Raw genomic sequence first — 57,671 nt, 5'->3', positions numbered from 1 at the left:
AAAACTTGTCTCTTCCGTATTTGATATTGTGTTCCTGTAGTGTGGAAGCCAGTAATAACAAAAGGAGTTTCTCTGCTCCCATGCGGGGATGTTCGCGGCGAAGTATTTTACCTGCTTTAAAATGAACACCTCCTGCATTTGTTTTACTGAGTGACGCTTTTTGCTATCGTACCAGGCCTGGCGGCTAAACCCAAACAGTTCACACAGTACCGATTTGGATACCAACGGGTACATGTGTGCCAGTACTTCTACTGTTTGGGGCCAGACTTTTTTCGAATCTCTAATTTGTAGTCCTGCTCAGCAATGTCAATTATCGTATTCAGGCCCACATTTTTCATCTTCGCCAGTTCAAGCTGTTTTTCCAGCTCTTTGATACGCTTCTCCAGCGCTTTTACATCTGTTCTTTCTTTTCCACTCATCGCCTGTAAAGATAAGTGAATATCATCGGAATAACGTTCCTGCCAGTTCCTGATAATGCGCCGGTACTGGGAACCTAATCAAACCGGTCGCGTGCCTGCTGAAAACTCATCTTTTCTGCATCTATCTGGCCGACCAACCAGCGCCTGAAACTAACTTCGTAAGCATTGTAATTAATCGGTTTTTCCTGAAATCCTTCCATGTGATCGCTTAACATGGCCTCTTTTCCTTTCTTCATTTTCCTGACTTTTTACGTCAAGCTATTTCAGGACAAGACAAGTCGCCAGATGCACATTGACAGTCGCCAGATTGACATTAACACTCGTCAAATACACATTGACAGTCGCCAAATGCACTTTAACAATCGCCAAATACACATTGACAGTCGCCAGATGCACATTAACAAAAAAAACCGGCTGACATTACGCCAACCGGTTCAGTGTTTAGTAGTCTATGATAAAAAATCCAATCTATTTCACTAATGTAAATGCTGCTTCTTTCACATCGTCGGAAGCGCCGCCGACAAATACCTTGAAGTCGCCGGGTTCGGCCCCCCAGGTCATATCCTTGCGGTAGAAAGAAAGATCGTTCATGGTCAAATCGAAAGTGACGGTTTTGCTTTCACCCTTTTTCAGGAATATTCTCCGGAAACCCTTCAGTTCTTTCACCGGACGGGTAACACTACCCACCATGTCGCGGATGTACAGCTGAGCCACTTCGGTTCCGTCGTATTTACCGGTATTGGTAATGTTCACACTTACGTGAAGAGTGTCGCCCATGGCCAGTTTCGCCGTACTTAATTCCGGTTCGGTATAACTGAATGTCGTATAACTCAATCCATGACCGAAGGCAAACTCCGGCGTATTCGGTGTAAACAGATACCGTGAACGGTATTTCTGTTCTTTTCCGGTTTTGGTATAAGGACGACCGGTATTTTTCGCGCTGTAATAAATCGGAATCTGACCGGTAATCCGCGGGAAAGTCATCGGCAATTTACCCGACGGGTTGTATTTTCCCGAAAGGACATCGGCCAAAGCAGGGGCTCCTTCTGTTCCGGGGAACCAGGCTTCCAGCATCGCATCGGTCATGGGCACCTCTTTGTCGAGCGCCAACGGACGACCACTCATCAGTACCACAACCACCGGCTTCCCGGTTTTGTGGATGGCTTCCAGCAATTCGGACTGAATATGCGGCAGATTGATGTGCGCACGACTGGCAGCTTCACCGCTCCATTCAGCCGATTCGCCCAACACCATCACCACCACATCGGAACGACGAGCAGCTGACACAGCGGAAGCAAATCCGGAACGGTTATCGCCACGCAGGTCACATCCTTTGGCATACCGGATATTCTGCCTGCCAAACTGGTCTTCCATCGCTTCCTTCACGGTTTTGTTGATTTTCCAGTCGCCGGCTGCATGCCACGAGCCCAGCAGGTCGCGCTGCGAATTAGCCAACGGGCCAATCAACGCAATTCGCTGACCTTTTTTCAACGGAAGTGTTTCCTTATCATTCTTCAGCAATACCATTGACTCGCGGGCCATCTGGCGGGCCAGTGTCATATGATATTTCGAATAGGTCAGCTTCTTCTCACGCTTGTTACTGAAATATTTATACGGATCGGCAAACAGTCCCAAGCGGAATTTAATCCGCAACACACGACGTACCGCATTATCAATTTCCTCTTGCGTTACGCGGCCTTCCTTTAGCAATTCTTTCAGGTATTTAGAATAAGTTCCGCCCTGCATATCCATGTCTACACCGGCGTTCATCGCCAAGGCAGCTGCATCTTTCTCATCTTTGGCAATGCCATGAGGCACCAGCTCGTTAATCGCCGTGTAGTCGGTTACCACGAAGCCATTAAAGCCCCACTCCTTGCGCAGAATATTGGTCATCAGGAAATGGCTGGCCGTTGCCGGAACACCGTTCAAATCGTTAAACGAAGTCATCACTGTACCGGCACCGGCATCAACTGCAGCCTTATAAGGAGGCAGATAAACATCCCGGAGTTTCCGTTCCGACATATCAACGGTATTGTAATCGCGGCCGGCTTCCGGGGCACCGTAAGCAGCAAAGTGTTTCACACAGGCCACAACCGTAGTGTCTGAGGCCAAATTGGTTCCCTGGAAACCATGCACACGCGCGGCAGCAATTTTACTTCCGAGGTACGGATCTTCACCAGCACCTTCCGATACGCGCCCCAGCGAGGGTCACGGGCAATGTCACACATCGGGGCATAAGTCCACTGAATACCGGCAGCAGCAGCTTCGGCAGCAGCAGCAGATGCCGTTTTCTGAATCGATTTTAAATCCCACGAAGCCGCTTCACCCAACGGAATCGGGAAGATGGTTTTCTGTCCGTGGATAACATCGTAACCAAACAGCAACGGAATTTTCATCCGGGTTTGTTCCATCGCAATCTTCTGCAATTTCCGGTTGTAATCCGGCGAAAAAGCGTTGAAGATATTTCCGCATTTCCCGGCTTTTATGTCATTAATGTAATTCTCGTTCATGCTCGGCCCGGTTTTATCCCAGCCGCTGGAGTACAGCGTAAGCTGCCCAATTTTCTCATCCAGCGTCATCATCGACAGTACCGAGTCGACTTTGTGCGTAATTACCGGCTCGTCGAAATACTTCGATGCTTCGTCTTTTTTCGCAACCTTATTATTAACAGGCTGCTGACAGGACGACAGGAACAAAACCGCTCCCGCAGTCAGTAACATCGTCAGTTTTTGTGTCATCTTTTTCACTATTGTTCTAATTTCAGGTTCATAATTCATCGTTGTCTTCTCACCAGAAATATCAAGGCTTTTTCAGTGTAAAACCGGCCGAATTGGTCACTTCGGAACTGCTTCCTACCATCACGTCGAAAGTACCCGGTTCGGTCTTCCACTTCATATCTTTATCCAGAATTGCCAAATCCTTTCGCGTCAACCGGAACGTGATTTCCTTCACCTCTCCCGGAGCTAACCGGACTCGTTTAAAACGCCGCAATTGTTTTACCGGAGGACTCACATTGGCGACTTGCTGATGCGTGTACAGCTGCACCAGCTCCGTACCCACGCGTTCCCCGGTATTGATAACAGAAACCGACACTTTCAGTGTATCGTTCCAATTCAGATTCTGTGTATTCAGTTTTACCGGCGAAATAGAAAATTCGTATAACTCAATCCGTAACCAAACGGATAAAGCGGTGTATTGGGCATGTCCACGTAACGGGTCGTGTATTTATCATTCGGATTAAACGGCCGCCCAGTATTCAGATGACTGTAAAAGATGGGCACCTGTCCGACACTTCTCGGGAAAGTGACCGGCAATTTTCCCGACGGATTGTAATCGCCAAACAGCACATCCGCAATGGCATTTCCACCTTCGGTACCCGGAAACCAGGTTTCCAGAATGCCCGGCACATGGTCATTCAGCCAGTTTACAGCCAACGGCCTGCCATTGACCAAAACAGCTACCACTGGTTTGCCGGTCTTCACAACAGCTTTCACCAGGTCGAGTTGGTTACCAGGCAACTGCAATGAAGCACGGCTGTCGCCTTCTCCGCACATGTCGTTGTTTTCCCCGAGCACCAGCACTACCACATCAGCGTTTTGGGCTGCCCGAACAGCTTCCGGGAAACCGCTTTCCGAACTGGTATTGTAATCAGTTCCTTTCGCATAAATTACTTTCGTCCATGGCGAAACGGCCTTTTTAATTCCCTGCAGCACGGTCACCACATCTTCCGGCCGGGCCAGTGCATGAACCGGCCCTAATAAGTTATCCTGAGTATCAGCAGCGGGACCAATCACAGCAATAGACTGAAGTTTCTTGCTTAGCGGTAAAATATTTTTTTCGTTTTTCAGCAATACAAATGTCTTGCAAGCCACTTTCCTCGCTGCTTCGCGATGGCTTGCCGGCAGAACATTATTGGCCACCAATGTGGAGTCGCTATAGCGGAACGGATTATCGAACAATCCCAGTTCGAACTTCATGGTCAGCACTTTTCGCACCGCATTGTCCAACACCGATTCCGGTATTTTACCTTCCTTTACGAGTTTGGGTAAATTCTCGAGGTACGAACCACTGTGTAAATCCATATCGACACCCGCTTTCATCGCCAGTTCGTCGGCTTGTGCCGCAGAAGCCGCTACACCATGCTCCTGAAGTTCTGTCACCGCATCGTAATCCGAAACCACAATTCCATTAAAGCCTATTTCTTTGCGGAGAATATCCTGCAGCAAAAAGTGGTTGGCCGTTACAGGCACACCGTTGAATGATACAAAGGCTGGCATTACGGCTCCAATTCCAGCTTTAACAGCCGCTTCGAACGGAGGCAGGTAAACGGAACGCAACTCCCGTTCCGACATATTCACCGTGTTGTAGTCACGGCCTGCTTGCACTGCGCCGTACCCTACGAAATGTTTCGCGGTAGCCATCATGGTATGAGGTGATGCAAGGCTTTCGCCCTGATATCCTTTCACAGCAGCCGCTGCCATTAGCGAACCGAGATACGGATCTTCGCCGGCGCCCTCTACTATTCTGCCCCAACGCGGATCGCGGGCTATGTCAATCATCGGGTTGAACGTCCAGCTCACACCTGATGCCGTTGCCTCAACGGCCGAAATACTATCGGTTTTTCGGGTTAAGTCGGGGTCCCACGAAGCAGCCAACGCCAACGGAACCGGGAAACCTGTCTGGAAACCGTGGATGACATCCCCCATGAACAGCAACGGAATCTTCAGCCGCGACTGCATCGCCAGTTTTTGCATTTGGCGGGTGTAACGGCCCACATTTCTACCTGGAAGAACTCCGTTAGTTCCACCCAGTTTACCTTCCTTAACCAGCTGTTTCAGGTTCGGATGATCTGCTCCCAAAATACAGAGTTGACCAGCCTTCTCTTCCAGCGTCATCAATGACAAAATGGAATCCACTTTGTGCGCAATCACCGGATCGGTGAAGTACCGCCGCCCCGGTTGGACCGTTTTCGACTCCTGCTTCCCGGAAGGCTGGCAACCGACCATCGCCAACATGATTACGGCTAAAGCAGCAATCGCCCGCACTCCGATTCTTCGACTCTTCCCCGGTTTACTTGGTTTCATTTACTTGAATGGGTTTATTATCAATGGTAAAATCCAAACGTTTCAACCCTCTCAGCACATCTTCATTTTTCATGAATGAGTTCCAGACCAAGCCTGAACGGTAATTTTCGATCATCACCACAATCGGCCCCTGATCGATGGCCAGGTAGGTTTTGCGCACGTGGTCTTCCGGCTTATTTCCAACCGAAAGATTAATTCCATCGTAGAAGCCGAACGGGCCAAACAGATACTTTCCGTAATTCCGGTAGAGGTTTTTCAATACTTTCATCGATTCGTTCGGAGTGTACGGCATTGATGACAGTGCTGCCGTTGGTGTGATTGTTCCCAAATCACGTTGGAAACCCGGAGCGTGCGCCGTGTATCCATCCGGGACTTTATCGCCGGCTGTGAGTCCCCAGAAATCAGGGCCGTAGCCTTTCCATCCGTATGGGTTATCGATGCAGTACGCACGATTAATCAATGTCTGCCGCCGGTTTTGCTGCCAATAATTGGCATACCGGTCGCGCAAGCCTTTTGGATTCAATCCCATGTACGAATAGTGAGCAAAGAACAACGGACCGCCCATCCATTTGCGGTTTCCCAATGGAAGCATCATGCCGTAATAAGTGGAATTATTGGCGAATGTGTCCCAGTTGTTCCCGGCCCAGCCTTTGTGATAAACGTCCGGAGAAATGGCATGGTCGGGTGACGAAGCCGCCAGAATATAGGTAATCAGACATTCGTTGTACCCATGAATGGGATGATTCATTTTCCAGCCATAATCGGGAGACCAGTGCCAGTACAGAACATCCTGACCACGGGTATAGAAGTCCCAATCCATCGATTTCCACAGATCGGTAATTTGCTGTTGCAGAAATTTCTCTTTGGGAGTCGAATGATTGAAAAACTGACGGGCTGCCAGCAGGCCTTCCATCATAAAGGAAGATTCGACAATATCGCCACCGTCATCGTATTTACTAAAATGATAAGCTTTTTGTGTATCGGCATTGTACCAGTGTGCCCACATTCCATGAAAACGGTCGGTTGTTTTGAGAAATTTGGTGAGGTTCAACAACCGGTCGACCGCCTGTTCGCGGGTAATCCAGCCGTGTTTCACTCCCACCATCAAGGCCATTACGCCAAACCCGGAGCCGCCGATAGTAACGATATCGCCATCCGGATGATTATCGCGTTCGCGGGCCATTCCCAAATCGGCCCGGCCAAAGTTCCAGAAATAACGGAAGGTATATTTTTGCACCATGTTCATGAGCTCCTTATCGGTAAAATCATGAATCGATGCATTGGCCTCTACCGTTTCGGAAGTGAGTTCTTTTCCTTTCCGGCTAACCGGAACCAGTTTATATTTTAGAGAGATGTTTCGCCCCAAATCCGTTACAAAATCGAGGTAATAGTTATTCTTCGTTTCAGTGCGCAACTGGTAAGCGCTGTCGGTTGCTGCATACAAACGGTAGGAGACAGCATTTTTCAAATCGGGCCAGCGTAACTCGACGTGGCTGTCATATCCTTTAGCTGTAAAATGGTCAGGTTTGGTGAGGTATTGGTTGAGATGATCCTGTGCCGAAACGCTTTTCACCAGCAGGAGAATGATAATGATACTGAAGATTTTTTTCATTAGATGAACACTTTTTCTGCCCAAAAGGCGATCATTTCAATGACAAAGAAGCCGGCTTCCGGCTAAAATTTTTGTTGGTTTTTCTAATTGTTTGTTTTCTCAAATCCCAGCTTGCTAAACATGGTCTGAATATCCGGATCCTGCATGAAATTATCCCATAATATTCCGCTGCGATGGTTTTCAATCATCGCAATAATTGGCCCCTCGTCTATCGCCAGGTAAGAAGGAGCGTACCAGTTTTCATGAATGTTAAAGGCGTCTTTAAAACCATACTTTCCCCAGAGTCCCTTTGAACCATAATTATCGTAGAGATAATGCATGGCCGCCAACGATTCGGTAGGCGTGTAAACAATGGACGAGATAGCGGCTGTTGGAGTAATCGTTCCGTTATCGTTGGCTGTGGTTGGCTCGTGTGCCATGTAACCGTTTACCGGATCGTCGGAAGCTGTTAGCCCCCAGCAATTCTTGTTGTAGTATGAATAAACCGATGCACGGTCGATACACCATTTCCTGTTCAGCAACGTTTGTTCCTTATTCCGATCGAAATAGGAAACGAACCTGGATGCCCGAATGTATTTATCCGAAAAGTGCGGGTTCATTCCCAAATAAGAATAGTGTGTAAAAAACAACGGACCGCCGTAATATCCATATTGGTCAACGATGAGTGTCGCGTTATAATTATTTCCGGCCCAACCCGTATCGTAAAGCGACGGAGCAATCGGATGCGTGGGTGACGCAACAGCCAGCATGTAGGTAATCATCGTCTCGTTGAAACCGCGTATGGGCATGTTCATTGCCCAGCCATAGTCTGGCGACCAGTGCCAGTAGAGATAATTCTGCCCATTGGTATACCATCCCCAGTCAACATCCTGCCACAGCCCGGTAATAATATCCCGCAACTGCGTTTCATCTGCAGATGAGCCATTAAAAAACTGCCTTGCCGTCAACAGCCCCTGAATCATATAAGCTGTTTCCACCAGGTCGCCGCCATCGTCCTTTTGCGAGAACGGAATTGTCTCTCCGGTTGATCCGTTGAGCCAGTGCGACCAGGCCCCATGATAACGTGTGGTTTTATCGCGCAGGAAAGTGACCATCTTTAACAACCGTGTCACCGCTTCCTGACGGGTAATATAGCCCCGCTTCACACCGACAATAATGGCCATCACGCCAAAACCGGAACCACCAATGGTGACGATATCGTTGTTCCCATTACTTCGTTCACGGATAAGACCGGAAACCGGATGAGCGAAATCCCAGAAATACTGAAAAGTTGCTTGCTGAACAGTATCCATCAACTCACCATCCGTCAAAGTAGGTGGGGGCTTCGGCAGCGTTCCTCCTCCATTCGGCGGCACATAATTATCGCCTTTCTTTGAACAGGAAACTAAAGTCAAAGCTACCCAGAAGGATATGAAAAGTAGATACTTGTTCATTTGTATTGGCATGAATATGGCAAACAGGAAGAAACTTCCCGGAAGGTAAATTTACACCATACCGGGAAGTTCATCCTAACATCTATGAATAATTTTAGTATCCTGGATTTTGAGTCAATGCACCGCCACTCAGCTCGATCTGACGTTGCGGAATGGGGAACAACTCGTTCTTACCAGCCACAAATCCTTCTTTGGCCAATACGGTTGCCGCCCGTCCCTGACGAATCAGGTCGAACGTACGGTCGCCTTCGAATGCCAATTCTACACGACGTTCGTGGTAGATTTTCATCCGCAGGTTATCCTGATTGGTGTCGGTGTAATCGGGCAAGCCGGCCCGCTCGCGAACCTGGTTTAATGCCGCCAGTGCTGTACCCGGGTCGCCCATTTCATTAGCCGCCTCAGCTTTCATCAACAACACTTCAGCGTAACGGAATATCCGTACATTCTTGCTCGATTCCCAGGAGTTTCCGTCATACGTTTCCTTTGTACGACTCAGATAAGCTTTCTGGTTGTACATCGGGTTCGGTGTGTTGGAATTAATCACCGTACCGTCCCACATGGTTTCTCCCGGATAGATAATCGTTGCATCTTTCCGGAGGTCACCAGGCTCGTAGGTATCAGCCAAATCCTGTGATGGCACGTTGAAGCCCCATCCAAACTGGCCTCTGACACTCTGAACGTCGACATATCCCTGAACTCCTTTGTTCGGTGTCTGACCACGTCCCTGGATTTCGAAAATAGACTCGGAATTGTTCTCTCCGATTTCACGCCAAATCGTTGAGTAATCACTGACCAGTGCATATTCATTGGAATTGATCACCTCATTGGTCAGGCGCAATACTTCCGACCAGTTCTTTTGATACAGATTTACCTTTGCCAGGAAGGTTTGCGCAGCTCCTTTGGTCGCGCGACCTAAATCTTTTGCAGCGTATTCGCTCTTCTTCGGAAGATGATTAATAGCAAACTGCAGATCCGTTTTAATAAACGCATAAATAGAATCCTTTGTTACACGGGTATTTCCCATCGCCACATCAGCCGGATTGGTTGGGTCGGGAACTTTGTCAACCAACGGCACTGCGCCGAACGTACGCACCAGATTCCAATAGAAATAAGCGCGGAGGAAACGGGTTTCCCCTTCCAGGCGGTTCTTCAGTGTATCATTAATGGTCACTTCACCCAGCACTTTCATTGCCTGATTGGCACGGGCAACTCCTTCGTAGTTACCCTGCCATACATCGTTAAACGACAAGGCATCCGCTCCAAATGTGAAGTTATCCAACAGATTTTTGTCGGTTCCGGTATCACCCGGAGAACTACCTTTATCGGCATCGTCGGAAGTGATGCTGGAAATACCAAGCCACGAGAAAGAGCTTTCGTTCCAATCGAGTAGCTTGTTATACACTGCGTTAACTACTTCAGTCGGATGATCAGAGTAATAATCTTTTGGCGTCATATTTCCCTCCGGCGGAACGTCCAGGTAATTGCTCGAACATCCCGAGAAGGTCAGCAGAGCTGCTGCCAACGCAGCCCCCATATATAATAATTTCATCTTTCTGGTTTTCATATCCAATACAAATTAGAAAGTTATGTTGAGACCCAAGAGGTAAGAAGCCGTTTCAGGATAAGAGCTCAAATCAATTCCAGAGTTAAGGGTTCCGGAGTTGGTCGTGTTGGCTCCATTGTCAGAGTTTCCGGAAATCCGTGATATCTGTCCCGGTAATTCAGGATTGTAACCACTATAACCTGTCAGTGTAATTGCGTTCTGGGCTGCCACATAGAAACGACAGCGACTTATCGAGAGCTTTTCGGTCAATGTTTTGGGGAGCGTATAACCCAATGTCAGGTTGTTAAACCGGAAGAAATTACCAGACTCAATATAGTAATCCGAAGCCACAGGTACAGCATCGGAAGCTCTTGGGATATTCGTGTTCGTGTGATCCGGTGTCCAACGGTTGGCCAATGACGCCTCGATATTTTCACCACCCCAGCGCTGAGCTTTCTTACCGTTGTAGATTTTGCCACCAAAGTTACCATAAGAATCTACCGAGAAATCCCAGTTCTTATAGTTCACTCCGAGGTTCAACCCGATCATCAGTGTGGGATTGTACGACCCAGCATAATAACGGTCTTTATCATCAATAACGCCATCATGATTCCGGTCTACCAGCTTCAGATCACCTGGCTGAGCATTTGGCATCAAAGGCTGACCATTACTATTCACGTAAGCGTCCAGTTCCGATTGGTTGTGGAAAATACCGTCGGTCTGGTATACCCAGAAGGAACCAATCGGCTGGCCTTCTGCCGTCTGTGTTGTTATCTGACCGTTGCCCAAACTACCGCTGTTGATTGGCAAACCACCGCCGACTTTCTCGATGCGGTTTTTGTTGGTCGTCACATTCAAACCAATATTGTAGCTGAAATCGGAGGTGACTTTATCGCGCCAGTTGGCAGAGAATTCAAAACCAGTATTTCGGATATCAGCTTTGTTGGTCAGAAATTTTCCATCGTTATCTCCAAATATTCCGGCAATCGGAGCAAAAATCAACGCATCCGAGGTCAGTTTGTTGTAATAGTCAAACTCACCGGAAAGGCGATTGTCGAACAATCCGTATTCCAATCCCAGGTCGGTTTCTGTTGTTACCTCCCACTTCAGATTCGGGTCTTTGATATCGGTTATCGTACCACCATTGGTATAAGCCTGATCCGGACCAAACACATACGCCAAATCAGAGTTGATGAGATAAGTAAACGCATCAGCAGGTATATTATCGTTACCGATTTTACCCCAGCTGGCACGCAATTTCAGATTAGTCAGCCACGCATTGTCTTTCAGGAAATTCTCCTGGGTCAGCACCCAACCAAGTCCAACTGAAGGGAACGTTGCCCAACGATTATTGGATGGAAACATCGAAGAGCCATCGTAACGAATAGTACCGGTAAACAGGTACTTGTTGGCGAAGCTGTAGTTGACACGTCCTAAGTAGGAGTTACGGGTATTCTTTGTGCCATTACTGCCGTTGGTTGCAGATGCTGCATCGCCCAAATCGAGATACCAGTAATTCTTTTGTGCAGGTACATTCTGACGGGCAGCATCAATATATTGCGTCCGGTATTTTTCAGCCGTTGTACCTCCCATCAGTTTCAACCGGCTATTTCCCCAGCGGTTGTTGTAGGTAAAGTAATTATCCCAAATCCAGTGAGCATTGGTGTTTTGATGCAGACTCAATTTGGATATTTCATTTTTTTGAGTTGCGGAAACTGTGTAAACCGGGTTGTATATACGCCCGTGATCTTCCGATAAGTCAACTCCCATATTCGATTTAAACTGGAGATGTTTGGTGAAATCAACTTTGGCGTAAACCGCCCCCTGAATACGGGTTCCCCAGCTTTGATCATTCGTATAATCAAGTGTTGCTTTCGGGTTACCAACGTTATTGATGTCAGTGAAACCATAATTTCCGCTTTTATCCTTCACCGGAACAGTCGGCGCCTGACGATAAGCTGCGGTGAAAGCCGAATAAGGCTTGTTGTCCGAATTATATCGGGACAGGCCAATGTTGTCACCCACTTCGAGGAACTTGGTCACCTTATACGTATTATTTGAACGGAGTGTCAGACGATCGTAATTGTTTCCGTCAAGGATTCCCTGATCGCTTTTATAACCCATGCTGAAATAATAGGTTGCCTTATCATTTCCACCACTTACCGAAAGGTTATGATTCTGACTAACTCCCTTCCGGGTAATTGCGTCGAACCAATCGGTATTGTATGGAGGCAGGTTGTTCAAATCAAATGCCGGAGCTTTTCCATCGTAGCCCAGAGCTTCGTTGGTATATTCAGCATACAATTTCGAGTCTGCCATTTTTACCTTATGGGCTGCTACATTAGTGCCAACATAGCCGTCGTACGAAATTTTCATTTTACCTTTCTCGCCGGCACGGGTGGTAATAATGATCACACCATTTGCACCACGCACACCGTAGATAGCGGCAGCCGAAGCATCTTTCAGCACATCTACCGAGACAATATCCGAGTTATTGATATTGCGAATATCGTCGGTAATAACTCCATCGACAACATAAAGCGGCTTCGCTCCACCCAGAATGGTCCCTGTTCCCCGAATACGCACCTGCGGAGCAGAACCCGGGGCCCCGGAGTTCACAACTTGTACACCGGCCACTTTTCCCTGAATAGCCTGGGTAGCTGTCAGAGCCGGTTGCTTAATCAAATCGGCTCCTTTCACCCCGGCAATGGAACCAGTGATGTCCTGCTTCCGCTGAACACCATAACCTACCACCTGAACTTCACCCAGATCTTTAGTAGAAGTTGAAAGGGTCACATTAATTTCTTTCTGTCCGTTCACCGGTTGCTCTACGGTCTTCATTCCCAAAAACGAGAATACCAGCGCACCGTCAGCCGGAACTTTTAACGAGTAGTTACCATCAAAATCGGTAATGGTACCGGTTGTGGTACCTTTTACTAAAATACTGGCTCCCGGTATGGGCTTTCCATCATCCGCGCCAGTTACCTTCCCTTTAACGGTGATGTTTTGTGCCATCACTACTGTAAAGCCAAGAAGGACCACCAAAAGGGTTAATAAACTCTTTTTCATTCGTTCAGTCTTTTTTTGACAATTTGAATATGCTACAAAAGAACCCCCTGGTGGAGTAAAAAGGAAAAATGCCACCCCTACCTACCTACATCATGTTAAAAAACATCCAATTTTCGACTTTCACATCACTACATCACAAAAGAAATACACCTCCATACCGAGCTAATTATCAGCCGTTATAAAAAGATATGTTTTCTAAAACTTAGATTAAATAAATGCTAAATCAGACTAAGGAATGATAAGATTATACAAGGAATGTTTAACGTTCAGGAGATGGAAACAACCGCAAATAGCAAAGAATTTATTTTTAAACAAGGGTGAAATGTCATCAAAACGTCATAAACCGACGTATCAGATTCCAAAAGCGGTTTAAAATTCCATCATGAATTCCACCAGGTTTTTCTCCTGGGGCAACTCCAGTTTTTTGCGCAAACGGTATCGCCGAATCTCCACTCCCCGAACTGAAATATTGAGCAGCGGCGCAATTTCCTTCGTTGCGAGATTCAGTCTGAGGTAGGCACACAATTTCAAATCGCTCGGAGTCAGGGAAGGATATTCATTTTTGAGTCGCCGGAAGAAGTTTTCATGAGCCTGATCGAAATGAGATTCGAAAACCAGCCAATCATCTTCATTGGTTAAATTCCTGTCTACCAATCCAACCAGCTTCTCGTACATATTTTTTGGATAGCGGGTTCCCAACTGCTTTTTCTGTTTCTCAATCTCGTTCTTAATCTCTATGAGCGACTCATTTTTCCGGATAATGGACATGGTTGAGTTAGCCAGCTCAATATCCTTATGCGAAAGCTCTGCCTGTAATTTTTCGTTCCGCAACTTGATAATTTCATTCTCAGCATGCTCCCGCTCTTCCTGCCTTCTCCGCTCCAACTCTGCATGTCTCTCCTGACGGGCTTTTTCTTCCCGTCGTTTTAATCGTCGGTACAGCAACAACTGGGCAAGAATGATAAAAAGCACACCGATGATAACGTAAAAGAAGTAGGCCATCGACGATGCATACCAGTGAGGCTTAATGACAAAAGGGTAGGTTATCTCAGAAAGGGGATGACCAAATGCATCGACATTTCGGACATGAAAAACATAATTGCCGGCCGCGAGGCGATCATAAACCGCAACTCCTTCCGGAGAAGTCGATTTCCAGTGTTCATCAGGCTTCAAGCCTTCTAAATAATATTGATATGACTTGCCGTCGGGAGAATAATTCAACGAGGCGAACCGGAACTTGATACTCCGCTCCCAGGGCTGCAACTGAATTGTCTGGTAAGAATTGGCTGTTGAAAGAGGTAACCGTCGTTTTTCACCTTTCCGTCCCGATGCCACTACATCCCGGAAAAATATTTTCTGTGTAACAGTATCTTTCAAATCCCTCCTCAAGTCAATTAAAGCATACCCTTCATCGAGGCACACCATCTGAATGCGGTTATTCAGCGGAACAATATTTTCGTATCGTTCCACCATCGAGAAACCATAAAGAGCTGGATCCATCTTTCTGACCAACATGGCTCCGCTATCGCGAATATCCACCATTCCAAGCATATTCCGACTAATCAACCAGTACCGGTTATCGTCGACCCGAATGATGCGACGGGCTGCGGAAAGCTCTCCCAGCGTTTGATTCAAATCATTCATCGGAACTACCTTCTCATGCAGGTCATCATACGTATACAGTCCTTCCGGAGATGTCAGAACAATCCGGTTGGCAAGCTTAAACACATGGACATCGAAATCGGCTGGCAAACCAGATACGCGTCCAAAATAGCGCGTGTCGACCACCTTCTGATAGTTGGCATCCAACTTCAACCGGTAAACTCCTTTCTGCTGATGACTTACCCAGATGTATCCGAAGGGGCCAATTTCGACAAACCGGCAAGGCTCGTTGAATCCGGTGACCTGATGATCGTATCGCCATTCGCCATTCTCCAGACGGTAAATAACCAGACGGGTATAAGTGCTCTGAATCATGTATTTTTTCCCACCCCGCTCATAAGGTTTGACCATGTAGCCGCCCGACACTTTACTTATTTGACTTAGCCGGCCATCCCTATAAGTAAAGGTTCCGCGATTGTGCCCGATAATTAATGAACCGGCATGCACCTGTAAATCCCACACCTGGCCTTGTGTTCCATCCAAAAACTGAAAATTGCCGACGGGATGCCTCGGATCTCCATTGAGTAACTCACGATAGTAAACGCCCCGGTTCGAACCGATAAACAATTTCCCCTCATAAATAACTGCAGAAGTCAAAGCCCCAATTCGCTGGTTCTTATCGCGATAAATCAACAGTGGAGAATTAATTTCCACATAGTCAATCCCTTTGTTCATCGCAACCCACAAGCCGCCTTTCTGATCTTGCATAAGGGCGAGAACCGTATTATTCTGAAGTCCACTATCCGTATTAATCCGTGTTTTAATTTTCCCATGCCGATCGGTAATAACCACTCCGTTCAAAATGGTCCCGAAAGCAAATCCGTTTTTCAACGGAATAGCGACATTCAATTCGTTCTGCTTCGAGAATTCCTGAACATCACTTCCCCAGGGAGAAAATTTTCCGGAAGCCAGTTGATATATCCCCTGTGATGAAGTACAAACCAGCAGCGTATCTTTTCCTCCGGGAATAATACTTTTCACTTGCGTGGAAGCCAAAAAATCCGATCCGGGAATATGAACCGGGCGATCATTCACCAGCTCCACCAGGCCACCACCGTCTTCCTGCGTAATCAACCGATCGCCAACCTGCGACATTAAAATGACATTGGATGGCAGAGGAATCTGATGAACGGTATCACCGTCATAAGAAAAAAGCGCTCCGAAGGACTGAAAATAAACTTTATCGTGTGAAAAAAGAATACGCCAAAACTCCCAGTTGTGGAGCTTCAAACCGGGATAGGAATGTGAAATGGAAGTATATTTTAATTGTCCGGTTTTGTCGGGCTGCCAGTAACCGAACTCTTCGAAAGCGCCGGTATAAATTTTGCCATCCGGGCCCACAGCAACCGAGCGAACAATATTGCGGTCGGGAAGCGAGTAGAGTTTCCAGTTGGTACCATCAAACTGCAGAAGGCCGTCGCTGTTACCAATGTACATCAACCCTTTCTGGTCCTGCGCAATCGACCAGTTTTGGTTTCCGCCTTTGTAATCGATTTTGGAATAATGGAGCACCAATGGCTGGGCCATGCCCATGGCCGGCAGAACCCCTATCAACACCAATACCCTTTTCAGAATCGTCATCAACCCACAAACACTTTTCATATACCAACCGAATATCGGGGCATAAAGATAACGATACAAGGGGTATAAAAAAAGGGAGACTATTGTCTCCCCTTCATTAGCAACGTATTGCGATGCTTATTTTATCAACTCAATACTGCGCTTTACAAACTTATTCAAATCACTACCTCGCAGCATGTTGTTGGCTAGCAGAGCCAGATCGACCAATTGATTGGCCAGTTGATTTCCGCGTCCAAAAGTCTCAAGTTTGGAACGCTTGTCCGCTTCAAGAGAGGTAATCTTATCATCCAGCTCCTTCAGCTTATCTTTTTCCTCCTGAGGAACTTCTTCATCTTTTTTACCTTCTTTCAGCTTATCCAATGCCTCTTTCTCTTTTTGCTGATCTGCTATCTCGTTGTTTATCTTTTCCAGTTCCGAAGCCAAGGCTGCATCCTTGTCTTCCAGTATCTGCTTAACGAGCGGATGACCGATATTTACCACCAGATTGTAGCTGTCGGGCAACTCGCCATACATGCTCATTCCGGCCTGCATTTGCGACATATCTTTCATACGGCGCATAAACTCGTTCTGAGTGATCACCATTGGATTTGCCTTTTCTCCCAAGTCTTCGAAATCGACAATGAAATTTCCTTTTCCGTTAGGAACAATGGCCTGGAAAACCGGACTCAGCTCGTTCTTCTCTTCCAGTGTGAGTTTTTCTTTGTCGTCGTCAGCTTTCGGAATCAGTTTTTCCACCACATCAGCATCCACACGAACGAAACGTTTTTCAGGGTACTTCTGCTCCAACGCATTCAGCAGGTGTGTCGACAACGGATCTTCCATCAGCAACACATCGTAGCCTTTTTCTTTAGCTGCTTCAATAAAACTGAACTGATCCTCGTGATGGTTGGCATACAGGTAAACCATTTTGTTGTCCTTGTCGGTCTGGTTTTCCTTAATGAGGTTTTCATATTCTTCCCAGGTAAACTTTTTGCCTTCGGTATTCCCTAACAGGAAGAATTTCAGTGCACGCTCATAGAATTTCTCATCGGTGAGCATGCCGTATTCGATGAAAAGCTTCAGATCATCCCATTTCTGTTCAAATTCTTCACGATTTTCCTTGAAGATCTCCTGTAGACGATCGGCCACTTTCTTCGTAATGTGGCTACTAATTTTCTTCACGTTCGAGTCGCTCTGCAGATAAGAACGGGAAACGTTCAACGGAATATCAGGTGAATCGAGCACTCCGTGCAAGAGCGTCAGGAACTCAGGAACAATCCCTTCCACCGAATCGGTCACAAAAACCTGGTTGCTGTAAAGTTGAATCTTATTCTTCTGTACCTCAATGGTATTCTTGATTTTCGGGAAATATAGAATACCGGTCAGATTGAAAGGATAATCCACGTTCAGGTGAATGTTGAACAGTGGCTCATCCACCATGGGGTACAACTGATGGTAAAAATTGTGATAATCTTCTTCCTCCAGGTCAGCCGGCATACGGGTCCAGGCCGGAGACACATCGTTTATCTGGTTATCCTCGTCAGTCTCGACGTATTCTTCGCCTTTCCATTCTTTCTTCTTACCGAAAATGACCGGAATCGGAAGAAATTTGCAGTACTTGTTCAACAGAACTGAGATGCGAGTCTCATCAAGAAATTCCTTGGAATCGTCATTGATGTACATGACAATATCGGTACCAACTTCGTCCTTATCAACCTCTTCCATGGTATATTCCGGACTTCCGTTACAGCTCCATTTCACTGCTTTGGCTCCATCCTGGTGCGATTTAGTAATGACTTCCACCTTATCGGAAACCATGAACGAAGAATAGAATCCCAAACCGAAGTGACCAATAATGGCATTGGCATCGTTCTTATATTTTTCGAGGAATTCATTCGCTCCTGAGAAGGCAATCTGATTGATGTACTTGTTTACCTCCTCTTCGGTCATTCCAATACCGTTATCAGAAACGGTAATGGTTCCGGCGTCTTTATCGAGCTTGACCCGCACCTTCAAATCTTCGGCATTGCCACTGTAACTACCTACTGAGGCAAGCGTCTTCAGTTTTTGAGTAGCATCCACAGCGTTCGAAACAATCTCCCGAAGGAAAATGTCGTGATCGGAATAGAGAAATTTCTTAATAATCGGAAACAGGTTTTCACTGGTAACACCAATTCTTCCTTCCATTGTAATATTCTTTTAAGTTGATAATTTTTCGATTTACCATCACCCCGAAAATCAAAGGCTGTGCCAATCGACATTCGCTGACGAATTGACAGAATGACTCCGTTCAAAATGACAAATCAGGAAAGAATGAGAAGGTGGTTTTGTTAGAAAGCGGCCAGCACGTCGGCGATGTGAAGCACTTTAACGGGTAACTTCTGACGTTTAATATATCCCGATATATTCATCAGGCAGGATGCTTCGGTTGAAACAATGAATTCAGCTCCGGTTTTCAGAGCATTCTCGACCTTATTTTGTGTCATCACCGAAGATATTGCCTTGTGTTTTACGGCAAACGTACCCCCAAACCCACAGCACTCGTGTGTTTCTTCCATCTCAATAAGCTCAAGACCATCAACGTTTTGCAAAAGCTTACGGGGTTCTTCGCGAATTCCATATCCGCGCAAAGCGGAACAGGCATCATGGTATGTCACTTTATGCGGAAAAGAGGCTCCAAAATCGACGACACCCAAATGATTAACCAGAAAATCGGTCAGCTCAATTACGTTTTCCTTGCGGTGAATATACTCCTGGTACTCTCCGGACGTCTCATCAAACAGATCGGCAAATCCATCACGCACGTATCCCGAACAGGAGGCCCCGGGACTAACCATCGGACGTTTTCCACGAAAGTCTTTCAGAAATTTCCTTGCCAATGTCCGTGCTTCATCAAAATAACCGCTGTTATAGGCCGGCTGTCCACAACAGGTTTGCTCGGGATTGTAGTGCACTTTACAACCTGCCCGCTCCAAAACACGAATAGTGTTCCATGCTGTCTTCGGATATAACTGATCGATAAAACAAGGAATAAACAAGTCGACTTCCATGGAAAAATTTTTGCCCAAATATACCATTATATATACGGAGCCATTTCAACCCAGCCGGAAAAATGAGTATTTCCGGCTACTGAGAAAGAAATTTATTAGGTGACACAAAACAGTAAAAGAGGGACAATCAACTGGTTAGCTACAAAAACAAAAAAGCCAGCTCAAAACTGAACCGGCTTTTTGCACGGGAGGAGCGACTCGAACGCCCGACACCTGGTTTTGGAGACCAGTGCTCTACCAACTGAGCTACACCCGTGGGTGGCGGAGAGAGAGGGATTCGAACCCCCGGTACCTCGCGGTACAACGGTTTTCAAGACCGCCGCATTCGACCACTCTGCCATCTCTCCGAGCGATTGCAAAAGTAGAAGTTTTTTCTTTCTGGCAAAAGTTTCTGCCCAAAAAATTAAGAGCATTATGAAGAAAAAAAGATAAAAAAAATTTTGTTTTTCGTCTCAATCTTTTCAATTTAGTGAAACCAAAATAATTAGGCTTATACAAGCTGATTTTACTGGTATTTGAGACAAATTTGCGGGAAATCATATGTTAAACAACACATTTAGCATGGTTTGCTGTGAAAAATAATTAAAACTCTTTATATTAGGCACTAGCGTTAAAAAAAGTATTAAACGAATTTTATTTAACCTGTTGTTTCTAAACTTTCTGTACTATGAACAAAGCTCAATTAATTGATGCCATTGCTGCTGAAGCTGGCCTGACTAAAGCAGATGCTAAGAAAGCTCTTGATGCTTTCGTTAAAACCACAACTGATGCACTGAAGAAAAGTGATCGTGTTGCTCTTATAGGTTTTGGTTCATTTGCAACCACCGAACGTCCTGCACGTCAGGGTCGTAATCCTCAAACTGGTGCGACAATTAACATTCCTGCCAAGAAGATTGTAAAATTCAAAGCTGGTAGCGAATTGACTGACAGCGTTCAGTAAATAATGGCTGAAGAGATTATTGTAAAGGGAGCTCAGGCTCCCTTTTTTTATTGACATCCATGAGCAAAGAACTGATAAACTACCTTTCGGAATACATTACGCGTGAGCGTAAAGAACTTTTTGAGAAAGTCTTAAATTCCAGAACTCGTTACCTGACCGTCGTTCTGGAAGATATTTACCAACCACAAAACGCCAGTGCCGTGTTACGCTCCTGCGATTGTTTCGGAATTCAGGACGTACATATTATAGAAAACAAAAACCGTTTTCAGGTTAATCCGAATGTGACACTGGGCTCAACCAAATGGCTTAACCTTCATCACTATCGCGACCAGAAGCAGAATACTCTTGACTGCATTCATCAATTACGGGAGAGTGGATACCGGATTGTAGCCACCTCACCCCACGCGAACGACACCAACCTAGAAGATTTCGATTTGGAGAAAGGGAAAACCGCGCTGATTTTCGGAACAGAACTAACCGGAATCTCGGAAATCGTAGAAAATAATGCTGATGAATTTCTAAAAATTCCCATGTTTGGTTTTACCGAAAGTTTCAATATATCGGTCTCAGCCGCCATCATTCTTCATCATTTGAACTTGCGGCTCCGCCAAAGCGATATCGACTACCTTTTTACAGAAGTAGAGAAAGATGAAATCCATCTGGCATGGTTACGAAAAACCATCAAAAGTTCAGCCCTTATCGAGAAGAAATTCTACCGTGATAAAAAAAGCGCCCTCTAACCTACTGATTAAATAACTTTTAGTTTTTGATAACTCTCTCGAAATCATTTGCTCGTATTTTTTCTATCTTTGAAACAAGATTAATGGGCTTATGAACTGTTTAATCGTAGATGATGACCGGGTTTGCAGGACCGTATTGGAGAAATACATCGATCGGACAAAACTCTTTGAAAAATATTTTTCGTTGGAAAGTGCTATAGACGCACTGAAACTCCTGCAAAAAGGCAAAGACAAAATTGATATTCTTTTTCTCGACATTGAAATGCCGGAGATGAACGGAATGGAATTGCTGAGTGTGATGGACCATACTCCGCAGGTTATTATTGTGTCTTCCCGGGAAAAATATGCCTTAAACGCATTTGAGTACGACGTCACCGATTACCTGTTAAAGCCGGTTACTTTTCCACGTTTTATGCGTTCGGTCAATCGGGCGATTGCTAACATACAGAAAGATGCGAAGGTTAACCAGGACGTGCGGGAAGATATTTTTTCTGAGGACGAATGGGGGAAAGGGATCTTATGGATCAAAAACAACTCAAAACTTGATCCTGTCAATCCCGAGGACATTATTTACATCGAATCCGTCGAGAACTACGCACAGTTTATCACTTTCGACGATAAGTATACGGTACACTACACCTTAAAACTACTCGATGAAAAACTCCCCAACAAATTATTTATCCGAATTCACCGTTCATACATTGTGAATGTGAAACAGATTAAACGCATTCACGGAAATACACTCGAGGTGGAAACAAAAGATGGTACGCACTCATTGCCTTTTGGTAAGTCGTACCGCGATCCGCTTCTCAAGCGACTTCACGTACTAAGTTCCAAACAGTAGCATACACCTTACAGGCTATCAATCAGCCAAATGCAGTCATGGAGAACATTTTACATTGCTATATGTTTTTCATGCATAAGCATCCTATTAACAAGGATATCATCCGGATTCTAAAAGAAATTTTATGGTCATGAGTGACAATTTCAAGTTTTTCAGCGAAAAGTTTGCTGACTTAAAAATCCTTCGCTACAAAGTAGATGGATTCGAGCAACTGACTCTGGAACAGAAAAGACTAATATATTATCTCAGTCGCGCAGCTTTGGCTGGCCGCGATATTTTGTGGGATCAAAACAACGAGTACAACCTGCGCCTGCGTAAAATACTCGAAACCATTTATCAGACATTCGACGGAGACCGTAAAACAAAAGAGTTCAAACAGTTTGAAGTCTATCTGAAGCGGATTTGGTTTTCCAACGGAATGCACCATCATTATTCGATGGACAAGATCCTACCCGAGTTTTCACAAAAATATTTTCTCCATCTCATTGGGCGCTCCAACTGGTCTGATTTTGAACATCCCCAAAAACTGATACACGAGTTATTGCCAATCATTTTCGACCCCGGACTTGAAAGCAAGCGGGTTTCCCTCGATTCGACGAAAGATTTGCTTCTGGAATCGGCCAATAACTTTTACAAAGATGTGACACAGGCCGAAGCCGAACTCTTTTATGCTCAGTTGAACAGTAACGCGAGTGAAAATCCGCCCTCCTTCGGATTAAACTCGAAACTGGTGATGGAGAACGGCGAGCTCGTTGAGAAAAAGTGGAAAGAGAACGGGTTGTATTCCGAAGCCATCCAGGAGATTGTAAAATGGTTGCAAAAGGCACAGGAAGTTGCGGAATCGCCGGCCCAAAAACGAAGCATCGCCAAGCTCATCATCTTTTACCAAACCGGTGATTTGAAGAGTTTTGACGAACACAGCATCGAATGGGTAAAGGATATTGAGAGCCAGGTCGATTTCGTGAACGGTTTCATTGAAGTATACGGCGATGCGCTGGGAATAAAAGGAAGCTGGGAGTCCATCGTGAATTTCAAAGACGAAGAAGCTACCCGGCGCACTGAGATTATCAGCAACAATGCACAATGGTTTGAAAATCATTCGCCGGTTTCATCGGAGTTCAAAAAAGAAAAAGTGACCGGTGTTTCAGCCAAAGTAATTACGGTGGCTATGCTGGGAGGTGATTGTCACCCGGCTACGCCAATTGGAATCAATCTCCCCAATGCTGAATGGATTCGGGAGCAATACGGTTCCAAGTCGGTAACCATCGAAAATATTACGTATGCGTATCACCAGGCATCGCTGGGAGATGGCATGCTGGAGGAGTTTTGCTGGGACAAAGAAGAAATCGAGCGTGCCCGAAAGCACGGATATCTCGGGAACAACCTCCATACCGATTTGCACGAATGCCTTGGACACGGCTCCGGCCGAATGAAAAAAGGGGTAACCGTTGATGCGCTGAAGAACTACTATTCAACGCTCGAAGAGACTCGCGCCGATCTGTTTGCGCTCTATTTTATTATGGATCCCAAATTGGTGGAGCTCGGATTAACCGAATCGGATGAAACGGCAAAAGCCGAATACGACGGCTACATCCGCAACGGACTCCTGACGCAGCTCGTTAGAATCGAAAACGGGAAAGACCTGGAGGAATCACATATGCGTAACCGCCAGCTAATTGCCCGCTGGGTTTACGATAAAGGAAGCTCGGAAAATGTGATTGAACGCAAAGAGCGGAACGATAAAACCTTCTTTGTTATCAACGATTACCAACGCTTGCGTGACCTCTTCGGCGAATTACTGAAAGAAGTGCAACGCATCAAATCGGAAGGTGATTACGAAGCGGGAAAAGCATTGGTTGAAAACTATGGCGTAAAAGTTATTCGTGATTTACACAACGAAGTACTGGAACGCTACAAGAAGCTGAATCTCGCGCCTTACGCCGGTTTCCTGAATCCGGATTACGAAGTGATTGAAGAAGACGGTGAAATTAAAGACATCAGAATTTCGTACCCAGAAAACTTTGCAAAACAGATGCTCGATTACTCCAAACATCACAGCTTTTTGCCAATTGTCAACTAGCCGTTCGATGTAAAAACATAAAAAAGCCGCATATCTTCAGAAGTTATGCGGCTTTTTCTTTGCAGAAAGGAATATTAAAAATTCTGCATCGCATGCAACTTTTTATAGATACCATCAGCAGCAATCAGCTCGTCATGCGTCCCACGCTCCACAATTTCGCCATTTTGGAACACACAAATCAAGTCGGCATTCTTAATGGTCGACAAACGGTGAGCAACAACGATGGATGTCCTGTTTTTCATCAAGTTATCCAAGGCCTCCTGCACGAGTTTTTCTGATTCGGTATCTAAAGCTGATGTGGCTTCATCCAAAATCATGATTGGAGGATTCTTTAAAACGGCCCGGGCAATGGAAATACGCTGACGCTGTCCGCCTGAAAGTTTTCCTCCCCGATCACCAATATTCGATTGATAGCCATTCGGAGTATTCATGATGAAATCATGTGCGTTCGCCACCTTGGCGGCGTTCATTACGTCCTCTTCAGTCGCATTGTCCACGCCAAAAGCGATATTATTGAAGAAACTGTCGTTGAAAAGAATCGGTTCCTGGTTCACATTTCCCATCAGGCTTCGTAAATCGGTAATATCCAAATCACGAATATCGATTCCGTCAACCTTGATCTGTCCCTCTTTCACGTCGTAGAAACGTGGAAGCAGATCGACGAAGGTCGACTTTCCTGAACCCGATTGTCCGACCAGTGCGACCGTTTTTCCTTTTTCAATTTCCAGATTCACCTTCTTCAGCACATTGTCCTCTTTGTACCGGAAAGTCACATCCTGATAAGCAATTCGATCTTTGAATTCTGAAACTCGCTTGGCGTCTTCCCGGTTACGGATACTATTCTGTGCATTCAATACCATATCCACCCGCTCCATCGAAGCAAGTCCTTTTTGAACTGAATAAAGCGCTGTAGAAAAAGCTTTTGCAGGATTGATAATACTATAGAAGAACACCAGGTAGGTGATAAATCCCTGAGCACTCAATCCGCCCTGATGATGAAGCACCAACCGACCGCCGTACCACAGAACAATTACAATAACGAGCGTTCCCAGAAACTCACTCATGGGATGAGCAAGATACCGGCGCCACATCAGCTTATTCATGATGCTGTAATACTGATGATTTTCACCTTCGAAACGCTGAGACACCTTTTTCTCAGCATTAAAAGCCTTGATGATACGTAACCCGGACAGCGACTCTTCAATTGTCGAAAGCAACTCGCCCATCTTGTTCTGTCCGCTCATCGACGGCTTTTTCAGGCTTTTTCCAACCCGCCCAATAAAATATCCGACCACCGGCAGCAGCAAAAACACAAAAATGGTCAGCGACCACGACATGGTGATCATCACAACCAGGGAAATGACGATCAGAATGGGGTTCTTGAACAGCATTTCCAGAGAATTCATGATAGAATTCTCAATCTCCTGCACATCACCGGTCATACGCGCAATAATATCTCCCTTTCGTTCCTCCGTAAAGAAGCCGATAGGAAGAGAAAGTATTTTGTGATAGATCTGATTCCGGATATCGCGAACAACACCGTTACGAATCGGCACCATCATAAAACTGGCGAGATAAGTAAAACCAACCTTCATCAACACGGCAATCACCATGAACCCGCCGATGTATACCAACGCCGAATCCCGTCCATGCATTTCGATGACTTTGCTGATATGATAAAAGAAATTCTCCTTGATACTATCAAGGGTCAGCGCCCACTCAACCGGATGATTCACCATCTTTTGAGTACCAAACAACACGCCCAGTACCGGACTGATAGCCGCAAAAGAAAATGCTCCAAATATTGCTCCCAACAAGTTGAAAACCACATTCAAAATTACGTAAACCTTGTAAGGAGGAATATATCGACCGAGAAGTTTAAAAAGACCTTTCATTATTAAATGATTTCAGTTCCAAAACAGAACGACACTTTTTTCGATACAAACAATCTATTTTATGCCGCTCACCTGTACATAAATAAAAACCACAATCCGCCTGTAATATGCCCGGACTTTGCGCTCCAAAAGTAGCAAAACTTTCAGGAACAGGAATTCTGATTAAAAATTAAGAAAGGACACCTGTAGAGGCATCCTTTCGTTTAATGGTAAATATTTTATCAGATGAGAATTCCGGTATAGTTCTGCGGCGTAATTTGCTTCAGCTCAACCTTCACTTTCTCATCAACGTTCAATGTTTCGACAAATTCGTGAATCGATTCGCGATTAATTTTCTGGTTCACGCGTGTTAATTCCTTCAAGGCTTCGTATGGATTCGGATATCCCTCACGACGCAAAATCGTTTGAATTGCTTCAGCAACCACCGCCCAGTTTTCTTCGAGATCGTCCTCAATCGCCTCCATATTGATCAGCAATTTATCGAGGCCTTTCAAGGTCGATTTCAGAGCGATAACCGTGTGAGCAATTGGTACACCAATATTCCGTAAAACCGTCGAGTCGGTCAGGTCGCGCTGCAAGCGAGAAACCGGCAGTTTTGCTGACAGATGTTCAAAGACAGCGTTAGCAATTCCCAGGTTTCCTTCTGAGTTTTCAAAGTCGATGGGATTCACCTTATGTGGCATAGCCGAAGAACCCACCTCGCCTTTTTTGATCTTCTGCTTGAAATAGTTCATGGAGATATAAGTCCACATATCGCGATCCAAATCCAGAAGAATGGTATTGATGCGTTTCAGGTTATCGAAAATCGCACCGTAATTATCGTAGTGAGCAATCTGGGTCGTCACCTGCGAACGCTCGAGTCCCAACGAGTTCTGCACAAAGTTGTTGGCGAAATCGGCCCAATCAATCTTAGGGTAGGCTACAAAATGCGCATTGAAATTACCCGTCGCCCCACCAAATTTAGCATAGCAAGGGATTCCTTTCAGCAATTCCACCTGCACATTTAACCGCTCGATGAAAACTTTCAGCTCTTTTCCCAAACGAGTCGGAGAAGCCGGTTGTCCATGTGTGCGGGCCAGCATCGGGATTTCCTCCCACGCCAGCGATAACTCTTCGAGCTTCGACACCACCTCATCAAAAATCGGGATGTACACATTCTGAATCGCATCGCGGATGGAACACGGAACAGCGGTATTATTGATATCCTGCGACGTCAGTCCGAAATGGATGAACTCTTTGAACGTCTCCAGTCCAAGCCCATCGAACTTCTCTTTTACAAAATACTCCACCGCCTTCACATCATGATTCGTCACCTTTTCGGTGTCTTTAATGTGCTGTGCATCTTCCAACGAGAAGTCTTCATAAATAGCCCGCAGCTTTTCTTTCAGTGAACTATCGAATGACTTCAACTGGGGTAACGGGATTTCGGTCAGCGAAATAAAATATTCAACCTCCACAAAAACCCGGTATTTTATCAGGGCAAACTCCGAGAAGTATTCGTCCAATTCCTCAACTTTTCCACGGTAACGACCGTCGATAGGCGAAATAGCGGTAAGTGCTTGCAGATCCATAAAGCGATTTAAATTCAGATTAATAACCGATGCAAAATTAATAAATTCCGCCTTAGCCTAGTGGAAACGATTACATTAACAATCTTCCTCATCCTTAATTAATGTTCTGTTATTTCAGCTGAATCGCCAAATCCAGACTCAAATACCAAACTTACAGCGACCTGAACTTTGGAGAGAGGGAAAATAGCGAGCATTAAATTTGAGTTAATGATAAATCGGTTAGTGAAAACAAATCAGATAATATCATCCGGAATGGTAAAATATCAGGAATCGATCCCAATATTTTTCATACTTTTAGCAGCAATTTTGGAGAACTACAACAATGAAAAAAGTTAAAATATCCGCCGTCTCCTACCTAAACACTAAACCTTTTATTTACGGACTGGAACACTCGGGGTTTGTCAACGAAATTGAGCTTTCGCTGGACATGCCTTCTCTTTGTGCGTCCAAGCTCATCGAGGACAAAGTCGATGTAGGTTTGGTTCCGGTAGCCGTTATCCCGAAAATTAAGGGAGCTGAGATTATTTCCGACTACTGTATTGGTGCCCGCGGCCCCGTTCGTACAGTTGTCCTGGTAAGCGAAGTTCCGCTGGAAGAAGTTGATACCATCATCCTCGATTACCAGTCGAGAACCTCTGTGATGCTGGCGCGTGTGCTGGCTCGGTTCTTCTGGAAGAAAGAGGCAAAATGGCTGAAAGGTGAGCCGGGATACCATACCCGCGACATCAAAGGAAAAACGGCCGGCGTGGTTATCGGCGACCGGGTTTTTGAGATTGACGGGCACTATCCGCACGTTTACGATTTAAGCCAGGAATGGGCCAACTACACCGGACTTGATTTTGTATTCGCCTGCTGGACAGCCAATAAACCGCTTTCCGAGGATTTCAAGAAAGCTCTCAACGAAGCACTGGCCGTCGGTATCGACAACATGCCCGATGTTATTCAGGAAATTGCCCCTCAATATCCCGATTATAACCTGGCGGAATATTACAGCCGCGACATCAGCTATCCGCTGGACGAATCCAAGCGAAAGGGGCTTGAATTATTTTGGAATTATGCCGAAAAATTGGAATCTTAGGTAAACGAATTCCTGCCATTTTCCTGACATAAAAGGTAAAGCGGTTTTCGTGTAAACTAATGAATACTGCAGATGAAAATCAGACTCCTTACCTTACTGCTATTGTTGTTGGCTTATGTCCCGTCAAAAGCTGACGAAGCCGACTCATTGTCAATCAACAGTCCCAAGGTGGTACTGAGGTTTAACATTGATGAGAATATTGCGCCGGCTACCTGGAGAAAAACCAAACAGGCTTTCGCCGAAGCCGATTCGCTTCGTGCCAGTTTAATTGTTATACACCTGAATACATACGGCGGAACAGTTTTGGATGCCGATTCGATCCGGACTAAAATCCTGAATTCGAAGATACCGGTTTACGCATTTGTCGATAACAATGCTGCATCAGCAGGTGCGCTTATTGCACTTTCGTGCGATAGTGTATACATGCGCGAAGGTGCGAACATGGGAGCAGCCACCGTGGTCAACCAGACCGGCCAGGCCATGCCCGACAAATACCAGAGTTACATGCGCTCCATCATGCGGGCTACCGCCGAAGCGCACGGTAAAGACACCATCATATCAGGGCAGGATACCATCGTTAAGTGGCGACGCGATCCCAAAATCGCTGAAGCCATGGTCGACCAGAGTCTTTACATTCCGGGCATTATCGATACCGGAAAAGTACTGACGATGACTCCTACCGAGGCCATTAAATACGGTTTCTGCGAAGGCATGGTGAGTAATATTCAACAAGTGATTGATAAAGCCCATCTGGGAAATTATGTCATCAAAGAATATAAACCTACCGTTCTGGAACAGTTCATTGGTTTTTTAGTACATCCGATGGTTTCCGGAATTTTGATTTTGGCGATTCTCGGAGGCATTTACTTTGAATTGCAGACACCCGGAATTGGATTTCCGCTGGGAGTTGCTGTTTTTGCAGCCCTCTTATATTTCGCACCACTTTACCTGGAAGGTCTGGCAGCCAACTGGGAAATTCTCCTGTTCATTATCGGCCTGATTCTCATTGCCGTCGAAATATTTATCATACCCGGCTTCGGTGTAGCCGGGATACTAGGGATTATTTTTGCCATGGGCGGCTTGATCCTCAGCATGGTTGGCAACGATAAACTAAATTTCGACGGAGTTTCTGCGGAAGCGTTAACACGAGCCGTAGTAACTGTGCTGGGAGCCTTTATCGTCGTTTTCTTCTTTGCGCTTTATGCAACCAAACTCATTTTCGCTGCTCATGGTGGTCCGTTCAGAAACCTGGCATTGAACACGGCTGAAAACAGAGATGAAGGTTTTGTGGGTGTCGATGCCGGCACCAGCCTGATGATTGGCAAAACCGGCGTAGCTGTCACGGTTCTGAGACCTGCAGGCAAGGTCCAGGTAGAAAACGATATTTACGATGCCCGTGCAGGATCGGGCTTTATTGAACGCGGAGAAGAAGTCAAAGTAATCCAGTACCAGGCCGGGCAATTACACGTTGTCCGGAAAAAATAAGACACAATACTTCATTAAAAACAAAAGCGCAATCTCTTTCCTAAGAAAAACGATTGCGTTTTTTACATTTCGGCTATTGTGTTACTCATTATTCTTCCTGAACCGGAATCAAACTAACCCGGTGAATATTGGCAGGATCGCTGTAATCGTACTGGCTAAAGCCATCGTTACCTACCACAAACAAATATCCATTTACCGGAATTGCATCACGTGCCTGAATATCCTTGAAGTGGCCAATCTGATTCAAGCCTATGTGTTTTTTATTGGCTGCGTCATAGATTTTCAGTCCATCCGAACCGTCGCATACAAACAACATATCATCATCAATTCCCAAGCCAAATGGTTCAGTCATTTCCACTATGGAAATTCTTGTCGGATTGGTGATATCGGATATATCGAGAACATGCAGCTCGTTCACCTCACTTCCGCAACGCGTTCCTCCCCTCAATGTGTAAAAAGCATAATCGCCCTGAATAACCACCGGGTCGCAACTGGTAACATGTTCGAATAGTCCCATCTCCGTCAAATCTCCCGTTCCATTTATCTGATAAATCGTCACGCTACTATTTCCTCCGACAAAAAGCAAATCATTGTAAATACTAACCGTTTCCGGATCGGGAATTGAGTAAGCGCCGAGGTCCTGCATCGCTGTATTGTCCGATACATCAAAATGCTTCAGTTTATAATCAGAAAGCGAATACAGATAATCACCATACAGGCCAAAACAAGCCAACGAACCTGCCACACCAAAGGTCGCAGCACCATTAGCAGAACCTCCAGATATTCCGCTGTTCGCAGTTGCAGCATAATCACCGTTGGTCAGTTCATACCAGGATGGGTGAACCGGATAATAGTTCGATGTTTCCGGTATTTCTTCATGAATCGTTTTCTTCTTCCAGCCGATCACCACACCTTTGGTTTGATCAACCGAACCAATTCTCGCTCCCTCTTCGTAAGATGGAATGGTATATGGAAAAACAGCCGTCAGGCGACTCAGCTCTTTCACATTCTGCAAATCGGCAATATCAATAGCCACCAGGTCGGTATAACTATCGGCAAATAATGTCTGGTTTCGAATCGCCATATCGATATTTCCCGGAATTTCGATAAAAGTAACCTCTTCCGGATGAGCAGGATCACTGTTATCAAAAACATGAATTCCTTCCATGTATTCGTTTACAAAAATGTAGTTATCCTTAAAATAAATTTTCCCGGGGTGTTTCAGTGGAACAGGCGTTTCGTTGACGACTGCCGAACGTAAATCTTCGTAAGACATATATTCCGGCTCCAGCACGGTATATTCCACAGCGAATTTATCCTTACATCCATCCGAGATCAAAGCAAACAGGATGAGTAAGGGAAAGAATATTTTTTTCATAGCGGTCAGGTTTTGTTTGTTTGAAAGATGCAGAAAACAAATTTTCGGTTGCGTTGAAAAGGGGACGCAACCTTATGTAGGATAGCCTCCGTCTAACCAGTAAATGACAAACCTAACTAGCAATGAAAAGAATTGGCCTCCTATTAATCGCTTGCTTTTTTATCTCCCACCTGACAGCACAAAACGTAAAAATCGTTTCCGAAGGAATTACGCTTGATACCCTGAACGGAAGGGTGATGAAAGTTAGAAAAGGTCGTGTATTGCGTATCGCAGATGGCGAAAACAAATTCTACCTGATTTCGAAAGACGGAAAATCGTGGCTCCCGGGAAGCAGTCTGGTATTAAAGAATAAAGATGGTTCGCAAATCGAGCTCGCCGAGATCAGCCGGCCGGAAATATCCAGTTACCAGAAAGGCTATTTTGGCACCGTGCAAGCCGGAATTCTGTTGGGAAACAGGAGTGAAGAAAACGACGCTCCCTTTAGTTTTAGCATTTTACAGGGATACCGGTTAAATTCATGGTTTGCCCCGGGATTTGAGACAGGAATCGACTTCTTCGATGACGGTGTTATGCCTCTGCATGCAACAGCCAGTTTCTTCTTTTCAACCGGACAGTTTACTCCAATCATTACCATAAAAGGAGGCTGGAGTGTTCCGCTGGCGCGCGAAAAAGACGTAGCTACCTACACCCCTTACTATTCTGATTTTTATACCCCAAACTCTTACTACGCTCCCCTAAAGCTGAAAACAAGAGGAGGAATCAGTCTCAACCCGGAGTTTTCCATCATGCGCATGATGAACAATGACATGGGCTGGATTTTCAGTTGCGGCTATCGTTTCCAACGACTCACCTATCAACAGGGAGAAGAAGACGACACCAACTACTACAAAAAGAACAGGGATATCAACAGACTATCGTTACGAATCGGCCTGCTTTTTAGATAGCCATAAAAAAAGCCGGAATCCAAATCAATTCCGGCTCTTTTTTTCTGCATGTGCAGTTATTTTATCTGAAAATCAAACATCTGCTTGTCGCCGATAAAACCTTCCAGCCGATCGCCGATAGCTACCGGTCCAACTCCTGAGGGGGTTCCGGTATAAATCAAATCCCCCATTTTCAAAGTCATGAATTGAGAAACATAGGCAATGATCTTGTCAATATTGAAAAGCATATCCGATGAATTCCCATCCTGAACCACTTCACCATTCTTCTTCATCGAAAAAGCAATATTGTTCACATCACCCAACTCCGATTTAGGAATAAATTCGTTACTCAGCACCGCTGATGAATCGAAGCCTTTGGCCTTTTCCCACGGCAAACCTTTTGCCTTACATTCGCGCTGAATATCGCGGGCGGTGAAATCGACTCCCAAGCCAATTTCATCGTAATAACGATGAGCGAATTTCTCCTGGATGTTTTTTCCCAATCGTCCGATTTTGACCACCAACTCGACTTCATGGTGTATTTCATTGGAAAAATCAGGAATATAAAACGGACGGTTCCTCAGCAAAAGTGCCGAGTCTGGTTTCATGAAATAGACCGGTTCGGTAGGAACTTCGTTCTTCAGTTCTTTAGCGTGTTCCGAATAATTCCGGCCGATGCAAATGATTTTCATATGTCTTCATTTAGCTAATTCTGAGATCAGCCATTGTTGCTAAATGCACGCAAACGAATAGCTGTCAATACTTTCTTTGTATACAACGGAAACTCTCCATTCAACATCCAACCGTAATACCCCGGCTCTTCTTTCAACACCTGCTCAACCGGTTTTCCCTTGTGTTTACCAAAATTAAAAACCTCGACGCCGTCGCTGTTGTACACAATGCGGCCGGCAAAGTCCACATTCCGGTCAAACGAAGAGAATTCCGACAATTTGTCGACATCGTTCACCAGCGGATTGAATTTCTTTCCTCTGGCTTCAGCTTCTTCTGCAGAGTAGCGATCGAGCTGCGATTTCAAAACCTCATAAGTCGCCACCGTATCGACCATAGCACTGTGAGCATTCTCCAATTCCTTGTTGCAGTAGAACTCGTAGGCAGCCCCCAACGTGCGTTTCTCCATCTTATGAAAAATGGTCTGCACATCAATAAACTTCCTCTTTTTCAAATCGATGTCCACTTCTGCCCTTAGGAATTCTTCCGAAAGCAACGGAATATCGAACCGGTTGGAGTTGAACCCGGCCAAATCGCAACCTTCAAGGAAACTTGCCAAGGTTTTCGCAACTTCTTTAAACGTTGGCGCATCCTTCACATCTTCATCTTTAATTCCATGAATTGCCGAAGATTGAGCCGGAATGGGCATTTCCGGATTAATCAGCATCAGTTTCTCGTCCTGTTTTCCGCCGGGAAAGATTTTAAGCAATGCGATTTCAACAATCCGGTCGGTGACAATATTGATACCGGTAGTTTCCAAATCAAGAAACACCAGTGGGTTTTTCAAATTCAGTTCCATAAAAATACTAGTAACAAAAAACCTAACAGAAGCGGGATTCTGTCAGGTTTAGCTATGATTATTTTAATAAAAATTCTTTTCTACGCATTGATCATCATCGGCATCAGAAGCATTAGTACATCTTCTTCTTCGATTTCTTTCTCTGCAGGAAGTAAAATTCCGGCTCTTGTTGGATCGGAAAGTTCCACCATCACTTCCGTAGAAGATAGATTGGAAAGAATTTCGAGCAGGAAGGTCGATTTAAAGCCAATCTCCATCTCCTGTCCCTCGTACTGGCATTTGATGCGCTCAACGGCTGAAATGGCGAAGTCAACATCCTGTGCTGAAACCACCATTTCGGTAGATGTCAAAGCTAACTTCACCAGGTTACTGGCCTGATTCGAGAAGACCGAAACCCGTTTCAGCGTATTGTAAAACTCTACCCGGTCAACCGTCAGTCGGTTCGGATTATTCACCGGAATAACCGAATTGTAGGCCGGATAATTTCCTTCTACCAGGCGGCAAACTACTTTGAAACCGGTCAGACTGAAAAAGGCATTCTTATCGTCGAACGCGAGTTTCACATCAAAATCTTCGCGCGGCAACAAATTCTTCAACAACGAAGCCGGCTTCTTTGGAAGAATGAAGGACGACTGAACGTCAGCACGGGCATCGCTTCGTTTGTAACGAACCAATTTGTGAGCATCGGATGCCACAAACGTCAGGTCATCTTCCGACAATTCGATGTAAACACCGTTCATCACCGGACGCAACTCATCATCAGCGGTAGCAAACAACGTTTTATTGATTCCGCTCAACAGCACATCGTGCGGCATGCTAAGGCTGGTAGCTCCATCTCCCAACTCAGGAAGTTGCGGAAAGTCGGTACCATTTTGCCCGACAATCGAGAATTTACCGTTTTCGGAAAGAATTTCCACTGCCATGGTATCCATGTTGATGTTGAAAGTCAGCGGTTGCTCTGGAAACTCCTTCAGGGTATCAATCAAAATCTTAGCCGGGATAGCAATACTTCCGTCTCCCTCCGTATTTTCCAGCGAAAGCGTAGTAATAAGCGTTGTTTCCAAATCGGAAGCAGTAACCGTTAGGGTATTGCCCTCGAGTTGAAAAAGGAAATTATCGAGGATAGGCAAGGTATTTTTATTGCTGATGACCCTGCTGATTGCATTAAGATGCCTCAGTAATTCGGTACTCGAAACGACAAATCTCATGGGTAGTTATTCTTAGTTTTTAAACGATTCTCAATTAATTAGCCCTCATACAAGGCACTCGGTCCTGACAAAGCAGGTACATTACGAAGATACAAACATTCACCTACTTTGCCTACCTCGCAATATACGTTTTTCTTTCAATTTATTAACTTAATGTGCATAACGTTTTCGTCGAATGAAGTTGAAAACGACACCGAACAATAAGATAAACAGCACCGGAACAAGGAGGTTCAGCAATTGCCATTTCAATTTTTCTTCGCGGAGTCGGACCTTATCCAGCAACCGCAATTTCACCGTCCGGGTACGAAGTTCCATTAGCCCCGAATCGTCACACAAATATTGTACGGCATTCACAAAAAATGCTTTGTTTCCAAACGTCTGTTTTGCGTATCGATCGTATCCGAGCGGTAAAATCTGAACTCCTTTGGGGCCTCTATGCACCTTGTTTGCAATTAAATTTCCGTCCGAGAAGACCATCATCTTGGTGTGCGGACTCTCGTACTTCGGTTCCATTCCATTCGGCAAATGCAATTCGGTCAACATCCGGTTTTTAAATACCGACGAAAATTTTCCTTCGAGCAGAACTCCTACCGGGATGTTGTGTTGGGTGAAAAGTTCGCGGGCCGGCGGTTCATTAATCATATCCAGGCTCACCTCCATAGGCGTTTCTGTTGTTCGGGCATACGCCGAAGACGTCAGAAGAACGGTCTTTTTCACATCCTTACTTTCACCAACCAGTTCGAGTGAGCTAACAAAATCAGCCATCAGGCGATTCAGGTTTTTCCCTACCGGCGAATTCTGGGATGGCATCAGTAATGGAGAGAAATACCACGGTGCCGGCGTAAATTTTGGAGGCTGTCCTGTCAAAGCTGTATTCACCGGAATCATCCGGCACTGCACATCCTGAATCAAGTCGTGATTGAGACGAACACCGTAATGGAACAACTGATCCTGCAAATTCAATTTTCGCGGGAACGCCAGTGTCATCATTCCTTCGGAGAGGCTGTCCATGCTCACCTGCACCGGATCGATCAGCCACATCAGGCGGCCACCTTTCATGGCATACTGGTCAAGTGCAAACTTGTCCCTTTCGGGGAAAGCCTTTTCCGGGTCGGCAACAATCACCGCACGGAAACTATCGGGCGCTGCCAGCAAATCATCAGGCGTGATTCGGACCACATCATAATTCTCACTCAATGCATTTGAAAAATCTTTTACCTGCCACGGATCCAACTCTTGGTGTCCTGTCATGAAAGCCACTTTGGGCTTTTTTTCCTGCATCAAAACACGAAAAGCCCGGGCAAACTGGTATTCCAGCAATTCCACCGAACGGTTTAAATTCTCTTCAGCTGGTAATGACGGATCGTTTTGCAGGAAATTGACCACCGTTTCGTGGCCATGCAACCGAACAACAGCCGAAGGGAAAACAAGCCGCGTGGATGTTCCCTGATCGGTTTTGATGCGTAGATCGGTTGGCTTCAATCCTTCATCAATCAACGAATCGAAATAACCTTTGCGCTGCGAAGGTTTCACTTCCTGGTAAGGATCGATGAATTGCACATGAACCGGTGCACCGGCATAGACATTCATATCAATCAACTTCTCTTTGACTGCCTTGGCCAGCTTCCGGAATCCAGCCGGTAACATATCGCCTTTCAAATAGACATTGACTACAGCAGGTTGGTCAACCTCTTTCATAATTTCTCGTGTCTGATCGGCCAGCGTAAAGCGTTTTTCCGCTGTAAAGTCAATCCGGAAGAAATGATTGGTCATTAAAACAGCTGCCAGTGCAGTAGCCGCAATGTAAATTCCCAATCGGAGTACTGCGCGCTTTTTAGGAAAACGCTTCCAGAAAAGGGAAATCTGGGTAAGAAGCAAGAACAAGCCAACCATCACCAGGAAGTAGTACAAATCACGCGAATCGAGCACACCCCGGCTCACCGACTCGTAATGCTGGTTAATTCCCAACGAAGAAAGAGCTTCGGCTACACCGGAAGGGACCGGCAAGCCGGCAACAAAATCAAACCCCGTATACCAGAAAAATGACAGAAACAGCGACAAGATAAAAGCGACAATCTGGTTATCAGTTAACGAGGATGCGAACAAACCAATGGAAAGGTAGATAGCCGCCAAAAAGAAAAGTCCCAGGTAACTTCCCCACGTCGCCCCGGTATCAATACTTCCCACCGGATTACCCAAATGGTAAACCGAAAAGAAATAAAGCAAAGTAGGCGCCAACGAAAGAGCCACGACAACCAGCGCCGCTAGGTACTTAGCCAGCACTAACTGAAATGTGGAAAGCGGACGGGTGAGCAACAACTCCATGGTTCCGGTACGCTTTTCATCAGCGAACATCCGCATAGTAACAGCCGGAATCAGGAAAAGATAAACCCACGGAGCCATCGAAAACAGTCCGTCCAACGTGGCATATCCATTGTCCGGAATGTTATAATTCCCATTAAAGACCCAAAGAAATAAACCGGTGGAGAGTAAAAAAACGACAATCACCAGGTAACCGATCAGTGAACCGAAGAACTGGTTGATTTCCTTTCTGAACAGACTGTACATAAACGGCAATATTTTTCTATTGAATTATTTCAGCAGCTCAACCATCTGTTTGGCAGCCCGCGCAGCGCATCCGGGTTCCCCTAACCGCCGGCGCATTTCGTCGTAACCACTAAGCATTTTTTCCCGGTAGGCTTCATCTCCCAGAACCTGCTTCAATTCAGCGCTCACCGTATCAACGGTACAACGATCCTGGAACAATTCCTTCACAATTTCGCGGTTCACAATCAGGTTGACCAGCGAAAAATAAGGAATCTTCAGCAAAAACGGCCTTCCCCAACGGGCAATTTTCCCTAGCTCCATTTTATAACAAACGACCTGGGGAATATTCATGACAGCCGTTTCAAGGGTCGCCGTTCCGGAGGTCACTAATGCCGCCGTTGACTGCTGCAGCAATTCGTAGGTTTGATTAAAGACAACCGGAATATCTATGCCCTTCAAAACCTGACGATAAAATTCCTCTGTCTGCGAAGGTGCACCAGCCAACACAAATTCATATTCCGGAAAACGCGATGCCGTTTCAGCCATCACAGGAAGGATATTACTGATTTCCTGCTTCCGGCTACCGGCCAACAAAGCTACCAGCGGTTTCCCCGAAAGTCTGTTACGCGACACAAATGTATTGAATGTCTCATCCTGATTAGGCCGCACCGCCAACTCATCGACAGTTGGATTTCCCACATAACGGACGGGATAATCGTATTTGGCGTAGAATTCAGTTTCGAAGGGAAAGATCGTGAACATCTCATCGATGAATTGCTTCACCTTCTTCACGCGTTTGGTTTTCCACGCCCAAATTTTCGGGGAGATATAATAGAATGTTCGGATACCGTGTTCCCTGGCAAATTTCGCCATGCGCAGGTTGAATCCGGGATAATCTACGAGAATCAGCACATCTGGCTGCCAGGCAAGCAGTTCCTCTTCAGCCAGCTTGAAGTTTGCTTTAATCTTATCCAGATTTCTCACTACCGTGATGAAGCCCATGTAAGCCATTTCACGGTAGTGTTTCAGCAATCTACCACCTTCGGCTTCCATCAAATCGCCCCCGAAATAAAGAAACTCGGCCTGCGGGTCTTCCTCTTTCAGTTCGCGCATCAAATGCGAGGCGTGCAAATCACCCGATGCTTCACCGGCAATGAAAAAATACTTCACGCGTAGTAAGATTTATAATTAGATGAATCGAATTAAATTCCGATAGAAAGTCAAAATCGCTCAGGACAATTTCACGATAAAAGCCACTACGGCGTACAAAATCGTTGCTAACAATACGCCTCTTCCCGAACGCAAACGGTTCCCACGAACAAACAACATGAATAGTCCGAGGTTAGGAAAAACCGCCAAACTTAACACGTGAATAATCGTATTCGTTTCTACTAAGCGATGAATAAATGCTGAAAATGGCATGTACCCAAAGCGGAATAAATAGTATAACACAAAGAATACTACCGGCATCAAGGCTCCGGCTAACACACCCAACCAAATATTATTCAGCTTCACAGGCTGCTTTTGTTGTTCCTGATTCTCCATGGTTAAAACTTCCAGGTTTTCATGTGTTGAAATGCCTGATAAGCCGTCAAGTCGATGGTGACAGGCACAACTGAAACATAGCTGTTTTTCAGGGCAAAATCATCGGTATCGCGGGCTTCAGCTTCAGCGTTATTGAAATAGCCGGTCAACCAATAATAACTTTGGCCATGAGGATCAGTCCGGTGTTCGAACTCTTCTTCCCATTTACCACGTGTTTGCCGACAGAAATTAATGCCTTTCACCTCTCCTTTCGGGATATTCACATTCAGGCAAACGCCGTCGGGTAAACCATGCTCGGCCACCACCTGGAAAATACGGGCAACGGCCACTTTGGAACGGGCAAAATCGGCATCGGTGTCGTAATCGTTCAATGAAAAACCGATGGAAGGAATGCCGTGAATACAGCCTTCGATAGCACCGCCCATCGTTCCGGAGTACAAAATGGAAACCGAACTATTGGCCCCGTGATTAATGCCGGAAATCACAAAATCGGGCAACCGCTCGAGCAACTGGTTACAAGCCAGCTTCACACAATCAACCGGTGTTCCGGTACATGAGTAAATTGTCAGACCATCTTCTTCCTCCAGTTTATTCACGCGCAACGGCCGATCGACCGTAATGGCATGCGACATACCGGAGCGAGGACTATCAGGAGCAACGACAACAATGTCGCCAAAAAGGCGCATTACTTCAGTTACTTCCTTTAATCCTTTGGCATAAACACCATCATCGTTGGTGAGCAATATGAGTGGTCGTTCGTTCATTTTCCGAATTTTTCCATTTTTCAACAAGAAAACAAAGATAATCGTTCACGCCGAACAACTATCATCCGGATGAAAAAGTTGCATGATTCTTATGCAGTTAATTTCAAATGAGGCTCATGACATGGCGGGTGATTTTCAGGAATTATCGGTTGAATTGCATTTCGGTTTTGGCATCATACCGAAAATCGTACTTTTGTTTGTAAATTTTCATGTATTGAAGAAAGAAGTAGTCATTATCGGAACTGCATGGCCTTTCAGGGGAGGACTGGCCGCATACAATGAGCGCCTGGCCCGCGAATTTCAGGATTCGGGCTATAAAGTTCGTATTGAAACATTTACCCTGCAGTATCCCAACTTTCTTTTCCCGGGAAAAACCCAGTACGCCGATTGGGAAGCGCCGAACGATCTCGACATCCGGGCCACGGTCAATTCCATCAATCCGCTCAACTGGAGAAAAATCGGTAACCGTATTCGGAAAGAAGCACCGGATATCGTCATTTTCAAATATTGGCTGCCATTCATGGCGCCCTGTTTTGGCACTATCGCACGACACGTCCGGAAGAACAAAAAAACGAAGGTAATTGCTATTGCCGACAACATCATTCCGCACGAGCCACGTCCGGGAGATAAACCCTTTACCCGCTTTTTCACCAAAGCCGTCGACGGATTTGTAGCCATGTCGAAAAGCGTATTCAACGACATTGTCAAATTCGACCAAAACAAGCCACGAGGCCTTTGTCCTCATCCGCTTTTCGATAATTTCGGTGCTCCGCTTCCGCGGGAAGAAGCCGCCAAAGCGTTGGATTTGGATCCGAATTTTCGTTATCTCCTTTTCTTCGGCTTTATCCGCGACTACAAAGGTCTCGACTGGCTTTTGGAAGCTTTCGCAGATGAACGCCTTCGAAAATATCCGGTCAAATTGCTGGTAGCCGGTGAGTTTTATGCTCCGCCCGACAGCTATCATCAACTCATCAAAAAACTTGAGCTGGGCGACAATCTTATTCTTCAGACAGATTTTATTGCCGATAGCGAAGTGACAAAATATTTCAGCGTGGCTGACATGGTGGTCCAACCCTACAAATCGGCTACACAAAGCGGTGTGACACAAATCGGTTACCACTTCGAGAAGCCCATGTTGGTAACCGATGTGGGTGGTTTGTCCGAAATTATTCCTGACCAGAAAGTGGGTTACGTGGTACAACCGAATGTCAAAGCGATTGCCGATGCTTTGGTTGACTTTTATGAAAATGAACGTCAGGCTGAATTTGAAGGACAGGTAAAAGAAGAAAAGAAAAAATATTCATGGCAGCGGATGGTGGAGACCATCAGCGAAGTGTACAACAAATCGTCTAAGGTATGATCATCCGAAGTAAAGCTCCGTTACGAATTGGACTGGCCGGCGGCGGCTCCGACGTTTCGCCGTATTCCGACCTGTTTGGCGGCGCCATTCTGAATGCCACCATCAGCATGTATGCTTATGCTACGATCGAACCGCGAACTGACGGTAAAATCATCCTGAATGCAGTCGACAAAGGCGAACATCTCACATTAGCTTCCGCCGGGCAGCTTCCCATCGATGGTCAGCTCGATTTGCTGAAAGGCATTTACAACCGGATTGTTCGCGATTTTACACAGAAGCCGCTGTCATTCACACTGACCACGTATGTGGATGCACCTCCCGGATCGGGACTGGGCTCTTCCTCAACATTGGTAGCGGCCATTCTTGGTGCTTTCGCCGAATGGCTAAAACTTCCGCTGGGCGAATACGATATCGCACAACTGGCTTACGCTATCGAACGGGTCGATTTAGCTCAGGCCGGTGGAAAACAAGACCAGTATGCTGCGACTTTTGGAGGAGTAAACTTCATGGAGTTTTACAAAGAAGACAAGGTGATTGTGAATCCACTGAGAATCAGCCAACGTGTTCTGGATGAGCTGGCTTTCAACCTGGTTCTTTATTACACCGAAACCAGTCGGCTCTCCTCTACCATCATCGAGCAACAACGGGAAAATGTCACGAAGAAAAATACATCTTCCATCGAAGCCATGCACAACATCAAGCGGCAAGCTATTTTGATGAAAGAAGCTTTGTTGAAGGGAGAATTGGACCAGGTGGGAACAATTCTCGATTTTGGATGGCAGAACAAGAAAAAGATGGCGGAAGGGATTTCCAATCCGCAAATTGACGAAATTTACGACACCGCATTAAAAGCCGGAGCGACCGGGGGAAAAATTTCGGGCGCCGGCGGTGGTGGATTTATGTTTTTTTATTGTCCGGGAAACACCCGCTATCCGGTGGTGGAAAGCCTGCTGAAATTTGGCGGTCAGGTCAAACGGTACGGATTTACCAAACACGGCCTGAGCACCTGGACCAGTTAAACTGCATGCAAATAAAACCATGATAAGAGAACGCATAACCGAAGCGCTGGACGTAAAACGTCGCATTCTGGAAAACGACGATTTGATTGCGAAGATTGAGCTCGTTGCTGCACTGATTACACGCACCTACCGGGAAGGAGGAAAAGTTCTTTTCTGCGGAAACGGTGGAAGTGCTGCCGATGCGCAACATCTGGCTGCCGAACTTTCCGGTCGTTTCTACCTCGACAGAGACCCTCTCGATGCCGAAGCCTGTCACGTCAACACATCGTTTCTTACAGCAGTTGCCAACGATTATGATTTTGAAACAGGCTATGCCCGTTATATCAAAGCAACCGGAAGAAAAGGAGACGTGCTGGTTGGTATTTCAACGAGCGGAAACTCAGGCAACATTGTGAAAGCGATGGAAACTGCCCGAAACAAAGGGATGCATACCGTTGCCATGACCGGTGAAACAGGTGGAAAACTGAAAACGCTGGCCGATATACTGCTCAATGTTCCATCAACCGATACGCCCCGCATCCAGGAAGCTCACATCCTGATGGGACACATTTTCTGCGAAATTGTAGAAAGTAACCTGTTTGGTCAACCAGACAATTAAGCCATGTGTTATGCGTTAAAATAATGTATAACCGTTACACCAAACTAAGAAATGAAAACCGTTGAAGCCATTATATTAGCCGGCGGACTGGGTACCCGTCTTCAGGATGTTGTTTATGACATGCCCAAACCCATGGCCGCCATAAACGGCAAACCTTTCCTTTCCTATCTTTTAAATGAACTTTCGCTGCAAGGTATCGAGCGGGTTATTTTATCGGTAGGGTACAAATACAAAATGATTGAAGCCTATTTCGGTCATCGACACGCTGGGATGGAGTTAGTCTATGCCATCGAACCGGAGCCGCTGGGAACCGGAGGAGGCATCAAGCTGGCCATGGAACAGGTAAGCGGAGAGCGAGTATTCCTTTTCAATGGAGATACGTTGTTCAAAGTACCTCTGGCTGAAATGGAAAACTTCCACATGAAGAAGAATTTCGATTTAACCCTGGCCGTGAAAGAATTGACCGACTTCGATCGTTATGGTCGTGTCGAAATTACAGAGGGTAAGATTCAGGCGTTTCACGAAAAGGAAAAAGTAGCACAGGGTTTTATCAACGGCGGTGTTTACCTGATGGAAAAAGATATCCTGCTAAAGGGAAGTTATCCGGCCAAATTTTCATTTGAAAAAGATTTCCTCGAAAAGCAAATTGGGCAGATTTCCTGCGGAGCTTTCCCGGCTAACGGATATTTTCTCGATATCGGGATACCGGAAACATACGAACAGGCGCAGAATGATTTCCGCCGGCTGGAAAGTGGCGAATAAGCCAAAATTCACAATTCCACAACCCAAAGTCAGAAACAAAACGAACTTTCGCAACGTTTCAACCAAAACAACCGTTCGGCAACCACCCGGATTTGACATTTTGGCAAAGCAATTGTAGCATTCCTGATTCAACCTTTCGCAATAGGCGAAAGAAGATTGAATTATATTTCACAGGGATGAAATATTTAACCGGTAAAAAATTATTTTTACCAATTCGAAATAGCTGATTACAAAACATTTTAAACAGCAATTGAATGGGTTTACAGACCGAAGCCGAAAAACGATACATCCAGGACCTCTTCGACGATTTGCTGAAATCGTTCAACCGTCCGCTGACCGACGAAGCGAAGGCGCTTATTGTAAAAGCCTTCAACTTCGCCAATAAGGCTCATTTGGGTGTACGCAGAAAGTCCGGTGAACCCTATATTGTTCATCCCATCGCGGTAGCGAAAATTGTTACCAGTGAAATCGGCCTCGGCGCCAAATCAGCTACAGCTGCTATTCTCCACGACGTAGTGGAAGACACCGACTATTCGCTTCAGGATATTGAAAATATGTTTGGTGAGAAAGTGGCTAACCTCGTCGACGGATTGACCAAGCTCTCAGGAACCTTCGATTCCAAGCAGGCTGTCAACTTCCGGAAGATGCTACTCACCCTTTCGAACGATGTGCGCGTGATTTTGATTAAACTGGCCGACCGGTTACACAATATGCGCACACTCGATTCGATGCCCCGAAACAAGCAGCTGAAAATTGCCGGTGAAACCTTGTACGTATTTGCTCCGCTCGCTCATCGTTTGGGACTTTACTCCATCAAAACAGAGCTGGAAGATCTGAGTCTCCGATACAAACATCCGGAAGCTTACCAGCAAATCGATTTGCAGCTGCACAACCAGGAAGAACGCATTAATTACCTGGTGCATGTGTTTGCCAAACCCATTCAAAAGAAATTATACGAGGAACATTTCGATTTCACCATCAGTGGGCGACCGAAATCCATCTATTCCATTTGGAATAAGATGCAAAACAAGAAAGTCTCCTTTTCCGAAATCTACGACCTCCTCGCTATCCGCATCGTCTTCAAACCCAAACCCGGCCTGTCAGAAAAACGACAATGTTTCGATATCCTCTCCCTCATCACCGACATTTACAAGCCCAAACCCGACCGTATTCGCGACTGGATTACCATTCCCAAAGCAAACGGTTACGAGGCGCTTCACGTTACCGTGATGGGGCCGGAAGGTCAATGGGTAGAGGTACAAATCAGGACCGAGCGAATGGATGAAATTGCGGAACGTGGTTTTGCAGCCCACTACAAATACAAGGGCGATAATTCCGCGGAAAGCGAGATAGACCGATGGCTCGAAAAAATCCGGGAGCTGCTTCAGAACCCGGAATCCGATGCGCTCGACTTTCTCGATGAGTTCAAGCTCAACTTGTATTCACAGGAAATCATCATCTTCACGCCGAAAGGCGATATGAAAATGATGCCCAAGGATGCAACCGTTCTCGATTTTGCATACGACATCCATACCGAGCTGGGAAACAAATGCATTGGCGCGAAAGTCAATCATCAGCTGGTTCCTATGAGTCATGTGCTTAGTAGTGGCGACCAGGTCGAAATCCTTACTTCCGACAAGCAAAACCCAAAACCATCGTGGCTGGAAATTGCCGTTACCGCGCGAGCCAAGTCCAAAATCCGTGACTCCTTCAAACAGGAACAACGCAAACACATCGAGAACGGACAGGAGATTTTGCGCGAGGAGCTGGGAAAATTAAACGTGCTACCATCGGCCAATACCTTGAAAAAGCTGATTAACCACTTTGGCCTGCACACCAAAGAACAGCTATATGCCGAAATCGGGATGGGGCTTCTAAAGCTCGAAAAGCTGGAAGAAATTCTGCAAAAAAAGTCAGAAAACAAGTTTGTCAAATTCTGGAAACTGACCTTTTCGTCAAAGAAAAAATCATCTGGTCCGGTTATCGATAAAAAGAAGCCCTTCCTTCTGGAAGAAAATCCGGAGCAGAATAATTACATCCTGGCAACCGACTGTAATCCAATTCCCGGAGACGATGTCGTTGGCTACATCGCTGACAGCGGAAATATTTTAATTCATAAAAAAACCTGTCCGGAAGCGATAAAACTGATGTCGAGCCAGGGAGACAATATCCTTGAGGCTAAATGGACCCGTTTTAAAGTTCTGTCCTATCTTTCCCACATTTACATCAGGGGATTCGACCGCCAGGGAATGGTGAATCAGATTACCAATGTGATTTCCAATGAATATGGAATCAATATGCGCTCCATAAATTTTGACACACATGATGGTGTTTTTGAAGGGAACCTTTATCTTTACGTCCATCATACAGAGGACTTGGATAACCTGCTTTCTAAGCTAAAAGAGATAAAGGGAATTGACTCGGTTGAAAGAAAGGAGCTTTGATTTGAAAAATGACTCCAGAAATTTATACTTATTTGAATTAAATTTTATATTTTTACCTCTCTATTTAAACTTGGTTTAAGTATGAATAATCCGCAGAAAACCAAAGAAACAGTGAAAAATATTTTTACGGAATACCTTGAGAAAAAGGGTCACCGTAAAACGCCTGAGAGGTTCGCAATTTTAGACGAAATTTACTCCCGGGAAGGACACTTCGACATCGAGTCGTTATACATCTCGATGAAGAATAAGAACTACCGGGTGAGTCGTGCAACGCTCTACAATACGATCGAATTGCTTCTCGATTGCAAATTGGTCGTCAAACACCAGTTTGGAAAAAACATTGCGCAATTCGAGAAAACGTTCGCCTCTTCGCAACATGACCATTTGATTGATTTGAAAACAGGCGAAGTTTTGGAATTTTACGATCCGCGAATACGTGAGATAATTGAAGAAGCTTGCAAAAATAACAATTTCAAGTTGTCTCACCACTCACTTTACCTGTACGGGGAGCGCTTCGATAACGACTGAATATATTGACGCAAATAGTTTTATTATCAATACCCGGTCCCGCCATTCGGCGGGATTTTTTATGCCCCCTCGGAAAAAAGTTGTAATTTTAGCCGTAATTTTCCAGCCGTCGACAGGCCGTACCGGCCAGCTACATTTTCCGTAGCAAATGGTTCTGAGTTAATTACATATAAACTTAAATCAAAACCGGTTCCGCTAATCAGAGCCTGAATACTTAACATTTTTGAAAATGAAAGTAGACGTACTTCTAGGCCTTCAATGGGGTGACGAAGGTAAAGGAAAAGTTGTGGATGTACTCACCCCCCGTTACGATGTAATCACTCGTTTTCAGGGAGGTCCCAACGCAGGTCACACCCTCGAATTTAATGACATTAAACACGTTTTACACACCATTCCTTCCGGAATATTTCGTGGCGACAAGATTAACATCATTGGTAACGGTGTAGTTATCGACCCCTGTATTTTTAAGAAAGAGATCGATTCCCTGAAGGAAATAGGATTTGATATCACCGGAAATTTATTCATTTCAAAAAAGGCACATCTAATTTTGCCGACACACCGGCTGTTGGATGCAGCTTCGGAGGCAGCCAAAGGTGAAGGAAAAATTGGTTCCACACTGAAAGGAATCGGACCGACCTATCGTGATAAGATTGGCCGGGAAGGACTTCGGGTAGGTGACATTCTCAGTAATTTTGAAGAAAAATACAAAGAACGTGTCAAACAGCACACGGACTTACTGAGCAACTATTATCACTACGACTACGAAGCCGAACTGGCCGAATACGAAAAAGTATGGTTCGAAGGCATCGAAACCCTGAAGCAGTTCCAGCTGATTGACAGTGAAAACTACGTCAACAATCTGTTGGCAACCGGAAAGACTGTGATTGCTGAAGGAGCGCAGGGAACGTTGCTGGATATCGACTTTGGCTCCTATCCGTTTGTAACGTCGTCCAACACGGTTTGCGCCGGAGCGTGTACAGGACTAGGCATTGCTCCCAACAAAATCGGTGATGTGTTCGGTATTTTCAAAGCGTATTGCACCCGCGTAGGAATGGGACCGTTCCCGACGGAATTGTTCAATGACGAAGGCCAGCAGCTTCGTGACAAAGGAAATGAATACGGTTCAACCACCGGTCGCCCGCGTCGCTGCGGATGGCTCGATCTGGTAGCATTAAAATATGCCATCATGATTAACGGCGTAACCGAACTCATCATGATGAAAGCCGACGTGCTGGACGAATTTGAAACCATCAAGGTTTGTACAGCCTACCGCATCAATGGAAAAGAAACGGATGAATTCCCATACGAACTGGATGAACATGTCGAGCCGGTTTTCACCGAATTACCGGGATGGCATACTGAAATCAGTCAATTCACCCAGGAAGATCAGTTTCCGGATGAGCTGAAATCATACATCAGCTTCATCGAGGAACAAGTAGGCGTTCCCATCCGAATTGTATCGGTAGGCCCGAACAGGGCTGCTACCGTCATTCGAGAAATCGTTTAATATCTTTAAATACCCACAAATCCCGGTCATTTGGCCGGGATTTTTTTATATACAGCTTTCAACATTTCATAATCTGGAATGCATTTACATTACCATAAAATTATGGTAACTAAAAATCTATAAGACAATACTCTTCCTCATCTACCGTCTACTATTGGAAAAATCTACATAAATAGCTTCTTTAGTCAATTTATCAGTATATTTAAGGTTTAACATCCTCCACGACATATTATGCAGACATTGAACGACCATTTGGGACTATATACCGACTTTTACGAACTCACCATGGCCCAGGGCTATTTCCTTTCCGGGAAAAAGGACGAACAAGTTACGTTCGACTATTTCTTCCGGACCAATCCTTACGAAGGAGGTTACCTGGTTTATGCCGGCTTAGGTGAAGTTTTAAGATTGCTGAAACATTTCAATTATTCCGATTCGGATATTGAATACCTGAAGGAAACCGGACTTCATCCCGATTTTGTTGAGTACCTAAGAGATTTCCAATTCAATGGTAGAATTATCTCCATGAAGGAAGGGGAAATCGTCTTTCCGGGCGAACCGATACTGCGAGTTGAAGGAAATATCATCGAAGCACAGCTTATCGAGACGATGCTGCTGAACCTGCTCAATTTTCAGTCGCTGGTAGCAACGAAAGCGTTCCGGATCAAACACGTTAGCAAAGCAAAGACATTTGTCGATTTTGGTCTGCGCCGGGCACATGGACTGGGCGGGATTCACGCATCCAGAGCGGCTGTCATCGGCGGAGCATCAGCTACTTCCAACGTATTCGCCGGTAAAGCATTTAATATTCCGGTTTCCGGAACATTGGCCCACAGCTGGATCCAAAGCTTCGAAGACGAACTGGAAGCGTTCCGAACATTTGCCGACATCCACCCTAAAAATACCGTTCTGCTGGTTGACACATACGATACGCTAAAAAGTGGTGTTCCGAATGCCATCAAAGTGGCGAAGGAGATGGAAGCTCGCGGAGAGAAAATGATAGGCATCCGGCTCGACAGTGGCGACCTTGCTTACCTGAGCAAACGGGCCCGAAAACAGCTGGATGCAGCCGGACTTGAATACCTTCAGATATTCGCCTCCAACCAGCTCAACGAGCACGTAGTCAAAAGTCTGGAGGAACAGGAAGCGCCCATCGACGCCTTTGGAATCGGAACAGAAATGGTGACCGGAAAGCCGGAAGCCGCCCTCGATGGTGTTTACAAACTGGCTGAGTGCAACGGTACTCCGCGGATGAAAATTTCGGAAAACATTGAAAAAGTAACCCTTCCGGGAAAGAAAGAAGTCTATCGTTACTACGATGAGGAAGGCTTTTTCTACCGCGATGGGATTTTACTGGCTGATGAAAATCCGAATGAAGCTGAATACATTTATCATCCGCATCATCCTGAAAAATATACACAGGTATCACATCTGAGAAGAGAGAAGCTGCAGCACGTTGTTTACGAAAATGGTGAACCAACTGAAGAACTGCCTTCGCTAATGGAAATCCGTGACTACCTGATGACTCGTGCAGCATTATTACCTTCAGAACATAAGCGTTTTATCAAAGCACACATCTACAAAGTTGGAATTTCAAAAAACTTGTATAATTTACGATGTGAGTTAATGAAAAAAGTGGATAGCAAACTCTGTCAGACTGAAATAAAACCGAATTAATGGAAATCATTCGCCCGACTTTAGTATTGGACAAAAAGAAATGCCTGTCGAACATGGAATTTATGGCCAACAAGGCCCAGAAGCATCAACTCCACTTCAGGCCACATTTTAAAACTCATGTTTCTGCAGAAATAGGTTCCTGGTTTCGGGAATATGGAGTCACCGCCATTACGGTATCCTCTGTGCAAATGGCTGAATATTTCGCTGAACAGGGCTGGGATGACATCACCATTGCCTTTCCTGTCAATCCTCTGGAAATTGACAACATCAATGCATTAGCACAAAAGATTAAGCTCAATCTTGTTGTCGAGACACACGAAATTCTGAAATTCCTCAATAACAAGCTGACAGCACCAGTTGATTTTTATGTGAAAATTGATACCGGGCACGGTCGTACCGGAATTGAAGCCGACCGCGAAGGACAAATTGAAAGTCTGCTGGAATACGCTTTAATTTATAAAGAAAACATAAAATTCAAAGGATTTCTATCCCATTCAGGTCACACTTACAAAACGAAAGCCCGCCACACCATTTACAACATTCATTTCGATGCATTGATGAAGCTGAATAGCCTGAAAAAGAAGTTTTCTCCGGTGTTTCCTGATTTGGAGATCTCCATCGGCGATACTCCTGCATGCAGTATCAGCGATGATTTCCGCGGTGTTGACGAAATCCGGCCCGGCAATTTTGTCTTCTACGATTTGATGCAACAGCAACTTAGCGCTTGCACGTACGATCAGATCGCTATCCGCATGGTTTGCCCTGTCGTATCCAAAAATCAATCACGAAATGAAGTCGTCATTCACGGGGGAGCCGTTCATTTTTCCAAAGATTACATCATGAACATTGATGGTAAAAAACTGTACGGACGCATCGTCAGGAGAGATGGCAACAAACGCATTCTTTTAAATGAAATGAATTACCTGCACGATTTGTCTCAGGAACATGGTATCCTGAAGGTTTCGCCGCAGGAATTCAACAAATTCAAAATTGGCGACCTCGTCGAAATTCTTCCGGTACATGCCTGTCTGACAGCGCACGCGATGGGCTATTACCTGACAGATGAAGGCGAGATAATCGACACCATGCCCCGACACTAATAACGCATTATAAAACAACCAACAAGAAAAAAGCTTTCCCCGTTAGAGGAAAGCTTTTTTTTATGCTTGTAAGGAATTAATCCTTTATTTTTCTTCTACATTTTTCAGTGTCTCAACCAGGAAGTCCCAGAATTTGTTCACTGATTCAATGTGTACTTTCTCATCAGGAGAGTGAGGAGAACGAATGGTCGGACCAAACGAAATCATATCCCAGTTGGGATAAACCGCTCCCAGCAGACCACATTCCAATCCGGCATGAATCGCCTTAATCTCCGGTATCTTACCGAATTTATCATTATAAATCTGCTGCATCTGCTTCAGAATCGGCGAAGCCATGTTCGGCTTCCATCCGGGATATCCACCAGTAAATACAACGGTAGCTCCGGCCAGTGAGAATACACTGTCGATACGATCAGCCAGATAGTCCTTAGCAGTATCAACCGAACTACGCAACAGACACTGAATAGCGATAGTTCCATTCTCCGATTTAATCGAAGCAAGGTTTGTTGAAGTCTCTACCAATCCGGGCATATCGTCGCTCATGCGGATAACGCCGTTCGGGCAGGCATTCACCGAATCAATCAAACCATCCTGAACAGCCTCATCAATCAACGACTTCGGCATATCAGCTTCTTTGGCCACAAAACTCAGATTCGGTTCGCGACTGCTCAACTCAGCTTTGTATACTGCCTCGTATTCAGCAACCGCTTTTTTCAATGCGTCAACATTCTCTTCCGGAACAACGATATTGGCTGTACCTTCACGGGGAATCGCGTTACGCAACCCACCAGCGTTGATTCCGGCCAGACGAACATCCAGTTCAGTTACCGCATATTTCAGAAAACGAACCAGCAATTTGTTGGCATTTCCCAGACCCAGAATAATGTCCATTCCTGAGTGTCCACCTTTCAATCCGGAAATAACCAAATCAAAAGCTTTCACGCCGGAAGGAACAACCACCTGGTCGAATTCGAACTCGATGTTGGCGTCAACACCACCGGCGCAACCAACATACAATTCACCTTCGTCTTCCGAATCCATATTCAAAAGAATATCACCTTTCAGGACATCGTTCTTCAAACCGAAAGCACCCGTCATACCCGTCTCTTCGTCGCAGGTAAACAGTGCTTCAACCGGTCCGTGCTGCATATTTTTATCAGCCAGCACGGTCATGGCAGCTGCCACACCGATACCGTTATCAGCTCCCAGAGTCGTTCCCTTAGCGGTTACCCAATCGCCATCAACGTATGCATCAATCGGATCATTTTCGAAATCGTGCTTTGTATCGTTATTCTTCTGCGGAACCATATCGAGGTGGCCCTGCAAAACAACACCTTTCCGGTTTTCCATTCCCGGGGTTGCCGGTTTGCGAATGATAATGTTACCGGTTTCATCCTTGATGGTTTCCAGCCCCAGCGATTTTCCGAAGTTCTCGATAAACTCCTGGATTCTTGCCTCCTTTTTGGATGGACGTGGAATTTGAGTCAGCTGATAGAAATTTTCCCAAAGTGCTTTGGGCTCCAGATTGGTAATCTCTTTACTCATAATTTTCGATTATAATAATGTTTAAAACAGATTTTCTAATGTCCTGAACAGCGAATGATTAATGGTAGTTTTCTTTTGAATCCTTAAAAATAACAAATCAGAAGGAGGTTTGCCCTGTCAAAACTCATGATTTCCCCGAGAGGGAATAACAAAAAGGGCCGACCGGAAAACGGTCAGCCCTTTGAATTTATCAGTATTCTTAGGTGTTAGCTCTCGATATTTGGTTTCTCGAGACCATATCCTTTCTTGAAATCTTCGCGCTTCAACAGGAAGGCAAACAACAGGGCCAAAATTCCCAGCAATGTAAACATCAGAATGTCGTACTGGTAATCATACCGGATGTTCAGCTTCTCTTTGGTCACCACTTCAAAAGTAGCTTTCTTGAAAGTAGAGCCCATTTTGTCCAGCACTTTTTCCTGGGTCACTCCCATCTCCGGACTTCCCAACATGTCCAGGTTATTGGAAACAATTGTGTTTTCAACTTTTTCCGGATTGATTTGGCTTTGCGGAGTAGGCACATAAGAAGCCGACTCAACAATTGAGTCGACAACGCCACTGGTTGTTTTCTCAATCGCGATATTCAGCGCTTTTGCATCCAGCGTAATGTTCTCCTTCTGCAAGGCCTGGGTGTAGCTCATCTCAACCGCTTTCCGGATAATGGTCTTATTCGGTGCGACATTCGGGTTCGTCGAGTTCAGGACAACACCTAAAAGAAGCGGAATCAACATCAGACCAATGTTCTGGATAAAGAAGATCACTGCATAGGCTGTTCCCAATTGCTTCTCAGGAATAATTTTCGGTACAGATGGCCACATGGCTGACGGCACCAGCGAGAAAGCAATACCAAGAATGACTACCATGGCGGCGGCAAAAATCCAGTTATCAAGGGTCGGAATAGAAAGGAATCCATGCACCACAATCAACATGACAGCACCAATGATCATGATGGTCGCACCTTTTCCTTTCTTATCGTAAATACCACCAAAGAAAGGAGTCAGGAAGATGGTTCCGAAAGGCAACAAGCTCGGAATCAACCCTGCCAGCGAAGGTGATACATGATATTTGTTGATAATGAAGTCCGTTGCGTAGAATAAGAACGGGAAAACCGCACCATAGAAGAGAACACAAAGGATGGCGATGTACCAAAACGCTTTGTTCGAAATAATCATCACGATATCCCTCAAACGGAACGGCTCCTCTTCTTCAACTTCGATGTGTGCTTCCGATTTATCGAGTTTGGTATCCAGTACGATATAGGTGATAAACGCGATGACTCCCAACAACATCAGGATGAAGGCAAACGCTACAGGAGCTCTGTAAGTAAAATGAAGAGCCAATGGCAGCGAAATAGCCAACGCTAAAGCAGTTCCCAAACGGGCAATCGACATCTGCAATCCCATGGCCAAAGCCATCTCTTTACCTTTGAACCATTTCACAATCGCTTTCGAAACGGTAATTCCGGTCGCCTCACTTCCCACACCGAAAATGGCAAATCCAATGGATGAAAGAAGTACTTCCGTTTTGATATCACCAACCAGCGGAAGAGTAACATGAGCGCCGGCGGGGAAAGGTGCCGTAATGGCCCAGTAGTTAACACCTGTACCCACTACCATTAAAACGGTAGCACCTAAACCGGTAATCTTAATCCCCAGACGGTCAAGTATAATACCGCTGAAAATTAACATTAGGAAGTAGACGTTAAACCAGGCATAGGCAGAGGTGTAAACACCAAAATCAGAACTTGTCCACCCCAAAGCACTTTCAAGAATTGGCTTTACAGGCGACAAAGCATAGTTAAAGTAATATGCACCAAACATCGAAAGTGATACGACAACCATCGCCGTCCACCTTGCTTTTGGTGATTCCCTCAACGATTTTCGAATTGCTTCAGTCATAATTATCTATTTACTTACAAATGATTTTTTCCTATTGGCAGCCCAAAATACAATAAAAACCGGAAGATATTCTGCTCAACAAAGGCGATTTACGTCATATTTTGACAAAAAAAACAGGATGTTAAAAATCAAAACCCTTTAAAACCGGAGGTTTGGGAGAGCCATGCGTTGCTTCAAAGATGTTGGGAAACATCGGGAAAAGCAGGTTATAACATAAAAAAATGCGGACCGTAGTCCGCATTCTCTAACTATTGAATTTCTTCTTTATTTTTTTCCTTAATGCGCTGAATCGCGCCGGTAGCCGGATGCAAGCGTATGGAATAATTCCCGTTGAGCAAGCCTTCGGGAATGGGAGCCACTTTGCCGAACTGTGCCAGCGTCAGGTGTGACTCCAGCAAAGTATGAGTCCCGTCCAACAAACGCACTTCCGCATTTCCGGGAATCCGGTAAAACAAACCACTGTCGCTTGTTTCAGTTGTTGTAGCTGGCTGCACCGCCGCCATCTGGCCATTGCTTTTCTCCAGGCTGGTATTCGGGTCAAGCTCCAGCATCACTGGTTTCCCGGAAAGGTCAGTGGTCGGAACAACGCCTTTGGAAGATGAAAACCGGAACACAATCTGACTTTTACCATTTTTTGCTCCGGGAACCACATTGAAAACATACGTATGCTTTGCTTTGTATGATTTTCCGATAAAAAGCCCCACATACTTCTTTTCGAGCTTATCGAGCTGAGCCACCATGGTATTGTAGGCCTCGCCATCGGGTAAAGCTTTATCGTATCCAAAAACAAGCGATTTGAATTTCCGTTTCCTGATTTTGGTAATATCGTGTGCGGTTTCCAGCGCTTTCTGCTGCAATGTTTTAGTAGTGTACATCTCGGGAGAAACAGAATCCACCTTATTCAAAAACGAGTGCATCGATCGATCGGGCCAGGGTTCATCCGGTACCTCAACGTCTGGTGTGTAAACCGAACTGGAAACCTCTTCTTTGCCCAATTTCACATCACTGTTAATACCAATCAGTACGCCGTCTGCTGTCAGGCTTAAAGCCGAAGCATAAGGACCAGACGCTTTATGCACTTCATTCGGGTCGGGTTCACCATAGGTCTCCAGACTCACATTGGTAATTTTCCAGGTTTCCCTGTCGGTGGAAGGGGCATTCGGAATTCCGAGGTATTTTTCGGCATATTGGTAATACGGACCGTGAACAAATTTCACCTGTTCCGCTTCAACGGTTACCCTAATCCCCGTCTCCGGCAAAGAATAAACAACGCTTCCTGTAAAAGGAACCTGTTCTCCATCTTTGCGTTTGTCATCTTTGGGCGATGCCATCACCTGTCCGGCAACAAACAGTAAGCCCAGTAAAGTAAGATATATACTTTTCATTTTTCTTTAATTATTCATTCAACCACATAAAAACGGCCAGTCGTAAAACACCCTTATCGGGAAGATTTCATACCGCTCTGCCTCATTGTCTTAAGTCTGCTTGTTTCTGCTAACTCATACACCAGCAAATTCTTTTCTCAGTTTCTCTAACGGAAAAAGAGAGATTAACAGAAACAAATATCCCCAAATTTGATAGTTTTTTTTGCTTTCACAAAATCTTTAAGAATCTTTAAGTGTGGCAAATGCCAATCCGAGGTGCTGAGTTATATCGCCTGCCAGCAGTGCTTCGTGCGAACCTTCCTCAACAGCGAAATCAGCAGCCAGCCCATGAAGGAAAACACCCAGAATAGCTGCCTCTTTAGCTGTATATCCCTGTGCCAGCAAGCCAAGCAGAATTCCAGTGAGCACATCACCGCTTCCGGCCGTAGCCATCCCCGGGTTGCCGGTACTGTTGAACCAGCAGGTTCCGTCAGGACAAGCAATAGCTGTGTAAGCCCCTTTCAATACCAGCACAACGCCATTTTCCCGCGCATATTCTTTGGCCAGTTGCAATCGTTCGTATCCACATTCCACCGGGTGCGTCAACCGGGCAAACTCTCCCGGATGCGGTGTCAGAATGGTTTCAGGGGGAAGCAACTTCAACCACTCCGGATTCTTTGCCAACAGGTTCAATCCATCTGCATCGATAACCATCGGCTTTTTCATTTCTTCTTCCAGCATTCGCTGAACACCGCGCCCTGTATTGCACTTCGTGTCCAGGCCGGGCCCGATACCAATCGCATCGAAAGAGGTCAAATCCGGATTTTGGGTAAACATCAAATCCGACTGGTCGATGCTGGCCATGGCTTCCGGAATGCTGTTTTGCAGGATGTTGTATCCGAGACGGGGAACGTGCGTCGTAAGTAGACCAACTCCCGAACGAAGACAACCCCGCGATGCAAGAACAGCTGCTCCCATTTTTCCGTAACTACCGGCAATCAGCAACGCATGTCCGAAGTTTCCCTTGTGGGCGAAGGTTCTCCGGTCTTTCAAAAGGGCTTTTGCCACCAGGTGATCGGTATAGAAGAAAGGGGTCTCCGTTTGTTCGATTCCATCCGGGTGTAAACCAATATCCAGAACTATCCAGTGGCCGGTGAACGGATCGTTTTCCGGCAGGAGAAAACTGATTTTCGGAAACTGAAACGTAAGCGTCACATCGGCGCGTATAATGGAATCGCGATCGTTTTGTCGGTTATCTTCTCCCATCAGGCCGGAAGGGATATCGATAGCGACGACCTGTGCACCGGAGTCGTTGATGTGTTTGACGATTTTCGCCGGCAAACCTTTCAACGGACGTGACAAGCCTGAACCAAACAATCCGTCAACTACCCAGTCGGTCGGCTTGATTTCCGGCATCGGTGCATCTGCATCCAAATAAACGATTTGTGTGCGGTTCTGCTGCCGCAAACGCTCCAGGTTGGTGTTGGCCGATTCGGACATTCCTTTTCCCAAGTCCATCACATACACATCGATGCCAGAAAGTGCCCATGCCAGCATTCGGGCAGCGGCTAACGCATCGCCACCATTGTTACCCGGTCCCACAAAGAATTTCAGATGCTGGTCCGGTTCGGCGTGATGCAGAATCCAGTCGACCAAAGTGGATGCTGCCCGTTCCATCAAATGGATATCAGAAATGGGTTCATGCTCAATGGTATATTTATCAATACCGGCAATCTGGCTGGTCGCAAAAAGTTTCATAGCAATTGATTTTAGCTTTGGAAGTCGATTTCACGTTCGCCTCTTTAAGGCTATGCATGCTGAACGAATTTACAAAATCAAGACCGTTTTTCCTCATCCATACTCCCGGATGCTGTTCTTTTTCTTTCATACAACATATTCGCACATGACCTGGCT

General features: G+C 45.6%; 42 protein-coding genes, 2 tRNA genes and 1 pseudogene. 16 read left to right on the top strand and 29 right to left on the bottom strand.

What is annotated here, in order from left to right:
• Positions 1–248 precede the first annotated feature (248 nt).
• From GJU87_RS21255 to GJU87_RS21195, 15 genes and pseudogenes are all read right to left on the bottom strand, one after another.
• Positions 249–419 (bottom strand): hypothetical protein, encoded by a 171-nt coding sequence (locus tag GJU87_RS21255; RefSeq protein ID WP_153638867.1) that lies wholly within the window; start codon positions 417–419, stop codon positions 249–251.
• A 74-nt stretch (positions 420–493) separates the two neighbouring features.
• Positions 494–655: a hypothetical protein gene (locus tag GJU87_RS21250; RefSeq protein ID WP_153641292.1), complete on the bottom strand. Its 162-nt coding sequence runs from the start codon at positions 653–655 to the stop codon at positions 494–496.
• Positions 656–887: 232 nt separating this feature from the next.
• A complete protein-coding gene (locus GJU87_RS21710; RefSeq protein WP_305071375.1) occupies positions 888–1,109 on the bottom strand; it encodes a fibronectin type III-like domain-contianing protein in 222 nt (73 codons plus the stop codon).
• Between the two features lie 195 nt (positions 1,110–1,304).
• Positions 1,305–2,998 (bottom strand): annotated as a pseudogene (gene bglX / locus GJU87_RS21245) (beta-glucosidase BglX); the annotation flags it as partial.
• A 220-nt stretch (positions 2,999–3,218) separates the two neighbouring features.
• A complete protein-coding gene (locus GJU87_RS21520) occupies positions 3,219–3,512 on the bottom strand; it encodes a fibronectin type III-like domain-contianing protein (RefSeq protein WP_228492076.1) in 294 nt (97 codons plus the stop codon).
• A gap of 41 nt (positions 3,513–3,553) precedes the next feature.
• A complete protein-coding gene (locus GJU87_RS21240) occupies positions 3,554–5,503 on the bottom strand; it encodes a glycoside hydrolase family 3 N-terminal domain-containing protein (RefSeq protein ID WP_228492075.1) in 1,950 nt (649 codons plus the stop codon).
• The gene (locus tag GJU87_RS21235) at positions 5,490–7,115 is read right to left on the bottom strand and encodes a glucoamylase family protein (protein ID WP_194831395.1); all 1,626 of its coding nucleotides are present in this window, start codon (positions 7,113–7,115) and stop codon (positions 5,490–5,492) included. The genes GJU87_RS21240 and GJU87_RS21235 overlap by 14 nt, the downstream gene beginning before the upstream one ends.
• Before the next feature lie 83 nt (positions 7,116–7,198).
• Complete coding sequence (locus GJU87_RS21230; protein WP_153637646.1) at positions 7,199–8,548, bottom strand: glucoamylase family protein; 1,350 nt, start codon at positions 8,546–8,548, stop codon at positions 7,199–7,201.
• A 94-nt stretch (positions 8,549–8,642) separates the two neighbouring features.
• On the bottom strand, positions 8,643–10,097 hold the full coding sequence (locus GJU87_RS21225) for a RagB/SusD family nutrient uptake outer membrane protein (RefSeq protein ID WP_153641291.1): 1,455 nt from the start codon (positions 10,095–10,097) through the stop codon (positions 8,643–8,645).
• Positions 10,098–10,124: 27 nt separating this feature from the next.
• Positions 10,125–13,160: a TonB-dependent receptor gene (locus GJU87_RS21220; RefSeq protein ID WP_153641290.1), complete on the bottom strand. Its 3,036-nt coding sequence runs from the start codon at positions 13,158–13,160 to the stop codon at positions 10,125–10,127.
• Between the two features lie 369 nt (positions 13,161–13,529).
• Positions 13,530–16,403 (bottom strand): two-component regulator propeller domain-containing protein, encoded by a 2,874-nt coding sequence (locus GJU87_RS21215; RefSeq protein ID WP_228492074.1) that lies wholly within the window; start codon positions 16,401–16,403, stop codon positions 13,530–13,532.
• A 117-nt stretch (positions 16,404–16,520) separates the two neighbouring features.
• Positions 16,521–18,569, bottom strand: coding sequence for a molecular chaperone HtpG (gene htpG / locus GJU87_RS21210; RefSeq protein ID WP_153641288.1), 2,049 nt, complete (start codon positions 18,567–18,569; stop codon positions 16,521–16,523).
• A gap of 143 nt (positions 18,570–18,712) precedes the next feature.
• Complete coding sequence (locus GJU87_RS21205; protein ID WP_153641287.1) at positions 18,713–19,432, bottom strand: (Fe-S)-binding protein; 720 nt, start codon at positions 19,430–19,432, stop codon at positions 18,713–18,715.
• Between the two features lie 183 nt (positions 19,433–19,615).
• Positions 19,616–19,688, bottom strand: a tRNA-Trp gene (locus tag GJU87_RS21200).
• Positions 19,689–19,691: 3 nt separating this feature from the next.
• Positions 19,692–19,779: transfer RNA gene (locus GJU87_RS21195), tRNA-Ser, on the bottom strand.
• A 320-nt stretch (positions 19,780–20,099) separates the two neighbouring features.
• Between GJU87_RS21195 and GJU87_RS21190 the strand changes: the two genes are divergently transcribed.
• The 4 genes from GJU87_RS21190 to GJU87_RS21175 all read left to right on the top strand — a co-directional run bounded on the left by GJU87_RS21190 (position 20,100) and on the right by GJU87_RS21175 (position 24,036).
• Positions 20,100–20,372: an HU family DNA-binding protein gene (locus GJU87_RS21190; RefSeq protein WP_025864360.1), complete on the top strand. Its 273-nt coding sequence runs from the start codon at positions 20,100–20,102 to the stop codon at positions 20,370–20,372.
• A gap of 59 nt (positions 20,373–20,431) precedes the next feature.
• Positions 20,432–21,112 (top strand): RNA methyltransferase, encoded by a 681-nt coding sequence (locus GJU87_RS21185; protein ID WP_153641286.1) that lies wholly within the window; start codon positions 20,432–20,434, stop codon positions 21,110–21,112.
• A gap of 91 nt (positions 21,113–21,203) precedes the next feature.
• Positions 21,204–21,956 carry a LytTR family DNA-binding domain-containing protein gene (locus GJU87_RS21180; protein ID WP_153641285.1) on the top strand — a complete coding sequence of 251 codons (753 nt, stop codon included), beginning with the start codon at positions 21,204–21,206 and terminating at the stop codon, positions 21,954–21,956.
• A gap of 130 nt (positions 21,957–22,086) precedes the next feature.
• On the top strand, positions 22,087–24,036 hold the full coding sequence (locus GJU87_RS21175) for a dipeptidyl peptidase 3 (protein WP_228492073.1): 1,950 nt from the start codon (positions 22,087–22,089) through the stop codon (positions 24,034–24,036).
• Between the two features lie 74 nt (positions 24,037–24,110).
• Here the strand turns inward: GJU87_RS21175 and GJU87_RS21170 are convergent, their stop codons facing one another.
• Entirely contained in the window at positions 24,111–25,931 is a 1,821-nt protein-coding gene (locus GJU87_RS21170; protein ID WP_153641283.1) for an ABC transporter ATP-binding protein, read from the bottom strand.
• Between the two features lie 221 nt (positions 25,932–26,152).
• Entirely contained in the window at positions 26,153–27,502 is a 1,350-nt protein-coding gene (gene purB / locus GJU87_RS21165; protein ID WP_153641282.1) for an adenylosuccinate lyase, read from the bottom strand.
• A gap of 322 nt (positions 27,503–27,824) precedes the next feature.
• On the opposite strand from purB, the gene GJU87_RS21160 reads away from it, so the two are divergent.
• Together GJU87_RS21160 and GJU87_RS21155 are read left to right on the top strand one after the other, a co-directional pair.
• The gene (locus tag GJU87_RS21160; RefSeq protein ID WP_153641281.1) at positions 27,825–28,580 is read left to right on the top strand and encodes a menaquinone biosynthetic enzyme MqnA/MqnD family protein; all 756 of its coding nucleotides are present in this window, start codon (positions 27,825–27,827) and stop codon (positions 28,578–28,580) included.
• A 72-nt stretch (positions 28,581–28,652) separates the two neighbouring features.
• Complete coding sequence (locus tag GJU87_RS21155) at positions 28,653–30,065, top strand: nodulation protein NfeD (protein WP_228492072.1); 1,413 nt, start codon at positions 28,653–28,655, stop codon at positions 30,063–30,065.
• An 88-nt stretch (positions 30,066–30,153) separates the two neighbouring features.
• Here GJU87_RS21155 and GJU87_RS21150 read toward each other — a convergent pair whose 3' ends face one another.
• Complete coding sequence (locus GJU87_RS21150) at positions 30,154–31,443, bottom strand: LVIVD repeat-containing protein (RefSeq protein WP_153641279.1); 1,290 nt, start codon at positions 31,441–31,443, stop codon at positions 30,154–30,156.
• Between the two features lie 122 nt (positions 31,444–31,565).
• On the opposite strand from GJU87_RS21150, the gene GJU87_RS21145 reads away from it, so the two are divergent.
• The gene (locus GJU87_RS21145) at positions 31,566–32,387 is read left to right on the top strand and encodes a hypothetical protein (RefSeq protein WP_153641278.1); all 822 of its coding nucleotides are present in this window, start codon (positions 31,566–31,568) and stop codon (positions 32,385–32,387) included.
• A gap of 56 nt (positions 32,388–32,443) precedes the next feature.
• Here the strand turns inward: GJU87_RS21145 and GJU87_RS21140 are convergent, their stop codons facing one another.
• The 7 genes from GJU87_RS21140 to surE all read right to left on the bottom strand — a co-directional run bounded on the left by GJU87_RS21140 (position 32,444) and on the right by surE (position 39,958).
• Positions 32,444–33,058 carry a fumarylacetoacetate hydrolase family protein gene (locus GJU87_RS21140; RefSeq protein WP_153641277.1) on the bottom strand — a complete coding sequence of 205 codons (615 nt, stop codon included), beginning with the start codon at positions 33,056–33,058 and terminating at the stop codon, positions 32,444–32,446.
• Between the two features lie 26 nt (positions 33,059–33,084).
• The gene (locus GJU87_RS21135; protein WP_106543098.1) at positions 33,085–33,894 is read right to left on the bottom strand and encodes a 3'-5' exonuclease; all 810 of its coding nucleotides are present in this window, start codon (positions 33,892–33,894) and stop codon (positions 33,085–33,087) included.
• A gap of 80 nt (positions 33,895–33,974) precedes the next feature.
• Positions 33,975–35,102 (bottom strand): DNA polymerase III subunit beta, encoded by a 1,128-nt coding sequence (gene dnaN, locus GJU87_RS21130; protein ID WP_153641276.1) that lies wholly within the window; start codon positions 35,100–35,102, stop codon positions 33,975–33,977.
• A 150-nt stretch (positions 35,103–35,252) separates the two neighbouring features.
• Complete coding sequence (gene gldG, locus GJU87_RS21125) at positions 35,253–37,670, bottom strand: gliding motility-associated ABC transporter substrate-binding protein GldG (protein ID WP_153641275.1); 2,418 nt, start codon at positions 37,668–37,670, stop codon at positions 35,253–35,255.
• Between the two features lie 24 nt (positions 37,671–37,694).
• Entirely contained in the window at positions 37,695–38,819 is a 1,125-nt protein-coding gene (lpxB, locus tag GJU87_RS21120; RefSeq protein ID WP_153641274.1) for a lipid-A-disaccharide synthase, read from the bottom strand.
• A 60-nt stretch (positions 38,820–38,879) separates the two neighbouring features.
• Positions 38,880–39,194, bottom strand: coding sequence for a hypothetical protein (locus GJU87_RS21115; RefSeq protein ID WP_106543102.1), 315 nt, complete (start codon positions 39,192–39,194; stop codon positions 38,880–38,882).
• A gap of 2 nt (positions 39,195–39,196) precedes the next feature.
• Positions 39,197–39,958 (bottom strand): 5'/3'-nucleotidase SurE, encoded by a 762-nt coding sequence (gene surE / locus GJU87_RS21110; RefSeq protein WP_153641273.1) that lies wholly within the window; start codon positions 39,956–39,958, stop codon positions 39,197–39,199.
• A gap of 91 nt (positions 39,959–40,049) precedes the next feature.
• Between surE and GJU87_RS21105 the strand changes: the two genes are divergently transcribed.
• The 9 genes from GJU87_RS21105 to GJU87_RS21065 all read left to right on the top strand — a co-directional run bounded on the left by GJU87_RS21105 (position 40,050) and on the right by GJU87_RS21065 (position 50,953).
• The gene (locus tag GJU87_RS21105) at positions 40,050–41,318 is read left to right on the top strand and encodes a glycosyltransferase (protein WP_228492071.1); all 1,269 of its coding nucleotides are present in this window, start codon (positions 40,050–40,052) and stop codon (positions 41,316–41,318) included.
• The gene (locus GJU87_RS21100) at positions 41,315–42,337 is read left to right on the top strand and encodes a dehydrogenase (RefSeq protein ID WP_106543104.1); all 1,023 of its coding nucleotides are present in this window, start codon (positions 41,315–41,317) and stop codon (positions 42,335–42,337) included. The genes GJU87_RS21105 and GJU87_RS21100 overlap by 4 nt, the downstream gene beginning before the upstream one ends.
• A gap of 19 nt (positions 42,338–42,356) precedes the next feature.
• Positions 42,357–42,935 carry an SIS domain-containing protein gene (locus GJU87_RS21095; protein ID WP_106543105.1) on the top strand — a complete coding sequence of 193 codons (579 nt, stop codon included), beginning with the start codon at positions 42,357–42,359 and terminating at the stop codon, positions 42,933–42,935.
• Between the two features lie 51 nt (positions 42,936–42,986).
• A complete protein-coding gene (locus tag GJU87_RS21090) occupies positions 42,987–43,697 on the top strand; it encodes a nucleotidyltransferase family protein (protein ID WP_153641272.1) in 711 nt (236 codons plus the stop codon).
• Between the two features lie 254 nt (positions 43,698–43,951).
• Positions 43,952–46,141 (top strand): bifunctional (p)ppGpp synthetase/guanosine-3',5'-bis(diphosphate) 3'-pyrophosphohydrolase, encoded by a 2,190-nt coding sequence (locus tag GJU87_RS21085; protein ID WP_153641271.1) that lies wholly within the window; start codon positions 43,952–43,954, stop codon positions 46,139–46,141.
• 81 nt (positions 46,142–46,222) lie between these two features.
• On the top strand, positions 46,223–46,669 hold the full coding sequence (locus tag GJU87_RS21080) for a Fur family transcriptional regulator (protein ID WP_153641270.1): 447 nt from the start codon (positions 46,223–46,225) through the stop codon (positions 46,667–46,669).
• A gap of 229 nt (positions 46,670–46,898) precedes the next feature.
• Positions 46,899–48,176 carry an adenylosuccinate synthase gene (locus GJU87_RS21075; RefSeq protein ID WP_153641269.1) on the top strand — a complete coding sequence of 426 codons (1,278 nt, stop codon included), beginning with the start codon at positions 46,899–46,901 and terminating at the stop codon, positions 48,174–48,176.
• Between the two features lie 231 nt (positions 48,177–48,407).
• A complete protein-coding gene (locus GJU87_RS21070) occupies positions 48,408–49,853 on the top strand; it encodes a nicotinate phosphoribosyltransferase (RefSeq protein ID WP_153641268.1) in 1,446 nt (481 codons plus the stop codon).
• A complete protein-coding gene (locus tag GJU87_RS21065) occupies positions 49,853–50,953 on the top strand; it encodes an alanine racemase (protein ID WP_153641267.1) in 1,101 nt (366 codons plus the stop codon). The genes GJU87_RS21070 and GJU87_RS21065 overlap by 1 nt, the downstream gene beginning before the upstream one ends.
• An 84-nt stretch (positions 50,954–51,037) precedes the next feature.
• Here GJU87_RS21065 and GJU87_RS21060 read toward each other — a convergent pair whose 3' ends face one another.
• From GJU87_RS21060 to GJU87_RS21045, 4 genes are all read right to left on the bottom strand, one after another.
• Positions 51,038–52,498 (bottom strand): aminoacyl-histidine dipeptidase, encoded by a 1,461-nt coding sequence (locus GJU87_RS21060; protein WP_153641266.1) that lies wholly within the window; start codon positions 52,496–52,498, stop codon positions 51,038–51,040.
• 206 nt (positions 52,499–52,704) lie between these two features.
• On the bottom strand, positions 52,705–54,393 hold the full coding sequence (locus GJU87_RS21055; RefSeq protein WP_153641265.1) for an MFS transporter: 1,689 nt from the start codon (positions 54,391–54,393) through the stop codon (positions 52,705–52,707).
• A gap of 248 nt (positions 54,394–54,641) precedes the next feature.
• Positions 54,642–55,778, bottom strand: coding sequence for a DUF4831 family protein (locus GJU87_RS21050; RefSeq protein WP_153641264.1), 1,137 nt, complete (start codon positions 55,776–55,778; stop codon positions 54,642–54,644).
• A gap of 219 nt (positions 55,779–55,997) precedes the next feature.
• On the bottom strand, positions 55,998–57,515 hold the full coding sequence (locus GJU87_RS21045; RefSeq protein WP_153641263.1) for an NAD(P)H-hydrate dehydratase: 1,518 nt from the start codon (positions 57,513–57,515) through the stop codon (positions 55,998–56,000).
• Positions 57,516–57,671: the final 156 nt, after the last annotated feature.

This window comes from Prolixibacter sp. NT017, from assembly GCF_009617875.1.
GTDB lineage: Bacteria > Bacteroidota > Bacteroidia > Bacteroidales > Prolixibacteraceae > Prolixibacter.
The sequence above is the reverse complement of the archived record's forward strand: the minus strand, read 5'-3'. Positions and strand labels throughout refer to the sequence as shown.

Bases quoted from the DNA above. Each gene is read 5' to 3' on its own strand.
- GJU87_RS21255 (WP_153638867.1), bottom strand. From the start codon at position 419: ATGAGTGGAAAAGAAAGAACAGATGTAAAAGCGCTGGAGAAGCGTATC.
- GJU87_RS21250 (WP_153641292.1), bottom strand. From the start codon at position 655: ATGAAGAAAGGAAAAGAGGCCATGTTAAGCGATCACATGGAAGGATTT.
- GJU87_RS21710 (WP_305071375.1), bottom strand. From the start codon at position 1,109: ATGGTGGGTAGTGTTACCCGTCCGGTGAAAGAACTGAAGGGTTTCCGG.
- GJU87_RS21240 (WP_228492075.1), bottom strand. From the start codon at position 5,503: ATGAAACCAAGTAAACCGGGGAAGAGTCGAAGAATCGGAGTGCGGGCG.
- GJU87_RS21235 (WP_194831395.1), bottom strand. From the start codon at position 7,115: ATGAAAAAAATCTTCAGTATCATTATCATTCTCCTGCTGGTGAAAAGC.
- GJU87_RS21230 (WP_153637646.1), bottom strand. From the start codon at position 8,548: ATGAACAAGTATCTACTTTTCATATCCTTCTGGGTAGCTTTGACTTTA.
- GJU87_RS21225 (WP_153641291.1), bottom strand. From the start codon at position 10,097: ATGAAATTATTATATATGGGGGCTGCGTTGGCAGCAGCTCTGCTGACC.
- GJU87_RS21220 (WP_153641290.1), bottom strand. From the start codon at position 13,160: ATGAAAAAGAGTTTATTAACCCTTTTGGTGGTCCTTCTTGGCTTTACA.
- GJU87_RS21215 (WP_228492074.1), bottom strand. From the start codon at position 16,403: ATGACGATTCTGAAAAGGGTATTGGTGTTGATAGGGGTTCTGCCGGCC.
- htpG (WP_153641288.1), bottom strand. From the start codon at position 18,569: ATGGAAGGAAGAATTGGTGTTACCAGTGAAAACCTGTTTCCGATTATT.
- GJU87_RS21205 (WP_153641287.1), bottom strand. From the start codon at position 19,432: ATGGAAGTCGACTTGTTTATTCCTTGTTTTATCGATCAGTTATATCCG.
- GJU87_RS21190 (WP_025864360.1), top strand. From the start codon at position 20,100: ATGAACAAAGCTCAATTAATTGATGCCATTGCTGCTGAAGCTGGCCTG.
- GJU87_RS21185 (WP_153641286.1), top strand. From the start codon at position 20,432: ATGAGCAAAGAACTGATAAACTACCTTTCGGAATACATTACGCGTGAG.
- GJU87_RS21180 (WP_153641285.1), top strand. From the start codon at position 21,204: ATGAACTGTTTAATCGTAGATGATGACCGGGTTTGCAGGACCGTATTG.
- GJU87_RS21175 (WP_228492073.1), top strand. From the start codon at position 22,087: ATGAGTGACAATTTCAAGTTTTTCAGCGAAAAGTTTGCTGACTTAAAA.
- GJU87_RS21170 (WP_153641283.1), bottom strand. From the start codon at position 25,931: ATGAAAGGTCTTTTTAAACTTCTCGGTCGATATATTCCTCCTTACAAG.
- purB (WP_153641282.1), bottom strand. From the start codon at position 27,502: ATGGATCTGCAAGCACTTACCGCTATTTCGCCTATCGACGGTCGTTAC.
- GJU87_RS21160 (WP_153641281.1), top strand. From the start codon at position 27,825: ATGAAAAAAGTTAAAATATCCGCCGTCTCCTACCTAAACACTAAACCT.
- GJU87_RS21155 (WP_228492072.1), top strand. From the start codon at position 28,653: ATGAAAATCAGACTCCTTACCTTACTGCTATTGTTGTTGGCTTATGTC.
- GJU87_RS21150 (WP_153641279.1), bottom strand. From the start codon at position 31,443: ATGAAAAAAATATTCTTTCCCTTACTCATCCTGTTTGCTTTGATCTCG.
- GJU87_RS21145 (WP_153641278.1), top strand. From the start codon at position 31,566: ATGAAAAGAATTGGCCTCCTATTAATCGCTTGCTTTTTTATCTCCCAC.
- GJU87_RS21140 (WP_153641277.1), bottom strand. From the start codon at position 33,058: ATGAAAATCATTTGCATCGGCCGGAATTATTCGGAACACGCTAAAGAA.
- GJU87_RS21135 (WP_106543098.1), bottom strand. From the start codon at position 33,894: ATGGAACTGAATTTGAAAAACCCACTGGTGTTTCTTGATTTGGAAACT.
- dnaN (WP_153641276.1), bottom strand. From the start codon at position 35,102: ATGAGATTTGTCGTTTCGAGTACCGAATTACTGAGGCATCTTAATGCA.
- gldG (WP_153641275.1), bottom strand. From the start codon at position 37,670: ATGTACAGTCTGTTCAGAAAGGAAATCAACCAGTTCTTCGGTTCACTG.
- GJU87_RS21115 (WP_106543102.1), bottom strand. From the start codon at position 39,194: ATGGAGAATCAGGAACAACAAAAGCAGCCTGTGAAGCTGAATAATATT.
- surE (WP_153641273.1), bottom strand. From the start codon at position 39,958: ATGAACGAACGACCACTCATATTGCTCACCAACGATGATGGTGTTTAT.
- GJU87_RS21105 (WP_228492071.1), top strand. From the start codon at position 40,050: ATGCAGTTAATTTCAAATGAGGCTCATGACATGGCGGGTGATTTTCAG.
- GJU87_RS21100 (WP_106543104.1), top strand. From the start codon at position 41,315: ATGATCATCCGAAGTAAAGCTCCGTTACGAATTGGACTGGCCGGCGGC.
- GJU87_RS21095 (WP_106543105.1), top strand. From the start codon at position 42,357: ATGATAAGAGAACGCATAACCGAAGCGCTGGACGTAAAACGTCGCATT.
- GJU87_RS21090 (WP_153641272.1), top strand. From the start codon at position 42,987: ATGAAAACCGTTGAAGCCATTATATTAGCCGGCGGACTGGGTACCCGT.
- GJU87_RS21085 (WP_153641271.1), top strand. From the start codon at position 43,952: ATGGGTTTACAGACCGAAGCCGAAAAACGATACATCCAGGACCTCTTC.
- GJU87_RS21080 (WP_153641270.1), top strand. From the start codon at position 46,223: ATGAATAATCCGCAGAAAACCAAAGAAACAGTGAAAAATATTTTTACG.
- GJU87_RS21075 (WP_153641269.1), top strand. From the start codon at position 46,899: ATGAAAGTAGACGTACTTCTAGGCCTTCAATGGGGTGACGAAGGTAAA.
- GJU87_RS21070 (WP_153641268.1), top strand. From the start codon at position 48,408: ATGCAGACATTGAACGACCATTTGGGACTATATACCGACTTTTACGAA.
- GJU87_RS21065 (WP_153641267.1), top strand. From the start codon at position 49,853: ATGGAAATCATTCGCCCGACTTTAGTATTGGACAAAAAGAAATGCCTG.
- GJU87_RS21060 (WP_153641266.1), bottom strand. From the start codon at position 52,498: ATGAGTAAAGAGATTACCAATCTGGAGCCCAAAGCACTTTGGGAAAAT.
- GJU87_RS21055 (WP_153641265.1), bottom strand. From the start codon at position 54,393: ATGACTGAAGCAATTCGAAAATCGTTGAGGGAATCACCAAAAGCAAGG.
- GJU87_RS21050 (WP_153641264.1), bottom strand. From the start codon at position 55,778: ATGAAAAGTATATATCTTACTTTACTGGGCTTACTGTTTGTTGCCGGA.
- GJU87_RS21045 (WP_153641263.1), bottom strand. From the start codon at position 57,515: ATGAAACTTTTTGCGACCAGCCAGATTGCCGGTATTGATAAATATACC.